51 protein-coding genes (2 of these 51 running past the window's edge) are annotated in these 55,794 nt (G+C 70.9%); 15 read left to right on the top strand and 36 right to left on the bottom strand.

What is annotated here, in order from left to right; all coding sequences use genetic code 11:
- The 12 genes in view from nuoL to ACZ4Z2_RS21345 are tightly spaced (at most 55 nt apart) and all read right to left on the bottom strand, a layout consistent with a single transcriptional unit that may run on beyond the window.
- A protein-coding gene (nuoL, locus tag ACZ4Z2_RS21290) for an NADH-quinone oxidoreductase subunit L (protein ID WP_468078192.1) crosses the window boundary here: on the bottom strand, positions 1-124 show its beginning. 1,823 nt of this gene lie to the left of the window's left edge; only the first 124 of its 1,947 coding nucleotides appear in the window; the start codon lies at positions 122-124; the stop codon falls past the left edge of the window.
- Between the two features lie 15 nt (positions 125-139).
- Complete coding sequence (gene nuoK, locus ACZ4Z2_RS21295) at positions 140-439, bottom strand: NADH-quinone oxidoreductase subunit NuoK (protein WP_009310327.1); 300 nt, start codon at positions 437-439, stop codon at positions 140-142.
- Positions 436-1,263 carry an NADH-quinone oxidoreductase subunit J gene (locus tag ACZ4Z2_RS21300; protein ID WP_468078193.1) on the bottom strand — a complete coding sequence of 276 codons (828 nt, stop codon included), beginning with the start codon at positions 1,261-1,263 and terminating at the stop codon, positions 436-438. The genes nuoK and ACZ4Z2_RS21300 overlap by 4 nt, the downstream gene beginning before the upstream one ends.
- On the bottom strand, positions 1,260-1,901 hold the full coding sequence (nuoI, locus tag ACZ4Z2_RS21305; protein ID WP_468078194.1) for an NADH-quinone oxidoreductase subunit NuoI: 642 nt from the start codon (positions 1,899-1,901) through the stop codon (positions 1,260-1,262). The genes ACZ4Z2_RS21300 and nuoI overlap by 4 nt, the downstream gene beginning before the upstream one ends.
- Complete coding sequence (nuoH, locus tag ACZ4Z2_RS21310; RefSeq protein ID WP_468078195.1) at positions 1,894-3,258, bottom strand: NADH-quinone oxidoreductase subunit NuoH; 1,365 nt, start codon at positions 3,256-3,258, stop codon at positions 1,894-1,896. Before nuoH ends, nuoI begins: the two co-directional genes overlap by 8 nt.
- Positions 3,255-5,759 carry an NADH-quinone oxidoreductase subunit G gene (locus tag ACZ4Z2_RS21315; RefSeq protein ID WP_468078196.1) on the bottom strand — a complete coding sequence of 835 codons (2,505 nt, stop codon included), beginning with the start codon at positions 5,757-5,759 and terminating at the stop codon, positions 3,255-3,257. The genes nuoH and ACZ4Z2_RS21315 overlap by 4 nt, the downstream gene beginning before the upstream one ends.
- On the bottom strand, positions 5,756-7,111 hold the full coding sequence (nuoF, locus tag ACZ4Z2_RS21320) for an NADH-quinone oxidoreductase subunit NuoF (RefSeq protein WP_468078197.1): 1,356 nt from the start codon (positions 7,109-7,111) through the stop codon (positions 5,756-5,758). Before nuoF ends, ACZ4Z2_RS21315 begins: the two co-directional genes overlap by 4 nt.
- Complete coding sequence (nuoE, locus tag ACZ4Z2_RS21325) at positions 7,111-7,941, bottom strand: NADH-quinone oxidoreductase subunit NuoE (RefSeq protein WP_468078319.1); 831 nt, start codon at positions 7,939-7,941, stop codon at positions 7,111-7,113. The genes nuoF and nuoE overlap by 1 nt, the downstream gene beginning before the upstream one ends.
- A gap of 29 nt (positions 7,942-7,970) precedes the next feature.
- Entirely contained in the window at positions 7,971-9,287 is a 1,317-nt protein-coding gene (locus ACZ4Z2_RS21330; protein ID WP_468078198.1) for an NADH-quinone oxidoreductase subunit D, read from the bottom strand.
- A 55-nt stretch (positions 9,288-9,342) separates the two neighbouring features.
- Entirely contained in the window at positions 9,343-10,086 is a 744-nt protein-coding gene (locus ACZ4Z2_RS21335; RefSeq protein ID WP_468078199.1) for an NADH-quinone oxidoreductase subunit C, read from the bottom strand.
- Entirely contained in the window at positions 10,083-10,637 is a 555-nt protein-coding gene (locus tag ACZ4Z2_RS21340; RefSeq protein ID WP_007383964.1) for a NuoB/complex I 20 kDa subunit family protein, read from the bottom strand. Before ACZ4Z2_RS21340 ends, ACZ4Z2_RS21335 begins: the two co-directional genes overlap by 4 nt.
- A 15-nt stretch (positions 10,638-10,652) precedes the next feature.
- Complete coding sequence (locus ACZ4Z2_RS21345; RefSeq protein WP_007383963.1) at positions 10,653-11,012, bottom strand: NADH-quinone oxidoreductase subunit A; 360 nt, start codon at positions 11,010-11,012, stop codon at positions 10,653-10,655.
- 714 nt (positions 11,013-11,726) lie between these two features.
- Here ACZ4Z2_RS21345 and ACZ4Z2_RS21350 point away from each other — a divergent pair.
- Entirely contained in the window at positions 11,727-12,554 is an 828-nt protein-coding gene (locus ACZ4Z2_RS21350) for a C40 family peptidase (protein WP_468078200.1), read from the top strand.
- 359 nt (positions 12,555-12,913) lie between these two features.
- Here the strand turns inward: ACZ4Z2_RS21350 and ACZ4Z2_RS21355 are convergent, their stop codons facing one another.
- Entirely contained in the window at positions 12,914-14,218 is a 1,305-nt protein-coding gene (locus ACZ4Z2_RS21355) for a geranylgeranyl reductase family protein (protein ID WP_468078201.1), read from the bottom strand.
- A gap of 118 nt (positions 14,219-14,336) precedes the next feature.
- On the opposite strand from ACZ4Z2_RS21355, the gene ACZ4Z2_RS21360 reads away from it, so the two are divergent.
- Both ACZ4Z2_RS21360 and ACZ4Z2_RS21365 read left to right on the top strand, forming a co-directional pair.
- The gene (locus ACZ4Z2_RS21360; protein ID WP_468078202.1) at positions 14,337-14,843 is read left to right on the top strand and encodes a GNAT family N-acetyltransferase; all 507 of its coding nucleotides are present in this window, start codon (positions 14,337-14,339) and stop codon (positions 14,841-14,843) included.
- A 138-nt stretch (positions 14,844-14,981) separates the two neighbouring features.
- Positions 14,982-15,305, top strand: coding sequence for a PASTA domain-containing protein (locus ACZ4Z2_RS21365; protein ID WP_468078203.1), 324 nt, complete (start codon positions 14,982-14,984; stop codon positions 15,303-15,305).
- Positions 15,306-15,350: 45 nt separating this feature from the next.
- Here the strand turns inward: ACZ4Z2_RS21365 and ACZ4Z2_RS21370 are convergent, their stop codons facing one another.
- Positions 15,351-17,522 (bottom strand): zinc ribbon domain-containing protein, encoded by a 2,172-nt coding sequence (locus tag ACZ4Z2_RS21370; protein WP_468078204.1) that lies wholly within the window; start codon positions 17,520-17,522, stop codon positions 15,351-15,353.
- Between the two features lie 124 nt (positions 17,523-17,646).
- Positions 17,647-18,345, bottom strand: coding sequence for a demethylmenaquinone methyltransferase (locus ACZ4Z2_RS21375; protein ID WP_468078205.1), 699 nt, complete (start codon positions 18,343-18,345; stop codon positions 17,647-17,649).
- 135 nt (positions 18,346-18,480) lie between these two features.
- On the opposite strand from ACZ4Z2_RS21375, the gene ACZ4Z2_RS21380 reads away from it, so the two are divergent.
- A complete protein-coding gene (locus ACZ4Z2_RS21380; RefSeq protein ID WP_468078206.1) occupies positions 18,481-19,503 on the top strand; it encodes a chitinase in 1,023 nt (340 codons plus the stop codon).
- Between the two features lie 12 nt (positions 19,504-19,515).
- On the opposite strand, the gene ACZ4Z2_RS21385 is transcribed toward ACZ4Z2_RS21380, so the two are convergent.
- The 6 genes from ACZ4Z2_RS21385 to ACZ4Z2_RS21410 form a co-directional block, all read right to left on the bottom strand.
- The gene (locus ACZ4Z2_RS21385) at positions 19,516-19,965 is read right to left on the bottom strand and encodes an imidazolonepropionase-like domain-containing protein (protein WP_468078207.1); all 450 of its coding nucleotides are present in this window, start codon (positions 19,963-19,965) and stop codon (positions 19,516-19,518) included.
- Between the two features lie 7 nt (positions 19,966-19,972).
- Positions 19,973-21,172, bottom strand: a complete 1,200-nt coding sequence (gene mqnC / locus ACZ4Z2_RS21390) for a cyclic dehypoxanthinyl futalosine synthase (RefSeq protein ID WP_468078208.1) — start codon at positions 21,170-21,172, stop codon at positions 19,973-19,975.
- Positions 21,173-21,219: 47 nt separating this feature from the next.
- On the bottom strand, positions 21,220-22,047 hold the full coding sequence (locus tag ACZ4Z2_RS21395; protein WP_468078209.1) for a prepilin peptidase: 828 nt from the start codon (positions 22,045-22,047) through the stop codon (positions 21,220-21,222).
- A 279-nt stretch (positions 22,048-22,326) separates the two neighbouring features.
- Positions 22,327-22,896, bottom strand: coding sequence for a GNAT family N-acetyltransferase (locus ACZ4Z2_RS21400; RefSeq protein ID WP_468078210.1), 570 nt, complete (start codon positions 22,894-22,896; stop codon positions 22,327-22,329).
- 47 nt (positions 22,897-22,943) lie between these two features.
- Positions 22,944-24,728, bottom strand: coding sequence for a serine/threonine-protein kinase (locus ACZ4Z2_RS21405; protein WP_468078211.1), 1,785 nt, complete (start codon positions 24,726-24,728; stop codon positions 22,944-22,946).
- 158 nt (positions 24,729-24,886) lie between these two features.
- Positions 24,887-25,732 carry a menaquinone biosynthetic enzyme MqnA/MqnD family protein gene (locus ACZ4Z2_RS21410; RefSeq protein WP_468078212.1) on the bottom strand — a complete coding sequence of 282 codons (846 nt, stop codon included), beginning with the start codon at positions 25,730-25,732 and terminating at the stop codon, positions 24,887-24,889.
- Between the two features lie 322 nt (positions 25,733-26,054).
- Between ACZ4Z2_RS21410 and ACZ4Z2_RS21415 the strand changes: the two genes are divergently transcribed.
- Positions 26,055-26,258: a cold-shock protein gene (locus ACZ4Z2_RS21415; protein ID WP_003992177.1), complete on the top strand. Its 204-nt coding sequence runs from the start codon at positions 26,055-26,057 to the stop codon at positions 26,256-26,258.
- A 154-nt stretch (positions 26,259-26,412) separates the two neighbouring features.
- Here ACZ4Z2_RS21415 and ACZ4Z2_RS21420 read toward each other — a convergent pair whose 3' ends face one another.
- Complete coding sequence (locus tag ACZ4Z2_RS21420; RefSeq protein ID WP_468078213.1) at positions 26,413-27,021, bottom strand: helix-turn-helix domain-containing protein; 609 nt, start codon at positions 27,019-27,021, stop codon at positions 26,413-26,415.
- Between the two features lie 67 nt (positions 27,022-27,088).
- Here ACZ4Z2_RS21420 and ACZ4Z2_RS21425 point away from each other — a divergent pair, with 67 nt between their 5' ends.
- Together ACZ4Z2_RS21425 and ACZ4Z2_RS21430 are read left to right on the top strand one after the other, a co-directional pair.
- Positions 27,089-27,829, top strand: coding sequence for an AzlC family ABC transporter permease (locus tag ACZ4Z2_RS21425; RefSeq protein WP_468078214.1), 741 nt, complete (start codon positions 27,089-27,091; stop codon positions 27,827-27,829).
- Positions 27,826-28,140 (top strand): AzlD domain-containing protein, encoded by a 315-nt coding sequence (locus ACZ4Z2_RS21430; protein ID WP_468078215.1) that lies wholly within the window; start codon positions 27,826-27,828, stop codon positions 28,138-28,140. Before ACZ4Z2_RS21425 ends, ACZ4Z2_RS21430 begins: the two co-directional genes overlap by 4 nt.
- 8 nt (positions 28,141-28,148) lie before the next feature.
- On the opposite strand, the gene ACZ4Z2_RS21435 is transcribed toward ACZ4Z2_RS21430, so the two are convergent.
- Positions 28,149-28,964 (bottom strand): hypothetical protein, encoded by an 816-nt coding sequence (locus tag ACZ4Z2_RS21435; RefSeq protein WP_468078216.1) that lies wholly within the window; start codon positions 28,962-28,964, stop codon positions 28,149-28,151.
- A 332-nt stretch (positions 28,965-29,296) separates the two neighbouring features.
- Here ACZ4Z2_RS21435 and ACZ4Z2_RS21440 point away from each other — a divergent pair, with 332 nt between their 5' ends.
- Complete coding sequence (locus tag ACZ4Z2_RS21440; RefSeq protein ID WP_468078217.1) at positions 29,297-32,170, top strand: helix-turn-helix transcriptional regulator; 2,874 nt, start codon at positions 29,297-29,299, stop codon at positions 32,168-32,170.
- Between the two features lie 87 nt (positions 32,171-32,257).
- Here ACZ4Z2_RS21440 and ACZ4Z2_RS21445 read toward each other — a convergent pair whose 3' ends face one another.
- Positions 32,258-32,716 carry a hypothetical protein gene (locus ACZ4Z2_RS21445; protein ID WP_468078218.1) on the bottom strand — a complete coding sequence of 153 codons (459 nt, stop codon included), beginning with the start codon at positions 32,714-32,716 and terminating at the stop codon, positions 32,258-32,260.
- Between the two features lie 8 nt (positions 32,717-32,724).
- Positions 32,725-39,222, bottom strand: a complete 6,498-nt coding sequence (locus tag ACZ4Z2_RS21450) for an RHS repeat domain-containing protein (RefSeq protein ID WP_468078219.1) — start codon at positions 39,220-39,222, stop codon at positions 32,725-32,727.
- A 408-nt stretch (positions 39,223-39,630) separates the two neighbouring features.
- Between ACZ4Z2_RS21450 and ACZ4Z2_RS21455 the strand changes: the two genes are divergently transcribed.
- Positions 39,631-40,695, top strand: a complete 1,065-nt coding sequence (locus ACZ4Z2_RS21455; RefSeq protein ID WP_468078220.1) for a phage baseplate protein — start codon at positions 39,631-39,633, stop codon at positions 40,693-40,695.
- A 118-nt stretch (positions 40,696-40,813) separates the two neighbouring features.
- Here the strand turns inward: ACZ4Z2_RS21455 and ACZ4Z2_RS21460 are convergent, their stop codons facing one another.
- Positions 40,814-42,814 (bottom strand): AMP-dependent synthetase/ligase, encoded by a 2,001-nt coding sequence (locus tag ACZ4Z2_RS21460; protein WP_468078221.1) that lies wholly within the window; start codon positions 42,812-42,814, stop codon positions 40,814-40,816.
- Positions 42,815-43,063: 249 nt separating this feature from the next.
- Between ACZ4Z2_RS21460 and ACZ4Z2_RS21465 the strand changes: the two genes are divergently transcribed.
- Positions 43,064-44,029, top strand: coding sequence for a MaoC family dehydratase (locus tag ACZ4Z2_RS21465; RefSeq protein ID WP_468078222.1), 966 nt, complete (start codon positions 43,064-43,066; stop codon positions 44,027-44,029).
- A 64-nt stretch (positions 44,030-44,093) separates the two neighbouring features.
- Here the strand turns inward: ACZ4Z2_RS21465 and ACZ4Z2_RS21470 are convergent, their stop codons facing one another.
- The 7 genes from ACZ4Z2_RS21470 to ACZ4Z2_RS21500 all read right to left on the bottom strand — a co-directional run bounded on the left by ACZ4Z2_RS21470 (position 44,094) and on the right by ACZ4Z2_RS21500 (position 49,893).
- Positions 44,094-45,263 carry a DUF418 domain-containing protein gene (locus ACZ4Z2_RS21470; RefSeq protein ID WP_468078223.1) on the bottom strand — a complete coding sequence of 390 codons (1,170 nt, stop codon included), beginning with the start codon at positions 45,261-45,263 and terminating at the stop codon, positions 44,094-44,096.
- A gap of 120 nt (positions 45,264-45,383) precedes the next feature.
- Positions 45,384-46,040 carry a TetR/AcrR family transcriptional regulator gene (locus ACZ4Z2_RS21475; protein WP_468078224.1) on the bottom strand — a complete coding sequence of 219 codons (657 nt, stop codon included), beginning with the start codon at positions 46,038-46,040 and terminating at the stop codon, positions 45,384-45,386.
- A 69-nt stretch (positions 46,041-46,109) separates the two neighbouring features.
- Entirely contained in the window at positions 46,110-46,493 is a 384-nt protein-coding gene (locus ACZ4Z2_RS21480) for a DUF4229 domain-containing protein (RefSeq protein ID WP_468078225.1), read from the bottom strand.
- Between the two features lie 134 nt (positions 46,494-46,627).
- Entirely contained in the window at positions 46,628-47,152 is a 525-nt protein-coding gene (locus ACZ4Z2_RS21485) for a GNAT family N-acetyltransferase (protein ID WP_468078226.1), read from the bottom strand.
- Positions 47,153-47,409: 257 nt separating this feature from the next.
- Positions 47,410-48,573, bottom strand: a complete 1,164-nt coding sequence (mqnE, locus tag ACZ4Z2_RS21490) for an aminofutalosine synthase MqnE (protein WP_468078227.1) — start codon at positions 48,571-48,573, stop codon at positions 47,410-47,412.
- A gap of 59 nt (positions 48,574-48,632) precedes the next feature.
- Complete coding sequence (locus tag ACZ4Z2_RS21495; RefSeq protein ID WP_468078228.1) at positions 48,633-49,088, bottom strand: Lrp/AsnC family transcriptional regulator; 456 nt, start codon at positions 49,086-49,088, stop codon at positions 48,633-48,635.
- A gap of 88 nt (positions 49,089-49,176) precedes the next feature.
- Positions 49,177-49,893, bottom strand: a complete 717-nt coding sequence (locus ACZ4Z2_RS21500; RefSeq protein ID WP_468078229.1) for a UbiX family flavin prenyltransferase — start codon at positions 49,891-49,893, stop codon at positions 49,177-49,179.
- Positions 49,894-49,983: 90 nt separating this feature from the next.
- Here ACZ4Z2_RS21500 and ACZ4Z2_RS21505 point away from each other — a divergent pair, with 90 nt between their 5' ends.
- On the top strand, positions 49,984-50,607 hold the full coding sequence (locus ACZ4Z2_RS21505; RefSeq protein ID WP_468078230.1) for a rhomboid family intramembrane serine protease: 624 nt from the start codon (positions 49,984-49,986) through the stop codon (positions 50,605-50,607).
- Here the strand turns inward: ACZ4Z2_RS21505 and ACZ4Z2_RS21510 are convergent.
- The 3 genes from ACZ4Z2_RS21510 to ACZ4Z2_RS21520 all read right to left on the bottom strand — a co-directional run bounded on the left by ACZ4Z2_RS21510 (position 50,597) and on the right by ACZ4Z2_RS21520 (position 53,582).
- On the bottom strand, positions 50,597-51,028 hold the full coding sequence (locus ACZ4Z2_RS21510) for a Uma2 family endonuclease (RefSeq protein WP_468078231.1): 432 nt from the start codon (positions 51,026-51,028) through the stop codon (positions 50,597-50,599). The two genes, ACZ4Z2_RS21505 and ACZ4Z2_RS21510, sit on opposite strands and share 11 nt — an antisense overlap.
- Before the next feature lie 197 nt (positions 51,029-51,225).
- The gene (mqnP, locus tag ACZ4Z2_RS21515; RefSeq protein ID WP_468078232.1) at positions 51,226-52,128 is read right to left on the bottom strand and encodes a menaquinone biosynthesis prenyltransferase MqnP; all 903 of its coding nucleotides are present in this window, start codon (positions 52,126-52,128) and stop codon (positions 51,226-51,228) included.
- Entirely contained in the window at positions 52,125-53,582 is a 1,458-nt protein-coding gene (locus ACZ4Z2_RS21520; protein ID WP_468078233.1) for a menaquinone biosynthesis decarboxylase, read from the bottom strand. The genes mqnP and ACZ4Z2_RS21520 overlap by 4 nt, the downstream gene beginning before the upstream one ends.
- 153 nt (positions 53,583-53,735) lie before the next feature.
- On the opposite strand from ACZ4Z2_RS21520, the gene ACZ4Z2_RS21525 reads away from it, so the two are divergent.
- The 4 genes from ACZ4Z2_RS21525 to ACZ4Z2_RS21540 form a co-directional block, all read left to right on the top strand.
- On the top strand, positions 53,736-54,131 hold the full coding sequence (locus tag ACZ4Z2_RS21525) for a PLD nuclease N-terminal domain-containing protein (RefSeq protein WP_468078234.1): 396 nt from the start codon (positions 53,736-53,738) through the stop codon (positions 54,129-54,131).
- 159 nt (positions 54,132-54,290) lie between these two features.
- On the top strand, positions 54,291-54,626 hold the full coding sequence (gvpO, locus tag ACZ4Z2_RS21530; RefSeq protein ID WP_468078235.1) for a gas vesicle protein GvpO: 336 nt from the start codon (positions 54,291-54,293) through the stop codon (positions 54,624-54,626).
- A 54-nt stretch (positions 54,627-54,680) separates the two neighbouring features.
- On the top strand, positions 54,681-55,133 hold the full coding sequence (locus tag ACZ4Z2_RS21535; RefSeq protein ID WP_468078320.1) for a gas vesicle structural protein GvpA: 453 nt from the start codon (positions 54,681-54,683) through the stop codon (positions 55,131-55,133).
- A gap of 9 nt (positions 55,134-55,142) precedes the next feature.
- On the top strand, positions 55,143-55,794 hold the 5' portion of the coding sequence (locus tag ACZ4Z2_RS21540) for a GvpL/GvpF family gas vesicle protein (protein WP_468078236.1). It continues 62 nt past the right edge of the window; 652 of the gene's 714 nt are visible here — the first part of the coding sequence; its start codon is at positions 55,143-55,145; its stop codon lies beyond the right edge, outside the window.

A 55,794-nucleotide genomic window follows, 5' to 3' on the forward strand; every position in this document is an offset into this window, starting at 1 on the left:
ACGAGGCGGCGGCGAGGACCGTGCCGATCCAGTGGCCGACGGCGTCGAGGCGCCGGCCGCCGCACAGCAGGACGGCGGCTCCGAGCAGGGGCGCCGCGATCAGCAGCGCAATCAGGTTCTCCACGATTCTTCCGACCCCTTACAGCTTCATCAGGCTGGCGTCGTCGACCGAGGCCGAGTGGCGGGAACGGAACAGCGACACGATGATCGCGAGTCCGACCACGACCTCCGCGGCGGCGACGACCATCGTGAAGAAGGCGATGATCTGGCCGTCGAGATTGCCGTGCATACGGGAGAACGCGACGAGGGCGAGGTTGCAGGCGTTGAGCATCAGCTCGACGCACATGAACACAACGATCGCGTTCCGCCTGATCAGGACGCCGGTGGCGCCGATCGTGAACAGCAGGGCGGCGAGATAGAGGTAGTTGACGGGATTCACTTCGATGCCTCCCCGCTCTTACCGCTGTTGCTGCGCTCCAGGCGGTCCTCGGCGCGCTGCTCCAGGGCCTTGAGGTCGCTCAGCGCCTCGGTCGACACGTCGCGGATCTGGCCGCGGTCCCGCAGCGTCTTGCTGACGGTCAGCTCGGACGGGGTGCCGTCGGGCAGCAGGCCCGCGATGTCGACCGCGTTGTGCCGGGCGTAGACGCCGGGGGCCGGCAGCGGCGGGAGGTGCTTGCCCTCGCGGACGCGCTGCTCGGACAGTTCGCGCTGGGTCTTCGCGCGCTCGGTGCGCTCGCGGTGGGTGAGCACCATGGCGCCGACGGCGGCCGTGATCAGCAGGGCGCCGGTGAGTTCGAAGGCGAACACGTAGTCGGTGAAGATGAGGGCGGCGAGGCCCTCCACGTTGCCCCCGGAGTTCGCCTGGCCGAGGCCGTTGAACTCGGTGAGCGCCGCGTTGCCGATGCCCCCGACGAGCAGGATGCCGAAGCCGAGACCGCACAGCAGGGCCAGCCAGCGCTGCCCCTTGATGGTCTCCTTCAGGGAGTCCGCCGCGGTGACGCCGACGAGCATCACCACGAACAGGAACAGCATCATGATCGCGCCGGTGTAGACGACGATCTGCACGATGCCCAGGAAGTAGGCGCCGTTGGCGAGGTAGAACACGGCCAGGACGATCATGGTGCCGGCGAGGCAGAGCGCGCTGTGCACGGCCTTCTTCATGAAGACGGTGCACAGGGCGCCGATCACCGCGATCGTGCCGAGCACCCAGAACTGGACGGCCTCACCGGTGGAGGTCGTGTACGCGGCGAGTTGGTGCGTCATCGGCGGATCACCTTCTCCGACGCGGGCTCGCCCTCACCGAAGGTGGACTCGGCCTCCTGCGGCACCTCGCCCTTGGAGAGGGCGACCTGCTGCTCGGTGCCGGGCGCGGCCTCGGTGACCAGGCCCCGGTAGTAGTCCTGCTCGTCGGTGCCCGGGTAGATGGCGTGCGGCGTGTCGACCATGCCGTCCTCGAGCCCGGCGAGCAACTGCTCCTTGGTGTAGATGAGGTTGGCGCGGCTGGAGTCGGCCAGCTCGAACTCGTTGGTCATCGTCAGCGCGCGCGTGGGGCACGCCTCGATGCACAGTCCGCACAGGATGCAGCGGGCGTAGTTGATCTGATAGACGCGGCCGTACCGCTCGCCCGGCGAGTAGCGCTCCTCGTCCGTGTTGTCCGCGCCCTCCACGTAGATCGCGTCGGCGGGGCAGGCCCAGGCACACAGCTCGCAGCCGACGCACTTCTCCAGGCCGTCCGGATGGCGGTTGAGCTGGTGCCGGCCGTGGAACCGCGGAGCGGTGGTCTTCTCCTGCTCCGGGTACTGCTCGGTCAGCCGCTTCTTGAACATGGCCTTGAAGGTCACGCCGAAGCCGGCGACGGGGTTCTGGAAACCCGGCTTGGTCTCCTTGGGCTCATCAGCCATCGGACGCCTCCCTCCCATTCGAAGATCCGTCACTGTCAGTATCGGACCCGCCACTGACAATCAGCTCCCGCTCGCGGCGCGGACGCCTGCGCGGCACCGGCGGGAGGATCTGTCCGGGCAGGGGCGGTACGGGGAATCCGCCGGCCATCGGGTCGAAGGCGGCCGGTTCGGCGGGCTGGTCCTGGCTCTCGCGCTTGTCGCGGAAGATGTCCGCGACGAACGACAGCAGGAACAGCACGACGACGGCACCGGCGACGTACAGCGCGATCTGGGCGAAGTCGTAGTTCTCGTTGCGGAGGGTCCGGATGGTCGCGACGAGCATCAGCCAGACCACGGAGACCGGGAGGAGGACCTTCCAGCCGAGCTTCATCAGCTGGTCGTAGCGGACGCGCGGGAGCGTGCCGCGCAGCCAGATGAAGAAGAACAGCAGCAGCTGCACCTTCACCACGAACCAGAGCATCGGCCACCAGCCGTGGTTGGCGCCCTCCCAGAAGGTGCTGATGGGCCAGGGGGCCCGCCAGCCGCCGAGGAAGAGGGTCACCGACACCGCCGAGACCGTCACCATGTTCACGTACTCGGCGAGCATGAACATCGCGAACTTGATCGACGAGTACTCGGTGTTGAAGCCGCCGACCAGGTCGCCCTCGGACTCCGGCATGTCGAACGGGGCGCGGTTGGTCTCGCCGACCATGGTCACGATGTAGATCACGAACGAGACCGGCAGCAGCACGATGTACCAGCGGTCCTGCTGGGCCTCCACGATCGCCGACGTCGACATCGACCCGGAGTAGAGGAACACCGAGGCGAACGCGGCACCCATGGCGATCTCGTAGGAGATCATCTGCGCGCAGGACCGCAGGCCGCCCAGCAGCGGGTAGGTGGATCCGGAGCTCCAGCCCGCCAGCACGATGCCGTAGATGCCGACGGAGGCGACCGCGAGGATGTACAGCATCGCGATCGGCAGGTCGGTGAGCTGCATCGTGGTGCGCTGGCCGAAGATCGAGATCTCGTTGCCCGCGGGGCCGAAGGGGATCACCGCGATCGCCATGAAGGCCGGGATGGCCGCGACGATCGGCGCGAGGACGTAGACCACCTTGTCCGCGCGTTTGACGATGACGTCTTCCTTCAGCATCAGCTTGATGCCGTCGGCGAGCGACTGGAGCATGCCCCAGGGGCCGTGCCGGTTGGGGCCGATGCGCAGCTGCATCCAGGCGACGACCTTGCGCTCCCACACGATGGAGAACAGCACGGTCAGCATCAGGAAGGCGAAGCAGAACACGGCCTTGACGACGACCAGCCACCAGGGGTCGCGGCCGAACATCGAGAGGTCTTCTGCGGCGAGGGTGTACGCGCTCATGCCTCCACCTCCTCGGGGGCCTCGGCGGCGAGCGTCGCGGGGCCGATGCGGACGAGTGCGCCGGGCAGCGCCCCGGTGTCGGAGGCGACGCCCGAGCCCGCGGAGTTCAGCGGCAGCCAGACGACGCGGTCGGGCATGTCGGTGATCTGCAGCGGGAGTTCGACGACGCCCTCGGGCCCGGTGACCGCCAGCAGGTCACCGTTCTTGACGCCGGCCTCGGCGGCCGTCGCGGCGGACACGCGCGCGTGCGCGGCGTGCCGGGTGCCGGCGAGCGCCTCGTCGCCGTCCTGGAGGCGGCCCTGGTCGAGCAGCAGCCGGTGTCCGGCCAGGACGGCCTCCCCGGCGGCGGGCCGGGGCAACCCGGCGGCGATCTCGACGGGTTCGGTGGCCCGCGAGCCGTCCCAGGCGCCGAGCCGGTCCAGCTCCGCGCGCGTGGTGCGCAGGTCGGGCAGTCCGAGGTGGACGTCCATGGCGTCGGCGAGCATCTGCAGCACCCGCCCGTCGGTGGGCGCCAGACGGCGGGTCATCTGGTCGGGCTTGAGCGCGGCCTCGAACGGCCGGACCCTGCCCTCCCAGTTGATGAAGCTGCCCGCCTTCTCGGCGACGGCGGCGACCGGGAGGACGACGTCGGCGTGGTCGGTGACCTCGCTGGGCCGCAGTTCCAGGGAGACCAGGAAGCCCACCGCGGCCAGCGCCTCACGCGCGCGTGCCGGTTCGGGCAGGTCGGCGACCTCGACACCGGCCACCACCAGCGCCCCGAGCTCTCCGGTGGCGGCGGCCTCGACGATCTGCCCGGTGTCGCGGCCGTAGCGCAGCGGGAGCTGGGCGACGCCCCAGGCGGCGGCGATCTCGTCCCGCGCGCGCGGGTCGGTGGCCGGGCGGCCGCCCGGCAGCAGCGACGGCAGCGCGCCCGCCTCGATCGCACCGCGCTCCCCGGCCCTGCGCGGGATCCACACGAGCCGGGCGCCGGTCAGGGCGGCGGCCCGTACGGCGGCGGTGAGTCCGCCCGCGACGCCGGCGAGCCGCTCGCCGACGACGATGACGGCACCCTCGGTGCGCAGTGCCGCCGCGGCGTCGGTGCCGTCCCCTTCGAGTCCGGCGCCGCTCGCGAGGGCGTCCAGCCACTCGGTCTCGGTGCCGGGCGCGGCGGGCAGCAGCGTCCCGCCGGCCTTCTCCAGACCCCGGGTGGCGTGCGTGGCCACCGAGAAGACCCGCATCTTGCGCTTGCGCCAGGCCTTGCGCAGCCGCAGGAAGACGCCGGGGGCCTCCTCCTCGGCCTCGAACCCGACGAGGAGGACGGCGGGCGCCTTCTCCAGGGAGGTGTAGGTGACGCCCTTGCCGTCGAGGTCGTGGCCGCGGCCGGCGACCCGGGCGGCCAGGAAGTCGGCCTCCTCGCCGCTGTGCACGCGCGCGCGGAAGTCGATGTCGTTGGTGTCGAGCGCCACCCGCGCGAACTTGCTGTACGCGTAGGCGTCCTCGACGGTGAGCCGGCCACCGGTCAGGACACCGGCCCGGCCGCGCGCCGCGAGCAGCCCCTGGGCGGCGGCCTCCAGGGCCTCCGGCCAGGACGCGGGCTGGAGGACGCCCTCCTCGTCGCGGACGAGGGGGGTGGTCAGCCGGTCGGGGCGCTGCGCGTAGCGGAACGCGAAGCGTCCCTTGTCGCAGATCCACTCCTCGTTGACCTCGGGGTCGTCGGCGGCGAGCCGCCGCATGACCTTGCCGCGCCGGTGGTCGGTGCGGGTGGCGCAGCCGCCGGAGCAGTGCTCGCACACGGACGGCGAGGAGACGAGGTCGAAGGGCCGGGAGCGGAATCGGTACGCCGCCGAGGTCAGCGCGCCGACCGGGCAGATCTGGATGGTGTTCCCGGAGAAGTACGACTCGAAGGGGTCGCCCTCGCCGGTGCCGACCTGCTGGAGCGCGCCCCGCTCGACCAGTTCGATCATCGGGTCGCCGGCGACCTGGTTGGAGAAGCGGGTGCAGCGGGCGCACAGCACGCACCGCTCGCGGTCGAGCAGCACCTGCGTGGAGATCGGCACGGGCTTCTCGTAGGTGCGCTTGCGGCCCTCGAAGCGGGACTCGGCCTGGCCGTGCGACATGGCCTGGTTCTGCAGGGGGCACTCGCCGCCCTTGTCGCAGACGGGGCAGTCCAGCGGGTGGTTGATGAGCAGGAGCTCCATCACCCCCTTCTGGGCCTTCTCGGCGACCGGGGAGGTGAGGTGAGTCCTGACGACCATCCCGTCCGTACAGGTGATCGTGCAGGACGCCATGGGCTTGCGCTGGCCCTCGACCTCGACGATGCACTGGCGGCAGGCGCCGGCCGGGTCGAGCAGGGGGTGGTCGCAGAAGCGGGGGATCTCGATGCCGAGCTGTTCGGCGGCGCGGATGACCAGGGTGCCCTTGGGCACGCTGATGTCGACGCCGTCGATGGTCAGCGAGACGAGATCCTCCGGCGGGACCGCCGCCTCGCCGCCCCCGGAGGGAGCGCTTGTCGTCACGGTCATGCGTTCACCTCCGCGTGCTTGTCCTTGTCGGCCCAGGCGGTCGACCTGGCGGGGTCGAAGGGGCAGCCCCGGCCCGTGATGTGGTCCTCGTACTCCTCGCGGAAGTACTTCAGGGAGGAGAAGATCGGTGAGGCGGCGCCGTCGCCGAGGGCGCAGAACGACTTGCCGTTGATGTTGTCGGCGATGTCGTTGAGCTTGTCGAGGTCGCTCATGACGCCCTTGCCGGCCTCGATGTCGCGCAGCAGCTGGACGAGCCAGTACGTGCCTTCGCGGCAGGGGGTGCACTTGCCGCAGGACTCGTGGGCGTAGAACTCGGTCCAGCGGGTGACGGCCCGGACGACGCAGGTGGTCTCGTCGAAGCACTGGAGCGCCTTCGTGCCGAGCATGGAACCGGCGGCGCCCACTCCTTCGTAGTCGAGGGGGACGTCGAGGTGCTCGTCGGTGAACATCGGGGTCGAGGAGCCGCCCGGGGTCCAGAACTTCAGGCGGTGTCCGGGGCGCATGCCGCCGCTCATCTCCAGCAGCTGGCGCAGGGTGATGCCGAGCGGGGCCTCGTACTGGCCGGGGCTGGCGACGTGGCCGCTGAGCGAGTAGAGCGTGAAGCCGGGGGACTTCTCGCTGCCCATCGACCGGAACCATTCCTTGCCCCGGTGCAGGATGGCGGGAACCGACGCGATCGACTCGACGTTGTTCACGACAGTGGGACAGGCGTAGAGGCCTTCCACGGCGGGGAAGGGGGGACGCAGCCGCGGTTGACCACGGCGGCCTTCGAGCGAGTCGAGCAGCGCGGTCTCCTCACCGCAGATGTACGCGCCGGCGCCCGCGTGCACGGTGATGTCGAGGTCGAGTCCGCTGCCCAGGATGTTCTCGCCGAGGAAGCCCGCCTCGTAGGCCTCACGGACGGCCTCGTGCAACCGCCGCAGGACGGGGACGACCTCACCCCGCAGATAGATGAAGGCGTGCGACGACCGGATCGCGTAGCACGCGATGATCATGCCCTCGATGAGGCTGTGCGGGTTGGCGAACAGGAGCGGGATGTCCTTGCAGGTCCCCGGCTCCGACTCGTCGGCGTTGACAACGAGATAGTGCGGTTTTCCGTCTCCCTGAGGGATGAACTGCCATTTCATCCCGGTGGGGAAGCCGGCGCCGCCACGACCGCGCAGGCCGGATTCCTTGACGTACGCGATGAGGTCGTCCGGCGTCATGGCGAGCGCCTTGCGCAGCCCTTCGTAGCCGTCGTGGCGCCGGTAGACGTCCAGCGTCCAGGATTTGTCCTCGTCCCAGAACGCCGACAGCACGGGTGCGAGCAGCTTCTCGGGGCTGGTGCCCTTCATCTCGGGTGCCAATGTCATCACTCCCCCTCCTCGGCGGTGGGCCCCGCGGGGTGGGCCGGGTCGGAGGCCGACGTCTCCTGCGGCGCGTCGTGCGAGCTGAGGTGCTCGCCCGGTGACGGCTCGTGCACCGTGTCCTGCGGCTCGTCGTGCGGGCCGCCGTCCCGCGGATGGACCACACGCGCGGTCGCGGCCTCTCCCTTGGCCAGGCGCAGGCCCACCAGGGACGCGGGGCCGGCGCCGCCGCTCGCCTCGACGGCTCCGGGCCGCTCGTCGGGGAAGCCGGCGAGGATCCGCGCGGTCTCCTTGAAGGTGCACAGCGGCGCCCCGCGCGTGGGCTCGACCCGCGCCCCGGCCCGCAGGTCGTCCACGAGCCGCTTGGCGCTGTCCACGGTCTGGTTGTCGAAGAACTCCCAGTTGACCATCACGACCGGCGCGAAGTCGCAGGCCGCGTTGCACTCGATGTGCTCCAGGGTGACCTTGCCGTCGTCGGTGGTCTCGCCGTTGCCGACGCCGAGGTGATCCTGGAGCGCCTCGAAGATCGCGTCGCCGCCCATCACCGCGCACAGGGTGTTGGTGCAGACGCCCACCTGGTAGTCGCCGCTCGGCTTGCGCCGGTACATGGTGTAGAAGGTGGCGACCGCGGTGACCTCGGCCGTGGTCAGGCCCAGTACCTCGGCGCAGAAGCGCATGCCGGTGCGGGTGACGTGGCCCTCCTCGGACTGCACGAGGTGCAGCAGCGGGAGCAGGGCGGACCGGGAGTCGGGGTAGCGGGCGACGACCTCGGCCGCGTCTCGCTCGAGCCGGGCTCGAACGTCGTCCGGGTAGTCGGGCGCGGGCAGCTGGGGCATGCCCAGGCTGACACCGTCAGGGGTGGTGGTCACCGGTCGACGCCTCCCATCACGGGGTCGATGGACGCGACGGCGACGATGACGTCGGCGACCTGGCCGCCCTCGCACATCGCCGCCATGGTCTGCAGGTTGGTGAAGGACGGGTCGCGGTAGTGGACCCGGAAGGGGCGGGTGCCTCCGTCGGACACGACGTGCACCCCGAGTTCGCCCTTGGGTGACTCGACCGCCGCGTACGCCTGTCCCGGCGGGACGCGGAAGCCCTCGGTCACCAGCTTGAAGTGGTGGATCAGGGCCTCCATGGAGGTGCCCATGATCTTCTTGATGTGGTCCAGGGAGTTGCCGAGCCCGTCCGGTCCGAGGGCGAGCTGGGCGGGCCAGGCGATCTTCTTGTCCTCGACCATGACCGGGCCGGGCTGGAGCCGGTCCAGGCACTGCTCGACGATCCTGAGCGACTGGCGCATCTCCTCCAGCCGGATCAGGAAGCGGCCGTAGGAGTCGCAGGTGTCGGCGGTCGGGACGTCGAAGTCGTACGTCTCGTAACCGCAGTACGGCTGCGCCTTGCGCAGGTCGTGCGGGAGGCCGGCGGAGCGCAGGATCGGGCCGGTGGCGCCGAGGGCCATGCAGCCGGCCAGGTCGAGGTAGCCGACGTCCTGCATACGGGCCTTGAAGATGGGGTTCCCGGTGGCGAGCTTGTCGTACTCGGGGAGGTTCTTCTTCATCTTCTTCACGAACTCGCGGATCTGGTCCACCGCGCCGGGCGGCAGGTCCTGGGCGAGTCCGCCGGGCCGGATGTACGCGTGGTTCATGCGCAGGCCGGTGATGAGCTCGTAGATGTCGAGAATGAGTTCACGATCACGAAAGCCGTAGATCATGATCGTGGTGGCGCCCAGCTCCATGCCGCCGGTGGCGATACACACCAGGTGGGAGGAGAGCCGGTTCAGCTCCATCAGGAGCACGCGGATGATCGAGGCGCGGTCGGGGACCTGGTCCTCGATGCCGAGGAGCTTCTCGACCGCGAGGCAGTACGCCGTCTCGTTGAAGAACGGCGTCAGGTAGTCCATGCGCGTCACGAACGTGGTGCCCTGCGTCCACGTGCGGTACTCGAGGTTCTTCTCGATGCCGGTGTGGAGGTAGCCGATGCCGCAGCGGGCCTCGGTGACGGTCTCGCCGTCGATCTCCAGGATGAGCCGGAGCACACCGTGGGTGGACGGGTGCTGGGGGCCCATGTTGACGATGATGCGCTCGTCGTCGGACTTCGCCGCGGTCTCGGCGACCTCGTCCCAGTCGCCGCCGGTGACCGTGTAGACGGTGCCCTCGGTGGTCTCGCGCGGAGTTGCGGTAGTCATTGCGGCCTCCCGAAGGGAGTCGTTGAGGGGCGGTGGTCGGGCGACGGGTGGGCGCTCATGAGTACGACCTCCGCTGGTCCGGAGCCGGGATCTGGGCGCCCTTGTACTCGACGGGGATGCCGCCGAGGGGATAGTCCTTGCGCTGCGGGAAGCCCTGCCAGTCGTCCGGCATCATGATCCGCGTCAGCGCGGGGTGGCCGTCGAAGACGATGCCGAAGAAGTCGTACGTCTCGCGCTCGTGCCAGTCGTTCGTCGGGTAGACGGGGACGAGCGACGGGATGTGCGGGTCGGCGTCGGGGGCGGAGACCTCCAGGCGGATCAGCCGGTTGTGGGTGATCGAGCGCAGGTGGTAGACGGCGTGCAGTTCACGGCCCTTGTCGCCGGGGTAGTGGACACCGCTCACGCCGGTGCACAGTTCGAAGCGCAGGGCCGGGTCGTCGCGCAGGGTGCGGGCGACGGTGGGCAGGAACTCGCGCTCGATGTGGAAGGTGATCTCCCCGCGGTCGACGACGGTCCTGTCGATCACGTTCTCGGGGACGAGACCCTGTTCCTCCAGGGCGCCCTCCAGTTCGTCGGCGACCTCGTCGAACCAGCCGCCGTAGGGGCGGGTGGCCGGGCCGGGGAGCCGGATGGAGCGGACCAGGCCGCCGTAGCCGGAGGTGTCGCCGCCCGTGTCGGCGCCGAACATGCCGCGCTGGACGCGGATCTCCTCACCGCCGTCGCCGCGCTGGCCGGGGAGGTTGGAGGCGGAGAGGTCCTTCTCGGGGTTGGGTCCGCCGTTGCCGTTCGCGGCGCTCATCGCAGCAGCCCCTTCATCTCGATGGTGGGGAGTGCCTTGAGCGCGGCTTCCTCGGCCTCGCGGGCCGCTTCCTCCGCGTTCACGCCGAGCTTGGACGACTGGATCTTCTGGTGGAGTTTGAGGATCGCGTCCATCAGCATCTCGGGCCGTGGCGGGCAGCCGGGGAGATAGATGTCGACGGGGACGATGTGGTCGACGCCCTGGACGATCGCGTAGTTGTTGAACATGCCGCCGGACGACGCGCAGACCCCCATGGAGATCACCCACTTCGGGTTCGGCATCTGGTCGTAGACCTGCCGCAGCACCGGCGCCATCTTCTGGCTGACCCGGCCTGCCACGATCATCAGGTCCGCCTGGCGCGGCGAACCGCGGAACACCTCCATGCCGAAGCGCGCCAGGTCGTAGCGGCCCGCGCCCGTGGTCATCATCTCGATGGCGCAGCAGGCGAGGCCGAAGGTGGCGGGGAAGACGGACGCCTTGCGTACCCAGCCCGCGGCCTGCTCGACGGTGGTCAGCAGGAAGCCGCTCGGCAGTTTTTCTTCGAGTCCCATGGTCTTAAAGGCCCCTCAGTCCCATTCCAGGCCGCCGCGACGCCAGACGTACGCGTAGGCGACGAAGACGGTGAGCACGAAGAGCAGCATCTCCACGAGCCCGAAAACACCCAGGGCGTCGAAGGTGACGGCCCAGGGGTAGAGGAAGACGATCTCGATGTCGAAGACGATGAAGAGCATCGCCGTCAGGTAGTACTTGATGGGGAAGCGCCCGCCGCCGGCCGGCGTGGGGGTCGGCTCGATACCGCACTCGTAGGCCTCGAGCTTGGCCCGGTTGTACCGCTTTGGTCCGATCAACGTGGCCATGACCACGGAGAAGATCGCAAAGCCTGCCCCGAGGGCTCCCAGTACGAGGATGGGCGCATACGCGTTCACCGCTCCTCGCTCCTCTCAGTCGGCACTGACTGCTGGCGGTTGCGTGGACCGGCTCTCCGCCCCACCTGTCCCACGAACACCGTCCGTCCCGACGAAGATCGCGAACATGTGAAGCAGGTCACAAGCCCAACTGCCCCGCATCTTATGCCTGCGGGTCTGTGATCTGCGACACGGGGTGCGGCACCGAGTTTGTGATCTCCACCACCTGACGAAGGATCATGAAGTCGGATGAGCGGCGATCTTCATACACGAAGCGCCAGAGTGATCACCAGAAGTGACAATTTCGATCGTTATCGCAGGTGAGAGGGTGCGTCTCTATATCAAGAGAGTTCCGCTGCATGCAAATTGGTGCTGGACGGGGTCGCTTGCTAGAGGACCCCGCTCACACATCAGAGGGAGGCGCGGCGTCCGATGTGGACGCGTGCACGCGTTCACGAGCGACCGCGACCGGCGATCGCGCCCGAGGACACGGCCGGACCGGTGATCACTCTGTGACCTGCGCCACATCGGAACGAGATCAAATCAGCCGGGCTTGGCCACTCGGTGCAATCAGTGGTAAGCGCAGGGCAATTCGGACGTAATCACGAAAGCGCATGATCACGGGCCCGATCGGTCGTGTCCGCTTTGCCCGTTACGCCGTCAATAAAGAGTGACGCGCAGGGAATTTGGGGCGTCCGTTGAACAACTGTGGCGCACCACACGTTGCTTGAAGGTATGGAGGAGCCCCTGGTACCGCTTGTACCCATGTCCCACACCGCTCACATACGCAGCCACCGGAAACCCCGCCGCAACGCGTCGTCCTCGATCGCGGTGCGCGCCGGAGTCGCCGGTGGCATCCTCAGCACCGTGGCTGTGGCCGGCGCGTCAGCGCAGGCGGTCGCCGCGGAGTCGGTGACGCAGACCCTCGAACTGCCCACCCTCACGGCCGACCTGGCCACGCAGGCGGCGCAGTCCGCGGACGCCACGCAGCAGATGGCGGCCGACTACCAGCTGCAGGCCGAGCGTGACGCGGCCGCGGAGGCGGCGGCCGAGCAGGCCGACAAGGACCTGGCGAAGGCCAAGAAGGAAGAGGCCCGCAAGAAGGCCGCCGAGGAGGCGGAGCGCAAGGCCGCCGCCGAGCGCGCCTCGCGGGACAGTGCGCGGACCACCCTCACCACGAACTCCGCCTCGACGGCCCCGCCGGCCAGCGGCAGCGTCGAGACGGTCATCGCCTTCCTCGAGGCCCAGCTGGGCGACGCGTACGTCATGGGCGCCACGGGGCCCAACGCGTGGGACTGCTCGTCGCTGGTCCAGGCCGCGTTCAAGCAGGTCGGCGTGAGCCTCCCGCGGGTCTCCCAGGACCAGTCGATGCAGGGCACGGACATCCCGCTGTCCCAGATCCAGCGCGGCGACATCCTGTACTGGGGCGGCAAGGGTTCCGCCTACCACGTGGGCGTCTACCTCGGTGGCGGCAAGTACCTCGACGCGGCGAACCCCTCCAAGGGCGTCGTCATCCAGGACCTGTCGGGCTACCCGGCGTCGGGCGCGGTGCGCGTGCTCTGAGCCGGTCCGCCGACCGCTCGCCGTACGGAAGGGCCGTCCGCCCCTGGGGGCAGGCGGCCCTCCGGCATGCCCGCGTACGGGCCCTCCGGCATGCCCGCGTACGGGCCCTCCGGCATGCCCGCGTACGGGCCGGCCGGCATGCCCGCGTACGGGCCGGGGTGGGCCCTGGGAGGGCCGTTCGGTCCGGGCCGGGGGTCCGCTGAGGGCCGGGACGGCGAGAGCGCCCGTCGGCTCGCTTCAGGCGTTCCGGCCCGAGACCGGTGATATGTCCGGGCGTTGTGTGACGAAACGGGCCCCGGAGCTTTCGCGTCCGGGGCCCGGAACGGGGCGTGTTCGGCCCGTCGGGCCGTCAGGCCGCCTCAGGCCTTGGGGGCCACCTTCGAGAGGCCGTTGATGACGCGGTCCATCGCGTCGCCGCCGGTCGGGTCGGTCAGGTTGGCGAGGAGCTTCAGCGTGAACTTCATCAGCATCGGGTGGGTGAGGCCCCGCTGCGTGGCGAGCTTCATGATCTTGGGGTTGCCGATGAGCTTCACGAAGGCGCGGCCCAGCGTGTAGTAGCCGCCGTAGGTGTCCTTGAGGACCTGGGGGTAGCGCTGGAGGGCGAGTTCGCGCTGGCCGGGAGTGGCGCGGGCGTGCGCCTGGACGATGACGTCGGCGGCGATCTGGCCGGACTCCATGGCGTAGGCGATGCCCTCGCCGTTGAAGGGGTTCACGAGGCCGCCGGCGTCGCCGACGAGCAGCAGGCCCTTGGTGTAGTGGGGCTTGCGGTTGAAGGCCATGGGGAGGGCCGCGCCGCGGATCGGGCCGGTCATGTTCTCGGGGGTGTAGCCCCACTCCTCCGGCATGGACGCGCACCACGCCTTGAGGATCTCCCGCCAGTCGAGCTCCTTGAACGCGGCGGAGGTGTTGAGGACGCCCAGGCCGACGTTGGACGTGCCGTCGCCCATGCCGAAGATCCAGCCGTAGCCGGGCAGCAGGCGGTCCTCGCCCGGACCGCGCCGGTCCCACAGCTCCAGCCAGGACTCCAGGTAGTCGTCGTCGTGGCGCGGGGAGGTGAAGTACGTGCGGACGGCGACACCCATGGGGCGGTCCTCGCGGCGGTGCAGGCCCATCGCGAGGGAGAGGCGGCTGGAGTTGCCGTCGGCGGCCACCACCAGCGGCGCGCGGAAGGTGACTTCCTTCTTCTCGCCCGAGTCCGGGTCGCCGAGCTTGGCCGTGACGCCGATGATGCGGCCGGTACGGTCGTCGACGACGGGACCGCTGACGTTGCAGTTCTCGTGGAGGCGGGCGCCGGCCTTCTGGGCCTGGCGGGCGAGCTGCTCGTCGAAGTCGTCGCGCTTGCGGACGAGTCCGTAGTCGGGGTAGGAGGCGAGATCCGGCCAGTCGAGCTGGAGGCGGACACCGCCGCCGATGATCCGCAGGCCCTTGTTGCGGAGCCAGCCGGCCTCTTCGGAGATGTCGATGCCCATGGACACCAGCTGCTTGGTGGCGCGGGGTGTGAGACCGTCGCCGCAGACCTTCTCCCTCGGGAAGCTGGTCTTCTCCAGGAGGAGCACGTCCAGCCCGGCCTTCGCCAGGTAGTACGCGGTGGTGGAACCGGCTGGTCCGGCCCCGACGACGATCACATCGGCGGTGTGTTCGGTAAGGGGCTGGGGCTCGGTCACGACGGGTTCTCCCCAAGAGGTAGTTGGAGCACTGAAGACCAGAAAACAGGTGCCGACAGGCGTCGGACATGGGCAGTCTATTCAGCGGAACCTGATCATCGGCTGAAGGGCTGCCCCTGTGAACCGAGCTCTGCCCGACGTACGGCTGCGCGTCCCCACCGACGAGGACGCCTTCGCGTGGCACCGGATCTTCGACGACCCCGACGTCATGGAGTTCCACGGCGGCAAGTCCGCCGAGCTGTCCGTCTACGAGGAGCTCACCGCGCGCCAGCGTCGCCACGACGCCGAGTACGGGTTCTGTCTGTGGACCATGCTCGACGAGGAGGGCCGGGCCATCGGCTTCACCGGCGCCCAGCCGTGGCCGCGGACCTGGGGGCCGGCCGGCGAGATCGAGATCGGCTGGCGGCTCGCCCGCGACCACTGGGGCAAGGGGTATGTGACGGCCGCCGCCCTGCTGACCCTGGAGCGGGTACGGGCGGCCGGCGTCCAGAACGTCGTCGCCATGGTCAACGCCCGCAACGAGCGCTCGATAGCGGTCACCCGACGGCTGGGCATGGAACTGGCGGAGACCTTCACGACGCCCGTCACGCAACAGGTGGGCCACTGCTACCGGCTGGCCCTCTGAGCCGCCGACCGGGATTCCCGGCCCACCCAACCCCCGTTTCGTGACGCAGGGTAGCGATTTTCGACAGATCGCCACGCAGCGCTTCCGAACGGGCACCCCCGGCGGCTACCCTGCGGGTACCGCTGGGGGTGAACGTCTGTGCGCTTGACACCCAAGTCATTCGAAGTGCGTGTGCCTCGGTTCGTCGGTCTGATGGCCGTGGACGCGCGTGAGACGGCGGCGGCGAGCGGAGTCGGGCTGGCCGCCGGTGACCGGCCCGACGTCGAACTCGCCGTCGTGGACTACGTCGTACGGCAGTACCCGCCGCCGGGCGTCGAGGTGCCGCGAGGCGCGGTGGTGACCGTCTGGTTCGAGCTCGGCGACGACGGCGGGGGCGTGCGCGAACCCCGGCGCGGCGGCCCTCCCCCCGGGTTGCGCAGGGACTTGGACGAGCCGGGGGAACCGTTCTCGCTACGGCGATAGGGCCGCCGCGGCGCGGCGCACTCCCGCCGCCGCGCCGGACCTCCGCTACTTCTGCAGGAACAGGATCGCGACCGCCACTCCCCCGCCGACCACGAAGGCCGCCGCGATGGTGAGGATCCACATCAGCGCCCGGCCGCGCGGCTTCGCGACGGGCCCGGCTGCCGGCAGCTGATGGCCTAGCTCGACCATCGGAACCTCGTACGGCTCGACGGGCTGGGACGGATGCGCCGCCGACTGGCCCTGCGGAGCCGGCTGGTCCTGCGAGGTCGGAAGGCTATGTGATGTCGGCAGGCTCGGCGGGGTCGGAAGGCTGGGCGGGTCCGGCAGGCTGGGCGGGTCCGGCAGGCTCGGCGGGGTCGGAAGGCTGGGCGGGTCCGGCAGGCTCTGCGAGGTCGAGGGCCAGGACGGGGTGCCGTAGGCCGCGGGGCCGCTCGGCATCGCCGGGAACGGGGGTGCGATCACGCCCGTGCGGGCGCCGGCCATCTGCACCAGATAGGGGGCGAGGAACGCCGCCGCGAAGATCCAGACGAGGCCGAAGAGCATGGCCTCGGCGATGTTGAGGCCCACGTCGACCTGGCCGGCGGCGGAGAGTCCGCCCCCGAAGTCGGTCGAGGCGGAGCCGGACGCCTCCATGGAGAAGCCGCTGATGCCGGCGAGGAGGAGGAAGAGGCCGAAGAACACACCGGCGGCGAGGAGTTGCTCACCCCGGCCCGAGGACCGGCGCGCGGCCAGGACGCCGAGGACCAGGGCGCAGACCGCGCCGAGCGCCAACGCGCCCACGACCGCCCAGTCGTTGACGGCGTCACCCAGCTCGGACAGCCCGAACGACTCGCGTTCGAAGCCGCCGTAGGGGCTCGACCCGCCGAGGCCGTAGTCGCCGGAGTCGCCCCCGTAGGAGCCGTCGCCGTAGGAACCGTTCCCGTACGAGTCGTCGCCGTACGACGAGTCGTCCCCGTACCGCGAGCGGCCCGCCTCGCCCTCGACGGACGCGCCCCAGCTGATGCCGAGGAAGGTGACGGCGATGTTGGGCAGGATGAACAGCGCGATCAGCAGCGGATTGACGTCGTCCTCCCAGTCGGCCCGGAGGTCGTCGCTCGACGCGAGGGTGATGAGGGCGACGAGCGAGCAGAGGGCGAGGACGATCGCCATGGCGCGTACGGCCGTTCCGGTCGCCCGGAAGAGGGAGCGTGGGCCGGGGCGCACGGCCAGCCAGGCGGCCAGGTCGTCGCGGTGCAGCACCCCGCCCGAGACGGCGGCCGTGAGCACCAGCGCGCCCAGCGCGGCGAGCCAGGGTGACGTGGAGACCTCGGCGAGGGCGACGGTCGGCTGGGCGAACAGCCCGAGCAGCAGAACGGCGACGGTCACCAGCAGTGTGACCCGCAGGGCCGCTTCGAGTCCGGCGGAACGGCCGGGGACGCCAGGTGCACCGGAGGTGCCGGGGGCGCCGGGGGTGACGCCGCCGGGGACGGTCCAGCCGAGGCCGGGTCCGGCGAAGCCGGCGTACCCGGCACGGGTCGCCAGACGGGTACGGAGTTGACGTACGCCCAGATAGAGCGCGACGGCGAACAGGAGGGTCACCGTGAGCGGGACCAGGGTGAGGGTGAAGCCCGCCTCGATGGTCCGGAGTTCGCCGGAGTAGCCGCCGCCGGTCTCGGAGACCTCGAAGCCGCCGCCGACGCCCTGGAGGAGCGAGGCGAGGGCGATGCCCATGCGGTCCCCGAAGCCGACGATGTCCTCCTCGTCCTGGCCGTAGTCGGGGATGGCGAGGGCGACGGCGCTGCCGAGCAGGAACAGCACCGGCCAGAGCGCAGCGAGCGCCGATCCGGCCCAGTCACCCCGGAAGGCCCGCCCCAGGAAGGCGCCCAGCGGTGACGGGCGGGCGGGGACCGGGGCGAACTCGGGAGGAGGTGGCGGCGGCCCCACGGGAGGCCCGCCCGCGGCCGATCCCGGCGGCGGTGGAGGCGTGCCGGGGGGCGGGGCCGCCGGAAGGCCGGCCGGCGGCGCTGCCTGCGGAGCGGCCGACGGGATCGACGCGGGCTCGGTCGGCGGGGCGGGCGGCGGAGTCGGGGGTGTGCCCGGGCCGGCGGGCGCGTCCGGTGCCGGGGGCGCCGAGGGGACCGGTATGCGTTCCCGCCCGCACTTCATGCAGTAACGCGCTTCGTCGGGACCGGGGGCCCCGCAGTGCGGACAGTAGGACGTCATGGAACGCTCCGTCATCCAGAGAACTCGTGCCGTGATCGGACGTGGGCACACGTGTGGTGCGCGTGCGGTGACGTATCAAACGGACGGCGTTTTCCGTTGACCGGTTCCCATCAACAGGGCGCCCTCGAGGGCATCCCCCTTACGGGTGAACCTTGAACCCCCGGTGGAGGGCGACGACCCCTCCGGTGAGGTTCCGCCACGCGACCTGGCCCCAGCCGGCCTTCTGCAGCCGCTCGGCGAGACCTGCCTGGTCGGGCCAGGCACGGATGGATTCGGCGAGGTAGACGTACGCGTCGGGGTTGGACGACACGGCGCGGGCGGTCGGCGGCAGCGCCCGCATCAGGTACTCGGTGTAGACGGTGCGGAACGGCGCCCAGGTCGGGTGCGAGAACTCGCAGATCACGACCCGGCCGCCGGGCTTGGTCACCCGGTACATCTCGCGCAGCGCGGCGTCCGTGTCCTGCACGTTGCGCAGGCCGAAGGAGATGGTCACCGCGTCGAAGGTGTCGTCCTTGAAGGGCAGCCGCGTGGCGTCGCCCGCCGTGAACGGCAGCCAGGAGGTGCGCTCCTTGCCGACCCGGAGCATGCCGAGGGAGAAGTCGCAGGGGACGACGTACGCACCGGTCCGCGCGAAGGGCTGCGAGGAGGTGCCGGTGCCGGCCGCCAGGTCCAGGACCTTCTGGGCGGGGCGGGCGTCCACCGCCCGCGCGACCTCCTTGCGCCAGCGCCGGTCCTGCCCGAGGGACAGCACGTCGTTGGTCAGGTCGTACCGTTCCGCCACTCGGTCGAACATCGAGGCGACTTCGTGCGGCTGCTTGTCCAGGGATGCGCGGGTCACGGGCCCATTGTGGCAGGAGGGGCCGGACGCCCGCGCAGCGCCCGTGCCGGCGACCACGGCACGGCGCGCGACCCGGTGTGATTGGTTTCCCGCGTGAGCAGCGTGAGGAATTCCCCGAAACCGGTCGCCGCACTGATGTCCGCGAGGTCCGTGATGGGCGCGATGTCCGCGCTGATCCTGACCTGCGCGGGGTGCGCCACGGGGCCGACGGAGTCCCCGTCCGCGCCGAGCCGTGCGCCGAGGACACCCGACGCGAAGGCGACGGCCGCCGAGGCGGACGCGGGGACCTCCACGGTGTACGCCCCCTATGTGGACGCCACGGAGGCGTCCGACCTCGACGCCGCGGGGGACGCGGCCGCGTACCAGCTCGCCTTCGTGATCGCGGACGGCGACGCGTGCGAGCCCGCGTGGAACGGCACCACCGCGATCGGCGACCCGGCGGTGAAGTCGCGTGTCGCGGCGTTGACGGAGGCCGGGGCGTCGGTGCGGGTGTCCTTCGGCGGGGCCTCGGGGACGGAACTGGCCGACGCCTGCGACAGCGCGGACGACCTCGCCGCGGCGTACGGCGCGGCGCTCGACGCCGCGGGTGCGTCGGCCGCCGACTTCGACGTCGAAGGGGACGCGCTGAAGGACTCCGACTCGGTCGACCTGCGATCCCAGGCGATCGCCCGACTCCAGCGGGAGCGGCCGGACCTGTCCGTCTCCTTCACCCTTCCCGTGATGCCGTCCGGCCTCGACGACGCCGCCATCGCGCTGCTCGACTCGGCGAACGAGGCGTCCGTCCAGGTCGCCACCGTCAACATCATGACCATGAACTACGCCAGTTCGTACGACGGCGACATGGGCGACTACGCGGAGCGCGCCGCGAGGGCCGCGCACCAGCAGCTGAGGGACGTCTTCGGGACCTCCGGGCCCGCGGCGTGGCGGGGGCTCGCGCTCACCTCGATGCTCGGCGTCAACGACGTGGAGAACGAGACGTTCACGCTGGAGGACGCCGCGCAGGTCAGGGAGTTCGCGCAGGAGAAGGGGGTCGCCTGGGTCTCCATGTGGGCGACGTTCCGGGACCGCGAGTGCGGGGGCGGGGCGGGTGACGAGTTGACCGACTGCAGTGGTGTGGAGCAGGAGGACGGCGCGTTCGCGGAGGCGTTCTCGGGGTGAACCGGGCCCTCGTCAGCGGCGGCGGTGCACGAGTCGGCCCGCGCAGACCGTCGCCACACAGGTGCCCGTCGCGTCGAAGACCGCCAGGTCCGCTCTGCCGTGGTCGACGACCGCCGGAGGGCGGGGACCGGGGAGGACGACGACGTCGTTCCGCTCGGCGGCGGCGCGGAGTTCGGGGGTGTCCGTGTGGGACTCCAGTACGGCGGTGGCACCGGACTTCAGCACCGCGTGGACGCGTTCCCGTGGGGTGGGCGCGTCGGGGAGCGGGCCCTCGTGGACGCGGGCGGGACCGAGCACCCCGGGCCACCGGCGCACGCGGGCCCCCGGGAACCGCGCCTGGAGCTCCTCCAGCGGGCCCGCGGCCCGTACCCGGACGCCCTCCACGACCACGGCGCCGTCCTTGACCGGCTCCGGGTCGTCCCAGGTGCGGCGCACCTCGTCGGCGGCGTGGATCGTCAGCATGCGGGGGCTAGTTGGACGCGAGGATCTTCAGCTCGGGGTGGGCCGTGCCGCCCTCGATCGCCGTGGAGGAGATGTGGGACACCACGCGCGCGTCGACCGGGTCGTTCGCCGGGTCGTCGTGGACCACGAGGTGTTCGTACGTCGTGGAGCGCTGGGCCGGGACCCGGCCCGCCGTGCGGATCATGTCGATCATTTCCTGGAGGTTGGAGCGGTGCTTGGCACCGGCCGCCGAGACGACGTTCTCCTCCAGCATGACCGAGCCGAGGTCGTCCGCGCCGTAGTGCAGCGTCAGCTGGCCCGCGTCCTGGCCGGTGGTCAGCCAGGAGCCCTGGATGTGGGCGATGTTGTCCATGAAGAGCCGGGCGACCGCGATCATCCGCAGATACTCGAAGATCGTGGCCTGGGTACGGCCCTTCAGGTGGTTGTTCATCGGCTGGTACAGGTACGGGATGAAGGCCCGGAAGCCGCCCGTGCGGTCCTGGACGTCACGGATCATCCGCAGGTGCTCGATGCGCTCGGCGTTGGTCTCGCCCGTGCCCATCAGCATCGTGGAGGTGGACTCCACGCCCAGGTTGTGCGCGGTCTCCATGATCTCCAGCCAGCGCTCACCGGACTCCTTGAGCGGCGCGATGGCCTTGCGGGGGCGCTCGGGGAGCAGCTCCGCGCCGGCGCCGGCGAAGGAGTCGAGACCGGCGGCGTGGATGCGCTGGATGGCCTCCTCGACGCTCACCTTGGAGATGCGGGCCATGTGCTCGACCTCGGACGCGCCGAGGGAGTGGATGACCAGCTGCGGGAACTCCCGCTTGATGGCGGCGAAGTGCTTCTCGTAGTACTCGACGCCGTAGTCAGGGTGGTGGCCGCCCTGGAACATGATCTGCGTGCCGCCGAGTTCGACCGTCTCCGCGCACCGGCGCAGGATGTCGTCCAGGTCGCGGGTCCAGCCCTTGTCCTTGGCCGTGGGCGGGGCGTAGAAGGCGCAGAACTTGCACGCCGTCACACAGACGTTCGTGTAGTTGATGTTCCGCTCGATGATGTACGTCGCGATGTGCTCCGTGCCCGCGTACCGGCGCCGGCGGACGGCGTCGGCGGCGGAGCCGAGCGCGTGCAGCGGGGCGTCGCGGTAGAGGTCGAGCGCCTCCTCTGGCGTGATCCGCCCACCCTCGGCGGCACGGTCGAGAACGGACTGGAGGTCGGCCTTCTCGGTCACCGGGAGCGTCCCTTTCGTAAGGGTTGGACGGACCACGCCAGCCTACGTCACGCCGCGTATGCCTCCAGGAGCAGGCCCAGGTATGCCCCCGCGATCATGAACGGGCCCAGGGCGACGAGTTGTCGGCGTTTCGCCCGGCCGCGGACGGCCTGGACCAGGGTCCAGACGCTGCCGACGAGCGCGCCGGCGAAGGTGCCGACGTACAGCGCGCCCCAGCCGTACCAGCCGAGGACCGCGCCCAGGCCCACGGCGAGCTTCACGTCGCCGAAGCCGAGGGCGAGGGGGCGGATGAGGAAGAGGGCGAAGTACGCGCCGCCGAGGGTGAGGGCGCCGAACGCCGCGGTGCGCCACTGGCCCGCGTGTTCGGGCGTGAGGGCGGCGCCGCCCAGGAGGAGGAGCGCGAGGGCGGCGAAGGGGAGGGTCAGCGGGTCGGGGAGGCGCTGGACCTTGAGGTCGATCAGGACGAGGAGAACGCCGAGCGGGGCGAGGAGAAGCCAGACCGCGAGTTCCGGGCGCACGCCGGTGGCCAGGGCGAGCGTGGCGCAGACGAGGGCGGTGAGGAGGGCGAGGGTGGGGGTGCGGGGACCGTAGGTGCAGGGGGTGGAGGGTGCGGGGGCCGGGGAGTCGGGAACCGCCGTGGCGGGGCTCGCTGTGGTGGCCGTCGCGGTGGCGGACGCGGGGGTCGTGCAGCGGGCTCGGCCCAGCCAGCCGTGGGCGGGGCCGGTGAGGGGGTGGCCCGCGGGGCACGTGGTCCGCCAGGGGGAGTCCTCGTCGACGGCGAAGCGGTAGGCGGGGCGGGGCAGGAGGGCGCCCGCCGCCGCGCCCCAGAGGGCGGCGACTGCCGTCAGGGCGATCAGCCAGAGGTCCGGATCCACGGAAGTCAGCCTAGGTCGTGTCCGCGAAGTCCCGTCGTCCGCCCGGAGGGCGGGCCCCGCGGCGCCTGGTGCGTGCTCTCGGCGTGCCGGGCGGAAGCCCTCGTACTGGACGTACTCGGGCTTTGCCCGGTGCGGCGCGTGGGGGTACCCCCTGCTCGAAGAGCTTGGGGGAGCGTGCCAGGCGTCGCGGGGCAGGCGGGACGTACCCCCTGCTCGAAGAGCCTGGGGGAGCGTGCCAGGCGTCGCGGGGCAGGCGGGACTTCGCGGACACGACAGGGCCTAGGGGGGTGGGGTGGCGCCCTGTCGGGTCGCGGGCGCCGCGTAGCAGCGGACCTGGACCGTCTGCTCGGGGCTCCATCGCTGTTCGAGCGTGGCCAGGTGCTGCCAGCCGAGGCTTTCGTAGAGGGATGCCGCCGCGACGTCCGACTCCACCACGTCCAGGACCGGGTGCAGGTCGCGGACCCGTGCCTCCGCCGTGGCCCGCGCCACCAGCAGCGCGCCGATCCCGTGGCCCCGGGCGGCCCGGGCCACGAACAGCCGGTTGACCACGGCGGTCGTCGCGGTGCCCACCCCGGTGCGGGCGGCCCAGAGGCCGGGCGCCAGGTCCGTGGCGTCGGCACGGGACAGGCCGATGTGGCCGACCACGCGGCCGTCGAGTTCCGCCACCCACGCGGCGACGAGCGCGGCCGGGGTCAGCCAGAGGTCAGGGTGCTCGGGCCAGTTGACGGGGTAGCCGTCCCGCTCGTGGACCGCCGCCAGGACCCACGCGCAGGCGTCGAGGTCGTGGTCGATCCTGGGCCGGACGTTCGGCGGGGGAACCGGGGGCGCGGTGGGGGCACTGTCGCTCATCACCGCGGCATCGGACCACGGCTCCACGCCCGCGACCAGTGATCTTCCTACTTCAGCTTCTTCAGCCGGGCCGTCGGGTCGCCGGCGTCCGCGTTGTCCGCGGCGTACCGGAGCGCGTCGCCGTCGAGGGTGAAGGTGACGACATGGGTGTTGCTGGTGCAGGTGCCGGGGTTGTTCTCGGTGTCGGCGATGCTCGTGGCGAGGACGTGGGCGTCCGTCACCTCCTTGAGGACCAGCTTGTCGTCGCAGGCGCCGCCCAGGGGGTCGACCGAGCGGAAGGTGCCGAGGTCCTTTCCGACGGCGGCCTGTTTCAGAGTGACCCGGAAGGTGCCGGCGGGGAGCTTGCCGCCCAGGGCGTAGCCGTCGCCCTCCCATGTGCCGAGGTACTTCGCCGGTACGTCGCCTTTGGTGTCGCCCGGGGCCTCGGAGGCCTCCGCGCTCGCCGACGGGGCGGGGGCCGCGGCGTCGCCGTTGCGCTCGTCCTCGCTTCGGAGCATCCCGAAGACGAACACCGAGCCCACGCTCACCGCCGCGAAGGCCCCCGCCACGGCCAGCGCGATCGAACAGCTCACCCTCCGGCCGCGCCCGCCGGCCTCGGTCGTCGAGGCGGCGGCCACGCTCAGGCTGATCTTGCCGGGCGCGGCCGGCGGCGGCACGGTGTCCGCCACCGCGGCGTCCGCGCGTGCGCCGGGCACGTACGTGGCGGGACCGGAGTGCCCGGGCGGCGCCGACGGCACGGACGGCGTCGATGGCGTCGATGGCGTCGACGGCGACATGACGGGCGGCGGCCCGAACGTCCCGCTCACCCCACTCATGGCACTCGCCCCGCCGCCCGGCGTGGCGCCCGTCGGCGTCGGCGTCGGCGTCGGCGTCGGCGTGGCCGGCTCCCCCACCGAGGGGCTGCTGAATCCCACCGGCCCGGAGGGGTCCGGTTCCGTCGCGTCCAGGTTGAGGAGGTGGACGGCGCTGCGGCCGACCTGTTCGACGAGGGAACCGGGGAGCCAGCCCGCCGTGACCAGGCGGGCGGCGCCTTCGGGGGCGAGGGCGCGGGCGATGTCGTCGGGGACGGGCCGGGCGCCCGGCTCCTTCGCGAGGCAGCGCTCGACCAGGTCGCGCAGTTCGCCCCGCAGACCGTCCAGCCGTGGCGGCTCGTGCACGACCTTGTAGAGGAGCGCGGCGGAGGAGTCGCCCGGGAAGGGCGATTCCCCGGTCGCGGCGTAGGCGAGGACCGCGCCGAGCGAGAAGACGTCGGCGGCGCCGGTGACGCCGTGGCCGAGGATCTGCTCGGGCGACATGTAGCCGGGGGAGCCGATGGAGACGCCGGTCGAGGTGAGGGAGGCCGTGCCGTCGGTGGCGCGGGCGATGCCGAAGTCGATGAGGAGCGGGCCGTCCACGGTGAGCAGCACGTTGGAGGGCTTCACGTCGCGGTGGACCAGGCCCAGCGCGTGGACGGCGCAGAGTGCCTCCGCGAGCCCGGCGCCCAGCACCCGCACGGTGTGCTCGGGCAGCGGGCCGCCGTCCGCGACGGCCCCGGAGAGGGAGGGCCCGGCCGCGTACCCGGTGGCCACCCAGGGCACCGACGCCTCCGGGTCCGCGTCGAGGACGGGCGCGGTCCAGGCGCCGCCCACCCGCCGGGCTGCCTGCACCTCGCGGCGGAAGCGGGCGCGGAACTCCTCGTCCAGCGCGAAGTGGGGGTGCACGACCTTGACGGCGACGGTGCGGCCGCCGGCGCTGCGCCCGAGGTAGACCCGGCCCATCCCGCCGGAACCGAGCCGGCCGAGCAACCGGTAGGGCCCGATGACCGTGGGTTCGCCGACGTCGAGCGGCTGCATCGCCCCACCCCTCCCCCGTGCGTCCCTCTCCACGACTCCCCAGCAGCGTAGTGCTGTACGCCCGAACAGGAATACGCACACCGACCGCCAGTCCCACGGGACCTGTAATGCGTCAAACGAATTTCCGGCGACGGCTCGGTGACCGGCGGAGGAAATGCTCAGGAAAGGAGATCCACCTTCACATCCGCCGGAAATCCCGTCGTGGGACCGACCCGGCGGGCGAACTCCGCGACCGCCCGCAGCTGCGGGTCGCCGAAGCGGAAGTCGAGGGTGGTGAAGTAGCGCTCCAGGACCCGCTCGTCGAACGCCTCCCAGCGGGCGGCCTGCTCCGCGACCTTGCCGACCTCGACCAGGGACAGGTCGCGCGAGGCCAGGAACGCCTCGTGGACCTGCCGGGTGACCTGCGGGTTCCGCTCCAGGTAGTCCCGGCGCGCCGCCCACACCGCGAAGACGAACGGCAGCCCCGTCCACGCCTTCCACATGGCACCCAGGTCGTGCACCTGGAGGCCGTACGTCGGGCCGTCGAGCAGGTTGGCGCGCAGCGCCGCGTCGCCGATCAGCACGGCGGCCTCCGCCTCCTGCATCATCAGCGAGAGGTCGGGCGGGCAGGTGTAGTACGACGGCCGTACGCCGACGCTCTCGGCCAGCAGCAGCTGGGCGAGGCGTACGGAGGTGCGCGAGGTGGAGCCGAGGGCGACGCGGGCGCCGTCCAGGCGTTCGAGGGGGACCTGCGAGACGATGACGCAGGACATCACCGGCCCGTCGCAGCCGACCGCGATGTCGGGGAAGGCGACCAGGTCGTCGGCGTGGCGGAGGAACTCGACGAGGGTGATGGGGCCGATGTCGAGGTCGCCGCGCACCAGCTGCTCGCTGAGCTTCTCCGGGGTGTCCTTGGTCAGCTCGAAGTCGAGGAGCGTGCCCGTTCTCGCGAGCCCCCAGTACAGGGGCAGGCAGTTCAGGAACTGGATGTGGCCTACACGCGGCCTGGTGCGAGAATTGTCCACATCGCGAGACTAGACCTCATGAGGTACGGTCCGGGGTCCGGGGTCCCGGGCGGCGCACATGAGGCGTTCGGGGGACGCTCGTCAATCCGGCGCAACGATCACTCAAACATCCGGGTGACGTGATCTTGACCTCTATTGCTTTCGGCTGCCCGCGTGCTAGGCTCGCCGCAAGTTGCAGTTTGGTTTCCCTTGCAGTACAGAGCCTGCGGAGCATGTAACCGCGGGCTCTAGTCGTTTTCAGACGTATGCAGTTGTGCGGCATCTTGTTTTCACACTTGCAGGGTTCTGGAGCAGGGCAACCCTTTGGGCCCAAGGAGGGCTTATGGCTACCGGAACCGTGAAGTGGTTCAACGCCGAAAAGGGCTTTGGCTTCATCGCCCAGGAAGGCGGCGGCCCCGACGTCTTCGTTCACTACTCCGCCATCAACGCGAGCGGCTTCCGTTCGCTGGAGGAGAACCAGCAGGTCTCCTTCGACGTGACCCAGGGTCCGAAGGGCCCGCAGGCGGAGAACGTCACCCCCGTCTGATCTGAGGGATGCCCCCTCTGACGACGTCTGAGAGCAGTACCCAAGGAGCCCCTCGCCTTTGTGCGCAGGGGCTCCTGCCTTTACCGCCGGCGTCGGCGTCGGCGTCGGCGTCGGCGTCGGCGTCGGCGTCGGCGTCGGCGGAACTTTCGCACCCCTAGACGTGCTGCATGACGAGCACGAACGACGTTCCCGGGGCCAGCGCCTCGTAGGAGTGCGGGACATCACCCCGGAACGCCATGTAGTCACCCGGCCCCAGCTCGACCTCCTCGCCCCTCGGGCCCGCCTTCACCCGGCCCGTGCTCACGGTGAGATGTTCGACCGTCCCCGGGAGGTGCGGCTCCGACTCCCGCACCGAGCCCGGTTCCAGCCGCGTGCGGTAGATGTCACGGCGGGCTCCCGGCGGGCTCGCGGAGAGCAGGACCGCCGAGTAGCTGGAGTGCTCGGAGTGGACCGTGGGCCCCTCACCCGCCCGGATGACCTGCACCGCCGGCACGGGCGGCTCGATCAGGGCGCTGAACGGCACCCCGAGTGCCACGCCCAGCGCCCACAGCGTCTCCATGCTCGGGTTGCCGCTCGCCGCCTCCAGCTGGGACAGCGTGGACTTGGCGATTCCGGCGCGTTTGGCCAGCTCGGAGAGGGAGAGCCCGGCCCGTGTGCGCTCCCGCCGGAGGGAGGCGGCGATCCAGTCGAGCGGGAGGCGCGCCGGGGGCTTCCCGTCGCCGCGTGCCCCTCCGGCCTCGTTCTCGGGCGCTGCGTCGGCCATGTGGTTCGCTCCAGAAGTACGATCGTTCGCCTTGACGAACGAGTGGCTGCTGTTCATTGTAGAAAACATGCGTTCGCTTCTCCGAACGACCCGCAGGGCGTGGTCGTCCCGTGCCCGGCGTCCGGATGCCCCGGGCGTCCATGATTCCGGGCTGCTCCGGGACATCGCCCTGGTGTGCGTGGCCGGCGGAGTCGTCGGGGTCTCCTTCGGCGCGATCTCGGTGGCGGGCGGGTTGCCGGTGTGGGTGCCGGTGGTGATGTCGCTCATGGTGTACGCGGGGGCAGCGCAGTTCAGCGCGGTGGGGATCCTGCTGGCCGGGGGCGGTCCGTTCGCGGCGGCGGCCACGGGGCTGCTGCTCAACACCCGTACGGCCGCGTTCAGCCTGGCGGTCGCCGACGTCCTGGGCCGGGGCCGGCTCGCCCGGCTGGTGGGCGCGCACCTGGTCACCGACGAGACGGTGGCCTTCGCCCTGGCCCAGCGGGACCCGGCGCGCCGCCGGGCCGCGTTCTGGATCTCCGGGGTCGGCCTCTTCGTGACCTGGAACGTGTGCGTCCTCGCGGGCGCGCTCGCCGGTTCCGCCCTGGGTGACACCGCCGCGTACGGCCTCGACGCCGCCTTCCCGGCCGTGCTCGCCGCGCTCGTCCTGCCCGCGCTGCGCGAGCGGCCGCCGGTACGCCGGGCCGCGCTGCTCGGGGCGGTGGTGGCGCTGGCGGCCACCCCACTGACCCCCACGGGGGTCCCCGTACTCCTCGCGCTGGCCGGACTGTTCGTCCGGCGGGCCCCGGCGGAGGAGAGGGCTGCGGCATGAGCGGGGTCGTCGTCGCGATGCTCGTGCTGGCGGTGGGGACGTACGCCTTCCGGCTCACCGGACCGCTGCTGCACGGGCGGGTCGAGATCCCCCTCCGGGTCCGGGAGTTGCTGGCCGCCGCGGCCGTGGTGCTGCTGATGGCGCTGCTCGCCACGGGCGCCCTGACCGAGAGGGGCGGCTTCGCCGGCTGGGCCCGGCCGGCCGGGGTGCTGGTGGGCGGCGTACTGGCATGGCGGAGAGCGCCGTTCGCGATCGTGGTCCTCGGGGCGGCGGCGACGGCGGGGGTGTTGCGGGCGCTGGGTGTGCCGTAGGCATTGGCCTAGGCCCTGGCGGCCAGTTCCTCCAGGATCCTGCGGACGTGGATGCCCGAGCCCAGGTCTGGGTCGAGGCCCTTGGCCTTCAGGAGGGCGGTGAGGGATGCCTGGACGACCTCGGCGCCCTCGGGGGCGACGCGCTCGGAGACCTCCAGCCACTCCAGCGGCCCGGCCCCCGCCCGGCCGCCGTCCAGCGTCCAGTGCTCCAGCGTGACCTCGTGGTGGTCGAGCCGTACACCGTCGCGGCGGACCGTGTGGACGGGGCCGAGGACGTCGAGCGAGCCGAAGCCGACGCTGACGTCGGCGCAGTCGGCGAGGAAGGCCCGTTGCCGCTCCGAGAAGACGAGTTCGAGCGGCTTCGCCCCCGTGGCCGCCGCCTCCACGGCCGTACGGCCGCAGTCCGAGACGAGGGTGGCGGACAGCACCCGGCGGTCGCCGGACCAGGTGTCCGCGAGGTGGAAGGAGTCCGGTCCCTGCTCGTGGAAGCGCAGCCAGCGCTCCGAGAGCCGGGACCGGCGGCAGGGCCGCAGTTCCGCGGTCGCGGCCCCGCCCCGCCCGCTCCCCGCCCGGAGGCGCAGGATCAGCCCCGCGTCGAGAAGCGGGAGGTGACCCGGCGCCGTGGAGCGGGCCAGAGCCTCGCAGAAGTAGACGCGGCGCCGGGCTCCCCCGGTGTCCGGCGCCAGCGCCCGGGTCGCGGCGGCCGCGCCCGCACCCGAGAACGTCACCTTGATCTCGACCGAGTCGAGCCGGCCGAGCGGGTCCGGCCGGTGTGGCCGGTCGGACCCGTAGGTGAGATCCCCGCGTTCCACGGATGCCGGCATGAGCCGTCCCCCTTGTTCCGCGACCTGGTTCATCCCCTGGTTTTCCCTCGGTCCCCTGAATCCCTCGGGAAGCCCCCTGGGGTCCCCCTTGCACTGATCCCCTGCTGTTCCCCTTGATTCCCTGTGATTCCCTCTGATCCGCGGTTCCTCGATCCCCCGTTCCAACGAGGTCCCGCGAGACATCATTGAAGCCCCGGAGGGACCCGGCCCGCTTCCGGGAAGTCCCTACATCTCCCCCCGACCGATGCCCGCCTCGACCTTCTTGGCCCGCCCTTCGCGCGGCATGATGGACGAGGCGGGGCGGACGCGGGCGGGCACCAGGGGGTGGCGCATTGTTACGGGGACTCGTCGGCCGGGCGCGGGAACGCCGGCTGCTGGACGACCTGCTCGTGGCAGGTGGGGCCGGTGGGGCGGCGCTGCTCTTGTGGGGCGAGCCCGGCATCGGCAAGACGGCTCTCCTCGACTACGCGGCGGAGCGGGCAGCGGCCGGAACGTCCGGCTCCGCACCGGCGACGGTCCTGCGGGCCCGGGGCATCGAGACCGAGACGGTCCTCCCCTTCGCCACGCTCGGCGACCTTCTCATGCCCTGTTCGTCCCTTCTCAGGGACCTCCCCGGAGCGCAGCGCGCCGCCCTTGAGTCCTGCCTCGCACTGGGTGGCGACCCCGCCGACCCGCCGGGCAATCCGTACGCCGCCTGCATGGGCGCGCTGAACGTCCTGGCCGCGCTCGGCGACGAGCGCCCCGTCGTCGTCCTCGTGGACGACCTCCACTGGGTGGACCCCTCGTCCCAGCGCGTCCTGCTGTTCATCGCCCGCCGCCTCTCCAGCGAACGCGTCGCCCTCGCGTTCGGCTCCCGCGAGGACCACGGGGAGTCGGGGCCGCGCCGCAGCATCCCGACCGTGCAGGTCGGCGGGTTGACGGCGGAGGAGTGCGCGGAGTTGCTGAACGGCCCGGGCTCGGGCACAGGCACGGGCGCGCGCACGGGCACCCTGACGGCCACCGGGAGCGGCCCGGCCGCCGTCGCCCCCAGCGTGCTCGCCGACCTCGTGCGGATCAGCGGCGGCAACCCGCTCGCCCTGCGGGAGATCGCGAACGGGCTGACGGAGGAGCAGGCGCGCGGGGAGCGGCCGTTGCTGGACCCGCCGTCCGTCGGCAGCCATCTGGAGCGGGCCTGGGCGACCCGTATCGACGGGCTCCCCGACCCCGCGCGCCGGGCGTTGGTCGTCCTCGCCGCCGGCCGGTCGACGGCGGCGGGTCCGCTGCGCAAGGCTCTGGAGGCGGCCGGACTGTCGCTGGACGCCCTGTCCCCGGCGGAGGAGGACGGCCTGATCACGGCGACGGCGGACGGCCTGGACTTCCACCACCCGGTGCTGCGCGCCCTGGTCCTGGGCCGCGCGCCCCTCGCTCACCGCTGTGCCGCGTTCCAGGCGCTGGCCGACGTGAGCACGGGCCCGCTGCGCGCCTGGTACCGGGCGTCCGCGACCCCCGGCCCCGACGAGGACACGGCGGCGGCGCTCGCGGAGGCCGCGCTGGAGGCCCGGCGGCGCAGCGCGTTCGGGGAGGCGGCGCTGGCCTGGCGCCGGTCCGCCGACCTCACCCCCGAGCCGGCCGTCCGCGCCGGGCGCCTCCTCAACGCCGCCTCCGACGCGCTGCTGAGCGGCTCCCCCGCCGGGCCGCAGTGGTGCGAGGAGGCCGTCCGCATCGCCCCCGACCCGGCGACGCGCGCCGCCGTCCAGGGCCTGCTGGGCCGGATGTACACCTGGAAGGGCGAGACCGCGCAGGCGTACGGCCTCCTGGTGAACGCCGCCGACGCCGTGCGCGACTCCGATCCGACCCGCGCCTGCCTCCTCCTCGCCGAGGCGACGGCCGCCGCCCGTCTCGACGGCCATGTCCCGGCGGCCGTACGCGTCGCCGAGGAGTCCTTGGCCCTCGCGTCCGACACCGGCCCCGAACGCTGGTACAGCCTCACCCTCCTCGGCGGCGCCCTCGTGATGGCCGGCCGTACCGCCGAGGGCCGCGCGATGCTGGAGTCCGCCGACCGTCACGGCGCGGGCGACCCCGTGCGCGACCAGCAGGTGTACGCGATCGCCGGGCAGGCGTGGAGCCGTGTCGAGGAGTTCGCGCGGGGCCGCGCCCTGCTCAACACGGCGGTGGAGTCGGCGCGCCGGCACAGCGCGGTCGGGGTCCTGGGCTTCACCCTCGCCGTACGGGGCGAACTGGAGACGCGTATCGGCCAGTGGGCCTCGGCCCGCGGCGACCTGACGGAGGCGCTGCGCTGGGCGGAGGAGCTGGGCCAGCTCACCTGCGTGAGCTACGCCCGGTACTGCCTGGCCCGCCTGGAGGCGCTGCGCGGCGACCGCGTGGAGTGCGAGGAGCATGTGGCGCGGGCGCGGCGGGAGTGCGGGGCGTACGGCATCGGCTGCCAGGAGTTCCACATGACGGCCGTACTGGGTCTGTCGGCGCTGGCGTACGGCGACCACGACGCGGCGGCCGACCAGCTGGAGCAAACGTTGTCACTCGCCGTGGAGCAGGGCATCGGCAACCCGGAGGTGGTGCCGTTCGCGGCGGACCTGGCGGAGGCGCACGTACGGGCCGGGAACGCGGCGCGGGCCGGTGAGGTGGTCGCCTGGCTGGAGGGGCGGGCGCGGGAGACGGGCCTGGCCTCGGCGGAGGCGGCGGCCGCGCGCGTACGGGGCCTGCTGGCGGGGACGTCGGAGGAGGCGGAGGCGTGCTTCGGGGCGGCGCTGGAGGCGCACGGGCGGACGACGGGCCCGTTCGACTGGGCCCGCACACTGCTGTGCGAGGCGGAGGTCCTGCGCCGCCACCGGCGCCCGGCAGCCGCCCGGGCGCCCCTGTCGTCCGCCCTGGCCTGCTTCGAGCGCCTGGGCGCGGTGCCGTGGGCCCGGCGCGCGGCGAGCGAACTGGCGGCGGCCGGGGGGATGCCGGCGGCCACCCCGTCCGGGGCCGGTTCCGGTTCCGGTTCCGGTTCCGGCGGCATGGGCGGGGTCCTGGACCAGCTGACACCCCAGGAGTTCCAGGTGTCCCGGGCGATCGCCCGGGGCCTGAACAATACGGAGGCGGCGGCCTCCCTGTTCGTCTCCCGGAAGACGGTGGAGGCCCATCTCACCCGCGTCTACCGGAAGTTGAAGGTGCGGTCGAGAACCGATCTCACGAGACTGCTGACGGCGGCGGACCTGGTGGATTGAGGACGGGTCGCCCGGCGCCGACCGCACGTTCCACCCTGGCACGCAGCCGGTTGCCGTCCTGCCCCAGGTGCGGGACGACAGGTCCGGTCAGCTCCGAAGGGACGGGATCTTCCCCAACTCGTGCTCGTAACCCCGGCGGTTCTCCGGGATCAGGGCGGCCATGGAGGTGAAGAAGCGCTCTGCGGCCTGCGCCACCGAGGCGGAGAGTTCCGCGCCGGGGACGCGGGCGACACGCTTGCCGTCCCCCGCGTCGCAGCGAAGCAGCATGTCGGACCTGCCGACCCGCTCGATGGACAAGCGGATCGGCTGGTCCGGGAACAGCACTTCGGCCTGGCCGGACTTCTGCCCGTCGATAACCAGCTGGACGAAATACGCCCACAGTTGGTCGACGTAGTCCCACATGCTCCTGTCGATCAGCTGCACGCCGTTGACCGTGAGCTCCAGGGCCCCTTCCACGTAAAAGGAGTCACCATCGTAGGAATGCGTTTCTTCCACGGGAGTGAACCCGTCGGAGTCATTCCCGAGATAGGTGCGAATTTCAATCACGCGCTCACCTAGTACTCCGGATAGAACTGGCCGACCCGGCCGTTGTTGAGTCCAAGCACATAGCGTTCGCCATTGTACTCGGCTCTGATCTGGTACGAACCGGACGCTCCACCCTTCGACACGATGTCATCCTGCTTGTCCCGGATGATGTGGGTGATGGCGTCCGCCACGTCGTCGATCGACATGTCCTTGTCGAAGAAGGTCTGCGTCTTCTTCACGGTGCCGTTCCAGTACTTGGGATGGTGGCGCGCCAGGATGTGGTTCATCCCCTTGGTGTCCAGCAGCAGTTTCTGGCCGCCGACGATCATGGAGCGGTTCTTCCATTTCGCCATGTCCTCCGCCAGCTTCGCGGGCCGGGAGAGTTTCACCGCGTCCTTGATCCGCTGGAGCGATTTGTTCGTCTTGAAGACGTCGCCGCCAGGAAGGAATCCGGCGACGGCTCCGGCTATTCCCCATCCACTGCCGTCGGCGATGGCGCGCTTGAGGTCGTACAGGTCACATCCGGCCCCCAGGATGGGTATCCATCCGCACGCGGCGATCCGGGTCTCCTTCTCCGCCTCCTTGGGGATGTCGGGTGCATAGGTGGTGTCCCCGAAATTGCCCTTGTAGGTGGGCAGCCCGCAGGTGCCGGAGATGTTGTAACCGACGTTGCACGTCCACCCGCTGCCGGAGTCGTCCGAGTTGGAGATGCTGCCGATGTCCACGAGTGCCGAGGAGCCACCGGGGGGCGCTCCGCACGACTTCTTCATCACGGGGTTGCCGTTGCTGTCGAACGAGATGTCGGATTCGCAGGACAGCCCCGTGGGGTCGCTGTAGGCGATGGGATTGTTGACCGAGTACGAGTAGGCGTTGAGATTCTGCGGCGCGTACGGGGTGCTCAGCGCGTCCGGGCTCAGGAACCTGCCCAGCGTCGCGTCGTACATGCGGGCGCCCAGGATGGACAGGCCGGCCGTGTCGTCCTCGGGCTTGCCCAGGAAGCCGCGATCCGTGCTCGCGGGCAGACCCTTGTCTCCGCGCTGCGCTCCGAAGGGCATGTAGCGGCGGCGCTGCGCGGTGCCCGTGACGACGTCGACGGTCAGCTGGGTCGACGCCTGGTTGTCGGACATGATCCAGCTCAGCTTGCTCGTGGTGCTGTCCACGGCGGTGCGCGAGGCGACGACCACGTTGCCGTCGCTGTAGAAGCGCGTGGCCTTCGGGGCGGCACCGGATGCCTTGTGGACCTCTTGGCCCCCGAGGTACAGCACGTTCTCCGTCGGCGACGTGCGCAGCAGGACAGCGCCGGCGGCGTCGTAGACGTACCCGGTGGTGGTGGCTCCGCTGGTCGTGGTGACCTGGTCCAGGGCGTTCCAGACCAGGTCGGTCCTGGCCCCGCCCACGGTGCGGCTCTTGAGCCGGCCGGCATCGTCGTACGTGTAGCTGTCGGTACCCGTCGGGGTTTTGATCGTGGCGACGGCGTGGGGGCGGGGGGCGCCGGCGGTGTACGTCGACTGGTCGGCGGAGTAGCCGGGGTAGACGTAGTCGCGGACGCTGCTGCCGGAGGCCGTGGTGCTGGTGACCTTCTGCAGGTTGCCGATGCCGTCGTAGGAGTAGTCGAGCTGGTAGGGGTCCTGGCCGGTCGAGAGGTCGGGGGTGAAGGGGCCGGCGCAGCCGGTCGTCGCCGCCGAGGTCCAGGCACGGCTGAGGCGGTTCAGCTCGTCATAGGTGTAGCACTGGTGCTGGCCGGTGATCCGGTCGGCCAGGTCGGTGGTCTGACCGGCGTTGTCCCGGAGGTAGTCGTCGTTCTGGACCGTGCCCTTCGTGCTGGTCGTCGTGGTGATGTTCTTCAGCCAGCCGGCGCCGGTCGCGTCGTCGTACGTGTAGGCGCGGCGCGCCGTGGTGCCGGTTGTGGCCGCGGTGCCGTAGGTGCGGTCAGCGAGACGGCCCAGCCTGTCGAAGCCGGTTGAGTCGATGTAGACCGTGTTGTTGAGGTCGCTGGAGACCTTCTCCGGGTTGCCGTACGCGTCGAACTGCGTGGTGACGGTCTCCCTGGGGAGGCCACCGACGGCCGGATAGGTCACGCTCGTCTGCTGTCCGGCGGTGTTGAAGGTGTAGGTGGTCCTGTAGGTGCCCTGCAGTCCGCTTCCGTCGGCAGGGACCGTCATCTGCGAATCAGTGACGTTGCCCTCGTTGTCGTACGCGTTGATGGTGTTGGTGTACGCGTAACCGTTTGTGTAGGCCGTGGACGTGGCGAGTTCCCCGACGCCGCCCGTCGCCGTGTCGTAGGTGTTGCGCGTCAGCACGGCCGTCCCGTTCTGCACGGTCAGCAGCCGGTTGAGGGCATCGTAGGTGTACGTCAGGACGGTGCCGTTGCCGTCCTTGACGGTCTGCAGGTTGCCGTTGTCGTCGTACGTCGTGATGCCGACGCCGTTCGGGTCGCTGTCGGGGTCCTTGCCGCCGGTGCGCTCGCCGAGCCAGTTGTAGGTGTAGGTGGTGACGTTGCCCTTGGAGTCGGTGATCTTCGACAGCTTGCCGCTACGGGTGTACTCGTAGGACGTCGTGTACGTCGAAGGACCGAACTCGACGACCTTGCTGACCTGGCCGAACACATCGGTGTAGGTGTTCGTGCGCTCGCCGGCCGCGGGCATCGTGGTGGTGTAGTCGCCGTGGTGGTTGGTGCGCGTCTGGTTCTGGGACTGCGGGTCGCCGTTCACCAGGATCCGGGACTCGGTGGTGCGGCCGGCATGGTCGATGACGAGGTCGGTGTAGGAGGGCAGGGTCGGGACGGTCGGCAGGACCATGCCCGAGCCGGCGTCGCCGGAGTTGTAGAACGCGGAGCTGGTGCCCGTGACGTTGCCCGAGGTGTCGTAGCGGGTGGAGAGGACGGTCCGCCCGGTACCCGTCGGCGCGGGGCTCTGGGTCTCACGGGTCCGACCGAGGCCGTCGAGGTACTCGTACGAGGTCGCGATCTTCCCGCTGGATTCCAGCAGCGTCTTCGTGGTGATCCTCGGTGGGACGGTGGAGACGAGGTCGGGAACCCCTTCGCTGTTGTCCGAGGTGGTGACGGTGTAGTCGTACGCCAGGGACGGTGCGCCGTCGGGGTACGCGGCAATACGCGAAGGCTTGAACACCTGGGCGATGCGGCCGACGGAGTCGTGCACGATCCGGGTCGTCTGGCCGTTGGCGTCCTCGATGCGGTACGGGGTGCCCCACAGCCGGGAGTACCACGTGGTGGTCGACTGCGGTCCGGTCCCGGCGGTGGTGCCGTCCGGGTCGGGGGTGGTGACCTTGACGCCGTTGATCGGCCAGGACGTCGCCGGCTGGTAGGTCGTCGTGGTGGTCTTCTGCTTGCCGTCGGTGGCCGTGATCGGGCGACCGCCCTGGTCGTACGTCGCCTTGGTCTCGCGGTAGTCGTCGGCGGCGGCGTACTTGCGTACCGCCGTGGCGAGGCCGTCCACCGGCTTGTTGGCGGTGACCGAGGTGGCGCCGTCGTACAGGGTCACCGTGTAGGCGTCCTGGTTGGCCGACGACTTCGCCGCGCAGTCGGCGGCGTAGTGCCGGGTCTCGTCGGGCAGCACCATCCAGCGCTGGACCTGCGAGTCAGGGAAGTAGTCGGTGTTGTAGGCGCGGCCGTAGGTGGTGCAGCGGTTGTCGTCGGTGGCGGACAGGCCCCAGTCGTTGGTGCGCAGCGGCAGACCGTACTTGGTGCTGGCCGGCTCGGTGGTCTCGTACTCGTTCTTGACGATGTGCTCGCGCCAGCCGGTGGAGGTCAGCTCGTGCGTGGTGGTCTTCGAGTCGCGGACGAAGCGGGCGTCGGGCAGACCGTCGTAGTGGGCGGTCGTGTGGACCCAGTATTCGTGCCAGACCCGCTTGTGGGACTGGCCGGAGCCGTCGCGGTCGCTGGTCTCCAGGACCTTGCCGTTGAGCCAGGCCGAGTCGGGGACCGGCGCCCGGCCGCTGTCGCCGTCGTCGACGGTGACGTTGCGGGTCTCCGACGGGTTCGTCTTGGAGGTGCGGTCGCCGTCCATGCCCCGGTACAGCCAGTAGTACGTGGACGCCGCGTTGGACTTGGTGCCCGTGTGGACCTCGACCTGCTGGTATCCGCGCCACTCCGTCCAGGACTCGTCCTCGTCCTTGGTCAGCGGGTCGTTGGGGAACGCCCAGGCGGGCTTGCCCACGTAGTCGTACGTGGTGGTCATGGTCGGGTCGCCGTCGTTGCCGGCACCCGCGCCGGGGCCCGGGTCGACGCTCACCTTGCCCACGACGTACTTCTTGAACCAGCCCGTCCGTTCGTCCGTCGAGCCCTCCGGCACCCAGCGCTGCTTGAAGCAGGCCAGGGTGTTGTTGGACTCGGAGGGCGGGTTGTCGATGTCGCAGGTGTCCTGGGTGTCGTAGTCGCGGTAGGTGACGTTGACGAAGGAGCCGAGGTCGCCGTGGATCTGGGTGACGCGGCGGAAGTTGAGGACGCCACCGCCGAGCTGGTTGTCCCGCCACTCGCCGTTGATGTTGATGGTGGGCAGGGTGATGTCGTCGCCGTCGCCGTAGCCCTTGCGCTGCACGTAGTCCAGCCACAGGGTGTTGTCGACGGTGCCCTCGGGGTTCGGCAGACCGTACTTCAGCTGGTACTGCATCGCCGGGTCCCACGGCGCGGCGTCGTTGTCCTGGACGAACGTCTTGACGTCCCACAGCATCTTCGTGGCGAAGAAGGTGGGCGAGTAGGTCTCGCCGGTGATGGTCTTGCAGCCGTCGTCGGCGTTGGTGCCGTCGCAGATCAGGTCCGTGGGGACGTCCGGGTAGGAGTCCGGGTTGGTGGAGATGGCCGGGCAGGCCGCCGGTTCACTGGCCAGCGGGTCCTTGTCCGCCATGCGCTCCACACAGCGCCCGACGTAGCGCAGTTCGACCTTGGCCGGCAGCTGGGCACCGGCGAGCTGGGACGCCCAGCCGTACTCGATCCGCACCGGGTAGGCGGCGGAGTCGTACGTACGGGCCTGGTCGGTCAGGAGCACGGACCGGTAGTGGTTCTGCTCCTTGTCGTAGAAGTAGGCGGTCTCGACCTCGCTCTGGTCGACCACCCGGTCCAGGCCCCACCTGTATGCCTGCTGCTTCACACCGATGCCGCCGTCGTAACCCGGCTCGCCCGGGTCATTGCCGAACACAGGCACCGTCAGCACCGAGTCGGTGGCGGCACTGCTGCGCTCCGAGCGGCCCCAGCCGAAGTAGTAGCGCATACCGTCCTGGCTGGAGACGACCCAGTACTCGTCGTCCGCGCCGTGACCGCCCGTCAGGTGCTGGACGCGCCAGCCCGGGTCGTCCTGGATGTGGTAGGAACCGGTGCCGTTGCCGTCCTGGACCAGCGTCGAGGAGACTCCGTTGAGGTTGATGACGTACATCGCCCCGTCGGCCTCGTTGTCCGAGTTCGGCGAGTCCCAGCACAGGTCGCCGACCCAGCCGGAGCCGCTGCCGTCGTCCTGGCAGCCGCGGTAACGACGCTCGATGAAGCCGATACCGCCCAGTTCCCAGCCCAGACCCGCCCAGTTCGCCTGCGTGTTCTGCGACGACGTCATCGCGTCCACGGACTGCGAGTTGTACTGGAGCGACAGTGAGGGCGCGCTGCCCATCGGCGGCTTGGGAGCCTGGATCGGCAGGTCGTAGGTGAAAGCGCCCGAGCCGACGGACACGTTCCACGACCCGGACGGCTTCAGCGAAGACGCCCGGTAGTCCCCCGCCTCCGACGACGACCCGGAGGTCATCGCGTACACCGTCGCGGAGGAGGTCGTGGCCATCGTCGACCGCGACAGGCCCGACCCCTCCTGGAGGGCGGGCCGGTCGGCCGTCGGGTCGCCGTCCGCCTGGACCGTGGCGGTGAGGGTGCCATCGGCCACGTCGTTGCGGACCGGCACCGGCTTGGCCCTGCCCGGGGAGCAGCCCTTGGCCTTCGGCGTGGTCAGGGCGCAGGCCGGGAGCGCCACCAGACGCAGACGGGAGGCGAAGTTGCCGCCGTAGGCGTACCTGAAGCCGGAGTAGTCGAGCGTGACCTGCACCGGGCCGGAGGTGGCCGTGCCGTCCCGCCGGGTGACCTCGACGCCCAGGCCGACGCCGCCGACCTTGGACAGGCTCTTGTGGTCCAGGACCTTCACGTCCACCTTCGCGGGGACCGACGTCCTGGCGGACTGCGCGCTGAACTTGGCGGTCGCCGGGGGTGGGCCCACGGAGACGACGGCCTTGCCCGGCTCTTCCGAACCGGTGGGCGCGACGGGGACCTTCCTGCCGGTCTTCAACCCGGACAGCGACACCCGGGCCTGCGCGCTTTTCGGCCAGACCGTACGCGCCGGCTTCGTCGGGGTCGCCTCCGCACGGTCGCGCGGGACGCCCCCGGCGGGCTGGGCCGGGACGTTCACCGGCTGCTTGCGGCCGGCCTTCGCGCTTCCGGCGGCGTAGGCCGCGCTCTCCAGGGCCGGCACCGCCAGGAGCGAGGCCGTCAGGGCTGTGACCAGGGCCCATGAGGTCTGTCGGCCCCATACGCCCGTCACCCGTGCGCCACGGCCGCCGCTCGTCCACCTGCCACGTCTACGCGTCAGTCGCACGGACCCATCCCCCACCCAACCGGAGCCGGGAGCCCCCGGCGCTGCTACGAACCCGACCTGTCGCCAGGCCGAACGCAGGGTTCACGCCAGATGGTGATCAGATCACCGGTGGACGGTAAGTGGTCCCTCATCGACCGAGGTAGCCCCACATAATCGGATGATCGGCACGTACCGTGATCTTATCGCCTCTTTACATGTGTGATCTGTATCACAACTGGGAACCAAATCGACGCTAGTGGCCTGACCTGCGAGAACGGGTCTGGTGAACCCGGCGTCGAGGTGATTGAATCCAGCGGCTGTTCACACGCAACCCAGTGCAGCCACGCGCAACCAAGGGGGAGGGCTTCCAGCACCATGAGCGCCGACAGGGACAGACCCAGCCGACGGCAGATCCTCAAGCGCGCCGCGGGCCTCGGTGGCGTGGCCCTGCTGGGCTCCGCCGTGCTCGCCGGCGCCGGTACCGCCGCCGCGGCCGTGCCCGCGTCCAAGCGGTTCGACCTCACCGACCCCTCCGACGAGTGGTTCCGCGAGATCCTGCTCCAGGACGTACGGATCCTGCAGTCCTTCTCCTTCGACAACACCAACAAGCACCTCTACACCGCGCAGTTGGTCCAGGCGGGGCGCCAACTCCCCGGCGAGAGCCGCGCCTACACCGGCACCGAACGCGAAACCAACGGCGACCTGTGCATCACCCGCCTCGACTGGCAGGGCTACATCATCGGCCGGATGTATCTGCGCGGCTTCGGCCACGGCGTCTCCATCGCCGCCGAACCCTCCGGCAACAGCGCCTACCTGTGGACCGAGACCAACGCCCTCGCCGACAGCCAGAACGTCGGCTACGGCACGAAGATCGCCCGCTTCGAGTTCGCCAACGGCGCCGTCCTCACGCCCGACTCCCACCAGGTGAGCGTCTACGACCCGGTACCCGGCTCCGACCACAACACGGTCGCCATCGACCCCGTCAACAGCCGGATCGCGCACCGCCACCGCGTCAGCGGGACCTGGAAGTACAGCCTCTACGACCTCGCCGCCTTCAAGGCGAGGACGTTCACGCCGCTGGCCTCCCTCACCCAGCCGGCCGTCCTGACCGGCCCGACCTTCCAGGGCTACACCTCGCTCGGCCAGTACCTGTACACGCTCGACGGCACCGCCTACACCTACGCCTCGGACGGCACCCGCACCAGCGACAGCAACACCTACGTCACCGCCATCGACTGGAACACCGGGACCGTGGTGCAGCGCAGTCTCACCAAGGCGGGCGAGAGCCTCTACTACCGGGAGCCGGAAGGTCTGGCCATCCAGATCCCCGACCTTGCCACTCCCGCAGCCGCCCGCCTCCACATGGGCTTCGGCTCCCAGGAATCGAAGGCACTGCCCGACAAGAAGGCCAGCTTCTACTACAAGGACCTGCTGGTCTGAGACCGCCGGCCTCCCGGTTCGCGAGGCCCGCCCGCCTCCCGGTTCGCGAGGCCCGCCCGCCTCCCGGTTCGCGAGGCCCGCCCGCTCCCTGCTCGCTGGGCTCGCCCGTTCGCCGTCCCTACGTCTCGTACAGCCCCTCGATCTCCGCCGAGAACGCCTTCTCGATCGTCTCCCTCCGCAGCTTCATCGACGGAGTCAGATGGCCCGCCTCCTCTGTGAAGCCGCCGGGGATGACGGTGAAGCGGCGGATGGACTCGGGGCGGGAGACCAGGCGGTTGGCCTCGTCCACCGCCCGCTGGAGGACCATGCGCAGCTCCGGGTCGTCGACCAGGAGTTCGGGCGGTACGGCGTGCTTGCCGTTCATCTGGCGCCAGTGGCTGATGCCTTCGGGGTCCAGGGTCAGCAGGGCGGTGACGTAGGGGCGGCGGTCGCCGATGACCATGGCCTGGGCGATCAGGGGGTGGGAGCGGAGCCAGTTCTCCAGCGGGGCCGGGGCCACGTTCTTGCCGCTGTCGGTGACCAGGATCTCCTTCTTGCGGCCGGTGATGGTGAGGTAGCCCTCCTCGTCGAGCCGGCCGATGTCGCCGGTGGCGAACCAGCCGTCGGGGCTCGTGGGGACGACTCCGCCGGCCTGCGGGTCCCAGTAGCCGCGGAAGATCTGGCCGCCGTGGAGGAGGATCTCGCCGTCCGCGGCGATGCGCACGCGCGTGCCGGGCAGCGGCCGGCCGACCGTACCGAGGCGGGGGCGGACCGGCGGGGTGACGGTCACGGCGGCCGTGGTCTCCGTCATGCCGTAGCCCTCGAAGACGTCGATACCGGCGCCGGCGAAGAACGCGGCCAGGCGGCGGCCCAGCGGGGAGCCGCCGCAGATGACGTAACGGACCCGGCCACCGAGGGCGTTGCGGATGCGGCGGTAGACGAGGGGGTCGTAGAAGGTGCGGGCCGCCTTGAGGAAGGCGGTGGGGCCCGGTCCGGTGCCGTGCTGCTGGGACTCCAGCGCCTCGCCGTAGCGGCGGGCCACCGCGGCGGCGCGGTCGAAGGAGGAGGCGCGGCCCATGCGTTCGGCGGAGGCCCGGGCCGTGTTGAAGACCTTCTCCAGGACGTACGGGATGAGCAGCAGGAACGTCGGGCGGAACGACTTCAGGTCCGCGAGCAGGTCCTCGGTGCGGAAGCTCGGCGAGTGGCCCACGCGGATCCGGGCCCGCATGCACGCGATCGCCACCATGCGGCCGAAGACATGGGCGAGCGGGAGGAAGAGGAGGGTGGACGCCTCCTCGTCGGTCTTCGCGCGGAAGATCGGGTAGAGGAGGTCGATCGCGTTGTCGACCTCGGCGAAGAAGTTGCCGTGGGTGAGGGCGCAGCCCTTGGGGCGGCCGGTGGTGCCCGAGGTGTAGATGAGGGTGGCGAGGGTGTCGGGGCCCAGCACGCCGCGTCGTACGGCGACCTCCTGGTCGGACACGTCGCGGCCCCGCTCGGCGAGGTGTTCCATGTGGCCCTTGTCGAAGACCCACATGTGGCGGAGGTCGGGGATGCGGTCGAGTTCGGGGCCGAGGGCGGCGGCCTGCCCGGTCGTCTCCACGGCCAGGGCGACCGCGCCGGAGTCCTGGAGGATCCAGCGGGTCTGGAAGACGGAGGAGGTCGGGTAGACGGGGACGGTCACCAGGCCCGCCGCCCACGCCGCGAAGTCCAGGAGCGTCCACTCGTACGTGGTGCGCGCCATGATGGCGATGCGGTCGCCCGGCATCAGCCCCTCGGCGATCAGGCCCTTGGCCACGGCGAGCACCTCCGCCGCGAACTCCGCCGCCGTCACGTCCCGCCAACGCCCCCCGGCCTCGCCCCCGTCGCCGCCGCCGCTGGGGCTGCCGTTGCCGTTGCCATGGGCGCCGCCGTTCCCGTCGCTGCCGTTGGCGTCCTCCCGGTTGTGCTTGCGGCTGAGGACGACCGCGCCGGGCTCGTGGTCCGCGTTGTCGAAGGGGATGTCCGCGAGCGAGCCGTACGTGCCGGGCGTGGCCAGCGGCGGGACGTACGCCTCTCGCACCGTGCCGTCCAGCCGCTTCAACTCGGGTTCCACGAGCAGGGGTTCACTGCGGTCGCTGGACACGGGCGGCTCCTGGGGCATTCGGTGTGCCCGGATCGTACGGGGCCGGTGTGTGAGGTTCGTGTGAGTGCGGGGGTGGTCCGGGGATGTTCCGGGGGTGGGGATGTGCAGTGTCCTGCGGCACTCCGCCGCAGGTCAAGCAGGCGTCAAATTACCTGAGCGTCGTTCATCTCCCCTGCTCGCCCACCCTGCTTCCGGGACCTTTACCTCGGGTAACCTGACCGAGGAGTAAGGAAGTGCGCCGCGCCGGGGAGAAGGGGAAACCGTCCGATGCCTCAGCTCACCCTCACCGGCCCGCCTCTCCTGCCGCCCCTCCTCGCGCGGGGCGCCCTGCTCTCCCCGTGCAAGAGCCGCAGGCTGCCCCGTACGGCCGCCCGGCACGGCGACGGCACGGTCGGCCGCCTCGACCGGCTCGTCCTGCCCGGCGTACGGATCGACCTCGCGCATCTCGCCGCGTACGAACGGGTCTGCGGCTTCCCCACCGGCGAGGACGCCGTCCCGCTCACCTATCCGCACGTCCTCGGGTTTCCGCTCGCGATGCGGATCATGTCCGGCCGCGACTTCCCGCTGCCGCTCCTCGGGCTCGTCCACACCTCGATCGAGATCACCCGCCGCCGTCGGCTGCCCGCCACCGGGGAGTACGAACTGACCGTGTACGTCGACGGGTTGACGCCCCACCGCCGGGGCACCGAGGCCACGGTGGTGACCGAGGTACGGGACACCGGCGGCGAGTGCGGCTGCGACGAGATCGCCTGGGAGTCCCGCAGCACGTACCTCGCCCGCCACCGGACCCCCGCCCCGTCCCTCGCCACCCTCACCCCCCACACCACCCACCGGCCGGACGGCGGTCCCGCCGCCACCCGCGAGGGCCCGCGCTCGGCGCCGTCGCTCCCCGCGCTCGCCGAGTGGCGGCTCGCCGCGGATGTCGGGCGGCGCTACGGGGCGGTCTCGGGCGACCGGAACCCCATCCACCTCCACCCGCTCGGCGCCCGCCTCTTCGGCTTCCCGCGCGCCATCGCCCACGGCATGTGGACCGTCGCCCGCTGCCTCGCCGAGCACGGCACACCCCCGGCGGCCCTGGTCCGCGCCGAGTTCCGGGCACCGGTGCCGCTCCCGGGCACCGTCACGTTCGCGGCGGACGGCCGCCCCGGCGGTGACTTCGAACTGCGCGGCCGGGACCGCGAGGGCGGTGAGAGGGTGCATGTGACGGGCAGCGTGTACCCGCTGATCCACTGACGGCAGGCGGCGACTCCGCCGGGAGCGCGATGTCTCGGCGGAGGGGGGCGCAGGCCGGCGGGGGTCAGCGGCGCATCGGGGGACGTTCCGCGTTCGTGACGGCCCGCAGCACCCACTCGACCGGGCCGTACCGGTATCGCGCGAGCCAGCGCCGGCTCAGCTCCAGTTGGAGCGCGAAGATGCCGGCGGCGACGACCGGCACGACCGCCGGTGGCGTGTCCCCGGCCAGCCCGAGCCCCACGCCGGTGAAGATCAGCACGCCCAGCAGGGACTGACCGAGATAGTTCGACAGCGCCATCCGGCCGGCCGGGGCGAGCACCCGCGCCAGCCGGGCGCCGCGCGGGGTGGTGAACACCCGCAGCAGGGTGGCCACGTAGGCGCCGGCCAGCAACGGCGCGGTCAGGATGCAGACCGCCAGCCCGCCCAGGCCGACCGTGCCGCCGCCGATCGCGAACACCAGAGCGCCGGCGAGCCCGACCGGGTACCCGACCAGCTCCAGCCGGCGCAGCGCGGCCGCGTGCCCGCCCATCCCGTCGGCGAGCACCTGGTGCCGGCCGGCGGCCAGCCCGACGAGGAACGCGGACAGCGCGAGCGGGCCCTGCACCGCCAGGCTTCCGGCCATCACCGGCAGCGAGCGCACATGTTCGCCGATCACCGAACCCAGGCCGCCGTCCAGCGCGTCGGTCGACGCGCGGCCGTCGGCGAGCGCGGCGCCCTGGTCGGCGACCAGGTCGGCGCCGGCCAGCGCGGCCACGGCCGCACCGGCCGCCATGACCACGACGATCGCCCCCGCGGCGATCACCGCCGTCCTCGGCCGGATCCGGTGCACGGCGAGCAGCACGAGACCGAGCAGCGCGTAGGTGGTCAGGATGTCGCCGTGGAACAGCAGCACCGCGTGCAGTCCGCCGAGCACGAAGAGCCCGCCGAGCCGGCGGACGAACCGGGTGGTGAAGTTCGCGCCGGCCCGGTCCGCGGCGGCCAGCTGCAAGGTGAAGCTGTAGCCGAACAGGAACGAGAAGAGCAGGTAGAACTTCATCTCGAACAGCAGCCGGACCCCGAAGTGGGCGGAGTCGTCCAGCCAGGAGCCGTGCGCCGGATCGGCGACGAGGTGGAAGGGGTAGCCGGAGGCGAAGAAGGCGAGGTTCACGACAAGGATGCCGAACAGCGCGAACCCGCGCAGCGCGTCGACGTCGAGTAACCGGGTAGGGGTGGGCGACCGCAGCGTTTCCGTCATACGGAAACGCTAGGAACGCCGGGAGTACGGCACGAGCCGGTGCGCCCGAGGATCCGTGGTGGGGCAAGCCCTACCGGCCGCCGGACCCTACCGGTCGCCGGGGCTGCCGGGTCGCCGAACCTACGGCGTGGTGATGTCGGCCGGTGGGGTCCAGGGGCGGCCGTCCATCAGGTTGCCGAGGCCGGACCAGGCGAAGTTCATGAGCGTGGCGGCGGCCTGCCGGGCCGTGAGGCCGGGCGTGGCGTTGGCCCAGGCCGCGAGGGCCTCGGCGGCGCCGACCAGTGCCTCGGCGAGGCCGGCGACCTCGCGTTCGGGCAGGGACGGGTCGCGGCGGGCCTCACGGGCGGCGGCCAGGATCAGCCCCGTCACGAACGCCACCATCTCCTCGCGCATCGCCGCGACCTCGGCGGCGAAGGGTTCGCCGTGCGTACGGGCCTGGAGGTGCAGGACGGCCCAGGCGTCCGGGTTGCGCGCGGTGTGCGTGAAGAACGCCCCCAGCCCCTCCCAGAGTTGCCGGTCGGCGGGCAGCCGGGGGTTGACGCCCTCGCGTACGGCGGTGGTGAGCGCCTCGGCCTCACGGCGGATGCAGGCGGTGAAGAGGTCTTCCTTGGAGTTCAGGTACAGGTACACCAACGGCTTGGACACGCCCGCCAGTTCGGCGATCTCGTCCATGGAGGCGGCACGGTAGCCGCGCTGCCCGAACGTCCGCACGGCCGCGTCCAGCATCTGCTGTTCCCGTACCGCCCGGGGCATCCGTTTGTTCTTCACAGCACCCATGCGGGCAAGCGTACGGTTCTGCCGCCGGGAAAGATCCCGACCGTCTTCGCGACGGGCCGTCCCGGCCGCCTACGACGCCTTGACGCCCTCGGAAGCCTTGGTGTCCTCCAAAGCCGTGGCCTCTTCGGGAGCCTTGGCGTCCTCGTCGGCCGGGGCCTGGGTGCGGGCCACGTCGTCGGCCTCGTCCTCCTGGCTGCGGTTGGCGGCGAGGTTGGACTTGACGCGGTCGATGGAACGGTCGAGGCGCGGGGCGATCCGGGCGGAGGCCCGGTCGCGCTCCTTGCGGAGGGCCACGAAGCTGATCGGCGCGGACACGACGAGGGCGAGCATGATCATCCACATGCCGTTGGAGGCGCCGAGACCGCGGGGGGCGATGCCGGAGTAGACGAGGGCCCAGACGACCACGAAGCAGCCCACGAAGATCCCGAGGCGCATCAGTGTGTAGCGGAGCATCTCAATCCACTCTTCCGTTTCCGTTCCGGACGTTCCCAAAGGCCACCGTCCAGTGAAGCACGGTCGGGGGGCGATCTTGCACGGGGGTGCGGGCGCGGCTCGGGTCAGGTCAGGTCAGGTCAGGTCAGATCAGATCAGGTCAGGGACAGGAGCATCGTGATGTCGTCGCGGTGGTCGTCGGGGGCGACCCGGATGGCGCCGGGGACGCGGCCGACCTCCTTGTAGCCGCAGGCGGCGTAGAAGTGCTCCAGGCCGAGGCCGCCGCGGCAGGTGAGGCGGACGGCGTCGACGCCCTCGAAGCCGCGGGCCGCCTCCTCGGCCGCCCTCATGAGGGCGCGGCCGTAGCCCTTGCCCTGGTGGGCGGGGTGCACCATCACCGTGTAGAGCCAGACCCAGTGCGTCATCAGGCGGTGCGTGTTGAAGCTGAAGAACGCGGTGGCCGCGGGCGCGCCGGCCGCGTCGAACCCGACGAGCAGCCGCTGGCGGCCCTCCGCCATGCCGACCATGTGCTTCACCAGCTCCGGCCGTATCGCCTCCGGCGACACCGGCGGCACGAACCCGACGGCACCACCGGCGTTGGAGACGTCCGCCCAGAGACCGAGGATGCCGTCGCGGAGGTCGGGGGTGAGGGGAGGGTCGAGCTGGAAGGTAAGGGTCATTGGTTGAGATTAGCCATTACGCGCGGCGGCGCGTCAAACGGATTCGGACAGTGGACACGTGCGGGTGGGCGGGGGGTTTCTCGCGCAGTTCCCCGCGCCCCTGGAGGGACGGGCCTGCGGCCCGCCCTCCCCCTGAAAAGCACGGGGGCGCAGCCCCGGTCGCTTTTCAGGGGCGCGCGGAACTGCGCGAGAAACCACACACCACCCGCACCCGCCAACGAAACCCGCACCCCCGAGCCACCAGGCGCCCGGCACCGTCAGACCCGCATCGGCTGAGGAGCCTCCCGCCGCGACGGATCCGCCCCCTCGTACTCCCGGATGACCTCGTACCGCGTGTTCCGCTCCACCGGCCGGAACCCGGCGTCACGGATGAGGTCCAGCAGATCCTCACGCGTCAGCTTGTTCGGCGTGCCGTAGTTGTCCGCGTCGTGCGTGATCTTGTACTCGACGACCGAGCCGTCCATGTCGTCGGCGCCGTGCTGGAGCGCGAGCTGCGCGGTCTGGACGCCGTGCATCACCCAGAAGACCTTCACGTGCGGGACGTTGTCGAACAGCAGCCGCGACACCGCGAAGGTCTTCAGCGACTCCGCGCCCGTCGCCATCCGCGTCCGCGCCTGGAGGCGGTTGCGCACCTTGCCGTCCTTCATGTCCACGAAGTCGTGCTGGTAGCGCAGCGGGATGAAGACCTGGAAGCCGCCGGTCTCGTCCTGGAGCTCCCGCAGCCGCAGGACGTGGTCCACCCGGTGCCGGGGTTCCTCGATGTGGCCGTAGAGCATGGTGCACGGGGTCTTCAGCCCCTTCTCGTGCGCCAGGCGGTGGATCCGCGACCAGTCCTCCCAGTGGGTGCGGTGGTCCACGATGTGCTGCCGGACCTCCCAGTCGAAGATCTCCGCGCCGCCGCCCGTCAGGGACTCCAGACCCGCGTCGATCAGCTCGTCGAGGATCTCCGACGCCGACAGCCCGCTGATCGTCTCGAAGTGGTGGATCTCCGTGGCGGTGAACGCCTTCAGCGAGACGTTCGGGAGGGCCGCCTTCAACTCCCGCAGCGAGCGCGGGTAGTAGCGCCACGGCAGGTTCGGGTGCAGGCCGTTGACGATGTGCAGCTCGGTGAGGTTCTCGCTCTCCATCGCCTTGGCGAGCTTGACGGCCTCCTCGATGCGCATCGTGTACGCGTCCTTCTCCCCCGGCTTGCGCTGGAAGGAGCAGTAGGCGCAGGAGGCCGTGCACACATTGGTCATGTTGAGGTGACGGTTGACGTTGAAGTGGACGACGTCGCCGTTCTTCCGCGTCCGCACCTCGTGCGCGAGCCCGCCCAGCCAGGCCAGGTCGTCCGACTCGTACAGCGCGATGCCGTCCTCACGGGTCAGCCGCTCACCGGAGCGGACCTTCTCCTCCAGCTCGCGCTTGAGCCCGACGTCCATGCCTCCGCCTTCCCTCAGTCCTGCCTCGATGACAACCCAGCCACCGTACTCCCCGGGGTCTACTGCTCCTCGGGCAGCTCACCCACCCTGTTCTCCCACTTCGTGGAGAGCACGATCGTCGTCCGGGTCCGGGAGACGCCCTTGGTGCCGGACAGCCGGCGGATCGTCTTCTCCAGGCCGTCGACGTCGGTGGCGCGCACCTTGAGCATGAAGGAGTCGTCGCCGGCGATGAACCAGCAGTCCTCGATCTCGTCGAGGTCGCGGAGCCGGTTCGCCACGTCCTCGTGGTCGGCGGCGTCGGAGAGCGAGATCCCGATGAGCGCGATCACGCCGAGGCCGAGGGAGGCCGCGTTGACGGTGGCGCGATAGCCGGTGATGACACCGGCGGCCTCCAGCCGGTTGATGCGGTCGGTGACACTGGGTCCCGACAGGCCGACGAGGCGCCCCAGCTCCGCGTAGGAGGCCCGGCCGTTCTCCCTCAGGGCCTGGATGAGCTGCCTGTCCACCGCGTCCATGCGATCGGTTGCCTTCCGCTGAAGAGTTGCACTGAAGAGTTGCTCGGTGATGAGTGGTGCGCGTAGGTGCGGGGTGAGCGGAGGCCGCTCAGGTGCCCCCGGGGGTGGTGTCGCTCGTGCCGGAGGGGCGGGCCCCGCCGATCTCGCCCTCCCAGCGCCGGTAGAGGGTGTGCGGGACACCCGCCGCGTCCAGCACCCGCCCGGCCACGAAGTCCACCAGGTCCTGGATGTGCGTGGCCCCCGCGTAGAAGGCCGGGGAGGCGGGCAGTACGGTCGCGCCCGCCTCGTCCAGGGTCACCAGGTGCCGCAGGGTCTGCCCGTTCAACGGCGTCTCCCGTACGGCGACGACGAGGCGCCGCCGTTCCTTCAGGGTGACGCTCGCCGCCCGTTGCAGCAGGTCCTTGCTGAGCCCCAGGGCCACGCCCGCGACGCACGCCGTCGACGCGGGGACGATCAGCATGCCCTTGACGGGGTACGAGCCCGAGGACGGTCCGGCGGCCAGATCGCCGGCGCTCCAGTGCCGTACCCGGTCGCCTTCGACGTCCACCGGGAACGTGCCGGGCTTGCCGTCGGCGCCGCGCGCCAGCCATTCCCGCAGGTCGTCACGCCAGTGCGCGTCCCGGAACGCGATGCCCGTCTCGTCCAGCAGGGTCAGCCGCGAGGCCCGGGACACCACGAGGTCGACGCTCTCCCCCGCGGCGAGGAGCGCACGCAGCACGGCGGCGGCGTATGGGGTGCCGGATGCGCCGGAGACCCCTACGATCCAAGGCGTACGCGCCGTCTCTCCTGGCTTGACTTGGTTCACGACACCGAGCCTATCCGGCGGCGTGGGGCGGGAACCGGTCAAGGGGGCACGGCCGTTCCACTGAGGGGACGAGTTGACTCGGGGGTTGACATGGCAGGTGGAGTGCGCGGGGCGCTGAGCCCTGATCGGGAGTGGTCGCGCGGGGACCGCGCGAAGGCCGCCGCCAAGCTGATGGCGGGCTGGGTGGCCCTGCTGTGGATCCTCGAAGTGATCGACGTGGCGAGCGGGCACGCGCTGGACGACTTCGGCATCATGCCGCGGTCGGTGCCCGAGCTGGTCGACGTGGTGCCCGCGTCGTTCCTCCACTTCGGCTTCGGCCATGTCGCGGCGAACAGCGTGCCGCTGCTGGTGCTCGGCTTCCTCGCGGCGCTGGGCGGGATCCGCCGCTTCGCCGCGGTCTGCGCGCTGATCATCGTGGCCGACGGTCTGGGCGTGTGGCTGATATCCCCGGACCACACCAACACGGCGGGTGCCTCGGGTGTCGTCTTCGGCCTCTTCGGCTTCCTCGTCGTCAGCGGGTTCGTCGAGCGCCGGCTGCTGGGGGTCGGGGTGGGGGTGCTGGTCGCGGCGATCTGGGGCGGCGCGATCCTCGGCGGTATCGCCCCCACCGCGACCGGGATCAGCTGGCAGGGCCATCTGATCGGGTTGGTGACGGGGGTGGTGGCGGCGTTCCTGTTCCGGCGCCGTCGCCCCCGCGGGGCGCTCACCGTGTAGGGCGTGCCTTCGGGTCCACGGGGAGGCGGCCGGTGGCGATCGTGAGTTTGCCCAGCGGCGAGTCGACGGTGAGGTCGGGGCCGTAGGGGATGGTGTCGCGACCCCGGTAACCGTCGGGGCAGGGGTTCCACATCGTGACGCAGTGGCCCTTGAGCGGGTCGAGGATCAGGTAGTTGGCGATGCCGCGAGAGGCGTACCAGCGTGGCTTGAGTTCGTAGTCGCGTCGGATGCTGCCCTGGGACACGACCTCGACAACGACCTCGATGTGGTCGGGTGAGTACGCTGCCTCGTTCTTCTCGACCTCCACCGCCGGAATGATGGCCAGGTCCGGGCAGAACTCGTTCTCGTCGTCGAAGGGGAAGGCGACATCGCTGGTGAAGCCCCACTCCTCGGCCGCCTGCTCCCGCACGGTGTTCCACACCCGTCGGATGGTTGCCGCGTGGTGCGGCTGACCGGATGCAGCATGACGCTGCCCTCGACGATCTCCATGTGATAGCCGGGGAACATGTCCTCGAACCGGCTGAGCTGCGAGCGCGGGCGGTCGGTGCCCGAGACGGTCACGCCGGCCTCCCTGGGTCTCTGTTCTCGGTGTTGGGCCGCACCGTGTTCAGACCGTATTCAGGGAGTCAGACCCCTCACCAGAAGATCCAGCAGCGCGCACACGAACAGGGCGATGCCGATGAAGCCGTTGACGGAGAAGAACGCGCGGTTGAGCCGCGACAGGTCGTGCGGGCGCACGATCGTGTGCTCGTAGACGAAGGCGCCCGCGACGATCGCGAGGCCCAGCCACAGGAACGCGCCCGCGTCCGTCACCACGGCGTACCAGATGAACAGGGCGGTCGTCAGCGCGTGGCACACCCGTGCCGCCCACACCGCCGCCGGGATGCCGAAGCGGGCCGGGACCGACAGGACGCCGGTCTCGCGGTCGGAGTCGACGTCCTGGCAGGCGTAGATGAGGTCGAAGCCGCCGATCCAGATGCCGACGGCCAGGCCGAGGATCACCGCGTCCCAGGACCACTCGCCGGTGACCGCGAGCCAGCCGCCGACCGGGCCCATCGCCTGGGCGAGGCCCAGGATGGCCTGGGGGTAGTTCGTGAAGCGTTTGCCGTAGGGGTAGACCACCATCGGGATCACCGCGACGGGGGCCAGCGCCAGGCAGAGCGGGTTCAGCAGCGCCGCCGCGCCCAGGAAGACCACCAGGGCGATCAGGGCGCCGGTCCAGGCGTGCTTCACGGACATCGCGCCGGTCACCAGCTCGCGGTGCGCGGTACGCGGGTTCCGCGCGTCGATCTCGCGGTCGATGATCCGGTTGACCGCCATCGCGAACGTGCGCAGTCCGACCATGCAGACGGTGACCAGCAGCAGCCGTACCCAGTGGATGTTGCCGTCCAGCTGGAACATGGCGGTGAGCGCGGCGATGTACGCGAAGGGCAGCGCGAAGACCGAGTGCTCGATCATCACCAGGCGCAGGAACGCCTTGGTGCGGCCCGGCTGGGGGATCGCGGCGGAGGCGCTGGTCACAGGCCGTACTCCTTCCAGCGCCGGTCGACGAGCGCGGCCGTGGCCGGGTCCGACTCGACCATGTCGGGCCAGCCCCCGTCCCGGGTGTAGCCCTCCTCGATCCACTTCTTCGTCGCGTCGATACCGGCCTTGCCGCCCCAGAACTGCTGGTAGGAGGCGTGGTCGAGGTGGTCGACCGGGCCCTCGACGACGGTGAGGTCGCGGGCGTAGTCCGTGTTGCCGAGGGCGCGCCAGGCGACCTCGTGGAGGTCGTGGACGTCGCAGTCGGAGTCCACGACCACGATCAACTTCGTCAGGGACATCATGTGGGCGCCCCAGATCGCGTGCATGACCTTCTGCGCGTGCTTCGGGTACTTCTTCTCGATCGAGACGATCGCGCAGTTGTGGAAGCCGCCCGCCTCGGGGAGGTGGTAGTCCACGATGTCCGGGACGATGATCTTGAGGAGGGGGAGGAAGAAGCGTTCCGTCGCGCGGCCCAGCGGGCCGTCCTCCGTCGGGGGGCGGCCGACGACGATCGACTGGAGCAACGGGCGCTTCCGCATCGTCACGCAGTCGATCCGCAGCGCGGGGAACGGCTCCTGCGGGGTGTAGAAGCCGGTGTGGTCGCCGAAGGGGCCCTCGGGGAGCATCTCGCCGGGCTCCAGCCAGCCCTCGATGACGACCTCGGCGTTGGCCGGCACCTGGAGCGGCACCGTCTTGCAGTCGACCATCTCGATGCGCTTGCCCGCGACGAACCCGGCGAACAGGTACTCGTCGATGTCGCCGGGCAGCGGCGCGGTGGAGGCGTAGGTCACGGCGGGCGGGCAGCCGAAGGCGATGGCGACCGGCAGTCGCTCACCGCGCTTGGCGGCCACCTGGTAGTGGTTGCGGCTGTCCTTGTGGATCTGCCAGTGCATGCCGATGGTGCGCTTGTCATGGCGCTGGAGGCGGTACAGGCCGAGGTTGCGGACGCCGGTCTCGGGGTGCTTGGTGTGGGTGAGCCCGAGGTTGAAGAAGGAGCCGCCGTCCTTGGGCCAGGTGAACAGCGCGGGCAGCTGGTCCAGGTCCACGTCGTCGCCCTGGAGGACGACCTCCTGCACGGGGGCGCTGTCCGCCTTCACCTTCTTCGGCGGAACGTGCACCATCGCGCCCAGCTTCCCGAACGCCTCGCGCACGCCCACGAAGCCCTGCGGAAGTTCCGGCTTGAGCAGCCCGCCGATCTTCTCGCTGATCTCGCCGTACGACTTCAGGCCGAGGGCCTTCAGCAGGCGGCGGTCGGTCCCGAAGACGTTCATCGCGAGCGGCATGCTCGACCCGCGGACGTTCTCGAAGAGGAGGGCGGGACCGCCGGACTTGTTGACCCGGTCGACGATCTCCCCGACCTCCAGATACGGGTCGACCTCGGCCTTGATCCGCTTGAGATCGCCCTCGCGCTCCAGGGCGCGGAGCAGGGAGCGAAGATCGTCGTAAGCCATGCGGTCCAGTATCCCCGAGGGGCTACCCTGACCCCGTCACGGGGCCCGGCGTAAGGTCATGGCTTTCCGTCGCACAGGGTCGGCGCCGCACGGGCCGCCCGTCAGTACGGGGTCCGGCGGACGGGCCCACCACCGCTTTCCAGGGGGCGTTCCATGCTCAGGGTGTTGATGTACCTCGTGCCGCTGGCGCTGACCATCTACGCGTTCATCGACTGCCTCAACACCCCCGAGGACGAGGCGAAGCACCTGCCCAAGATCGCCTGGGTGTTCATCATCCTGCTCTTCTGGATCGTCGGCCCGATCGCGTGGCTGGCCGCGGGCAAGCTGCGCCACGTCCCCGCGAACGGGCGCACGCCCTCCGAGTGGCACCGCAACCACCGCGTGGAGTATGTCGCCCCCGACGACAACCCCGAGTTCCTGAAGTCGCTCTCCGAGGAGAACAAGAAGGACGAGTCGCTCCTCAAGAGCTGGGAGGCGGACCTGCGGCGCCGCGAGGAGGAACTGAAGCGGCAGGAGAGGGAGAAGCGGGAGAAGGACGGCGAGGAGTAGACCAGGCGCCTTCTGACTCGGGGGGCACTGTCGGGCCGCAGGCCCGTTCCCCTGCCCGGCCCACCCTCCACGCGGTCAAGCATCATGATTTTTCGGCCTAATCACCTCAAAAGTGTCATATGTACTTTTCGGGGCACACGGCGAGATAAGAGAGAGAAGGTGAGAGCCACGAACGGCCATGACTCGGAGAAGCGCCGTTCCTCGCAGCGGCAAGACCGCGCCGAGGAGCGACTCTCCGCGCCCGAGGCCATTCGGAGCGCGCTCGAGCAGCTCGCCGAGGTGCTGGGACGCGTTCCGGAGTCCGTTTCCGCGCTGAAACCGACCGAAGAGGGCTGGGAGGCCGAGGTCGAGGTCGAGGAACTGGAGCGCGTCCCGCAGACGAGCAGTGTGATGGCGACGTACCAGGTGGTCCTGGACCCCGCGGGAAGGTTGCTGGCGTACGAGCGCGGACGCCGGTACACCCGCGCGCAGATCGACCGGTCCGGCGGCCGCTGACGCGACCGCCGCCGTAGGTCCCCCCTGCCCGGAAGGGACAACATCGTGACTGTGATGCCGCAGGGCGAGGGTGGCGCCCTCGCCGCCCGCGGAGGCGGGGGTGGCGGCTCGGGAAACCTCTACGACGTGCTGGAACTGGTCCTGGACAGGGGCCTGGTCATCGACGCGTTCGCACGGGTCTCCCTGGTCGGCATCGAGATACTCAAGATCGACGCCCGAGTGGTCGTGGCCAGCGTCGACACGTATCTGCGTTTCGCGGAGGCGTGCAACCGGCTGGACCTGGAATCGGGCCGCAAGGCCCCCGCCCAGCTCACGGACATGGTCGGCGACGCCACCGAGGCGGGCGCCCGCGGCAAGAGCAAGGGGGCGCTGAGCGGCGCGGTCCAGGCGGTCACCGAGTCCCTGGGGAAGGGACGCGGGGACGACGACGAGTCCGGACGCGAGAGGCAGCGCGTCCGTTCCGAGCGCGGCGCGAGCCGCCGCTCCTCCAAGCACGACGAGGAGTGAGGCGAGCCGATGTCCGTGTACGTCTACGCGATCACCAAGGCGGAGCATCCGCTGGACCTCGACGACGTCCATGGCGTCGGAGAGGACGGCGGCGACCTGCACGCGGTCAGCAGCGGCGCCCTGAGCGCCGTCGTCAGCGAGGCCCCGGCGGATCTCTCGGTCGCCCGCCGCGACCTGGAGGCGCACCACGAGGTCCAGGAGAACCTCTGGGCCGACGGGGCCATCCTGCCGCTGAGCTTCGGGTTCGTCGCCCCGGACGAGGACTCCGTGCGGGCCCTGCTGGACGAGCGGGCCGAGGCATTCTCCCAGCGGCTGGACGAGCTGACGGGGACGGCCGAGTTCAACGTGAAGGGCGTCGCGGACGAGGACGCCCTGCTGCGCGCGATCCTCACCGACTCCGAGGAGGCCCGGCGGCTCAACGCGGCGATCCGCGACGGCGGCGGGACGTACGAGGACCGGCTGGCCCTCGGCGAGCTCGTGGCCCAGGAGGTGCAGGCCCGGAACGCGGCGCTCGCGGAGGAAGTCCTCGCCGCCCTGCGTCCGTTCGTCGTCTCCGAGCAGATCGCCCCGCCGTCCCAGCAGTACTTCGTGAACGCGTCCTTCCTGGTGGAGGACGCCCGGTCCGAGGAGTTCAGCCGCGCCGGCGGGGAACTGGCCGAGC

This window comes from Streptomyces sp. NPDC030183 (assembly GCF_055573455.1).

What these genes read in the sequence shown, in the direction of transcription:
- ACZ4Z2_RS21300 (WP_468078193.1), bottom strand. Translation starts at nt 1,263, where the DNA reads ATGACGCACCAACTCGCCGCGTACACGACCTCCACCGGTGAGGCCGTC.
- nuoI (WP_468078194.1), bottom strand. Translation starts at nt 1,901, where the DNA reads ATGGCTGATGAGCCCAAGGAGACCAAGCCGGGTTTCCAGAACCCCGTC.
- nuoH (WP_468078195.1), bottom strand. Translation starts at nt 3,258, where the DNA reads ATGAGCGCGTACACCCTCGCCGCAGAAGACCTCTCGATGTTCGGCCGC.
- ACZ4Z2_RS21315 (WP_468078196.1), bottom strand. Translation starts at nt 5,759, where the DNA reads ATGACCGTGACGACAAGCGCTCCCTCCGGGGGCGGCGAGGCGGCGGTC.
- nuoF (WP_468078197.1), bottom strand. Translation starts at nt 7,111, where the DNA reads ATGACATTGGCACCCGAGATGAAGGGCACCAGCCCCGAGAAGCTGCTC.
- nuoE (WP_468078319.1), bottom strand. Translation starts at nt 7,941, where the DNA reads ATGCCCCAGCTGCCCGCGCCCGACTACCCGGACGACGTTCGAGCCCGG.
- ACZ4Z2_RS21330 (WP_468078198.1), bottom strand. Translation starts at nt 9,287, where the DNA reads ATGACTACCGCAACTCCGCGCGAGACCACCGAGGGCACCGTCTACACG.
- ACZ4Z2_RS21335 (WP_468078199.1), bottom strand. Translation starts at nt 10,086, where the DNA reads ATGAGCGCCGCGAACGGCAACGGCGGACCCAACCCCGAGAAGGACCTC.
- ACZ4Z2_RS21340 (WP_007383964.1), bottom strand. Translation starts at nt 10,637, where the DNA reads ATGGGACTCGAAGAAAAACTGCCGAGCGGCTTCCTGCTGACCACCGTC.
- ACZ4Z2_RS21350 (WP_468078200.1), top strand. Translation starts at nt 11,727, where the DNA reads ATGGAGGAGCCCCTGGTACCGCTTGTACCCATGTCCCACACCGCTCAC.
- ACZ4Z2_RS21370 (WP_468078204.1), bottom strand. Translation starts at nt 17,522, where the DNA reads ATGACGGAGCGTTCCATGACGTCCTACTGTCCGCACTGCGGGGCCCCC.
- ACZ4Z2_RS21380 (WP_468078206.1), top strand. Translation starts at nt 18,481, where the DNA reads ATGTCCGCGAGGTCCGTGATGGGCGCGATGTCCGCGCTGATCCTGACC.
- ACZ4Z2_RS21385 (WP_468078207.1), bottom strand. Translation starts at nt 19,965, where the DNA reads ATGCTGACGATCCACGCCGCCGACGAGGTGCGCCGCACCTGGGACGAC.
- ACZ4Z2_RS21400 (WP_468078210.1), bottom strand. Translation starts at nt 22,896, where the DNA reads ATGAGCGACAGTGCCCCCACCGCGCCCCCGGTTCCCCCGCCGAACGTC.
- ACZ4Z2_RS21405 (WP_468078211.1), bottom strand. Translation starts at nt 24,728, where the DNA reads ATGCAGCCGCTCGACGTCGGCGAACCCACGGTCATCGGGCCCTACCGG.
- ACZ4Z2_RS21415 (WP_003992177.1), top strand. Translation starts at nt 26,055, where the DNA reads ATGGCTACCGGAACCGTGAAGTGGTTCAACGCCGAAAAGGGCTTTGGC.
- ACZ4Z2_RS21420 (WP_468078213.1), bottom strand. Translation starts at nt 27,021, where the DNA reads ATGGCCGACGCAGCGCCCGAGAACGAGGCCGGAGGGGCACGCGGCGAC.
- ACZ4Z2_RS21425 (WP_468078214.1), top strand. Translation starts at nt 27,089, where the DNA reads ATGCGTTCGCTTCTCCGAACGACCCGCAGGGCGTGGTCGTCCCGTGCC.
- ACZ4Z2_RS21430 (WP_468078215.1), top strand. Translation starts at nt 27,826, where the DNA reads ATGAGCGGGGTCGTCGTCGCGATGCTCGTGCTGGCGGTGGGGACGTAC.
- ACZ4Z2_RS21435 (WP_468078216.1), bottom strand. Translation starts at nt 28,964, where the DNA reads ATGCCGGCATCCGTGGAACGCGGGGATCTCACCTACGGGTCCGACCGG.
- ACZ4Z2_RS21455 (WP_468078220.1), top strand. Translation starts at nt 39,631, where the DNA reads ATGAGCGCCGACAGGGACAGACCCAGCCGACGGCAGATCCTCAAGCGC.
- ACZ4Z2_RS21460 (WP_468078221.1), bottom strand. Translation starts at nt 42,814, where the DNA reads ATGCCCCAGGAGCCGCCCGTGTCCAGCGACCGCAGTGAACCCCTGCTC.
- ACZ4Z2_RS21465 (WP_468078222.1), top strand. Translation starts at nt 43,064, where the DNA reads ATGCCTCAGCTCACCCTCACCGGCCCGCCTCTCCTGCCGCCCCTCCTC.
- ACZ4Z2_RS21470 (WP_468078223.1), bottom strand. Translation starts at nt 45,263, where the DNA reads ATGACGGAAACGCTGCGGTCGCCCACCCCTACCCGGTTACTCGACGTC.
- ACZ4Z2_RS21475 (WP_468078224.1), bottom strand. Translation starts at nt 46,040, where the DNA reads ATGGGTGCTGTGAAGAACAAACGGATGCCCCGGGCGGTACGGGAACAG.
- ACZ4Z2_RS21480 (WP_468078225.1), bottom strand. Translation starts at nt 46,493, where the DNA reads ATGCTCCGCTACACACTGATGCGCCTCGGGATCTTCGTGGGCTGCTTC.
- ACZ4Z2_RS21485 (WP_468078226.1), bottom strand. Translation starts at nt 47,152, where the DNA reads ATGACCCTTACCTTCCAGCTCGACCCTCCCCTCACCCCCGACCTCCGC.
- mqnE (WP_468078227.1), bottom strand. Translation starts at nt 48,573, where the DNA reads ATGGACGTCGGGCTCAAGCGCGAGCTGGAGGAGAAGGTCCGCTCCGGT.
- ACZ4Z2_RS21495 (WP_468078228.1), bottom strand. Translation starts at nt 49,088, where the DNA reads ATGGACGCGGTGGACAGGCAGCTCATCCAGGCCCTGAGGGAGAACGGC.
- ACZ4Z2_RS21505 (WP_468078230.1), top strand. Translation starts at nt 49,984, where the DNA reads ATGGCAGGTGGAGTGCGCGGGGCGCTGAGCCCTGATCGGGAGTGGTCG.
- ACZ4Z2_RS21520 (WP_468078233.1), bottom strand. Translation starts at nt 53,582, where the DNA reads ATGGCTTACGACGATCTTCGCTCCCTGCTCCGCGCCCTGGAGCGCGAG.
- ACZ4Z2_RS21525 (WP_468078234.1), top strand. Translation starts at nt 53,736, where the DNA reads ATGCTCAGGGTGTTGATGTACCTCGTGCCGCTGGCGCTGACCATCTAC.
- ACZ4Z2_RS21535 (WP_468078320.1), top strand. Translation starts at nt 54,681, where the DNA reads ATGCCGCAGGGCGAGGGTGGCGCCCTCGCCGCCCGCGGAGGCGGGGGT.